Below are 57,671 nucleotides of genomic sequence, written 5' to 3'. Positions count from 1 at the left end.
CAGCACTAGTGTCTGCGCTTACGGACAAGGGGGAGAACGATGAGCAATCCAGAAGTCTATAAGCCGAAAAATCATATTCGCTTTGTTACCGCTTCCAGTCTATTTGACGGACATGATGCTTCCATTAATATTATGCGCCGCATCATTCAGGCAAGCGGTGCAGAGGTCATCCACCTCGGGCATAACCGTTCTGTGGAGGAAGTCGTAAATGCTGCGATACAGGAAGATGTGCAGGGCATCGCTATTTCCTCTTATCAGGGAGGGCATGTAGAGTACTTCAAATATATGTATGACCTTTTGAAGGAGCGAGGCGCATCCCACATCCGCATTTATGGCGGAGGGGGCGGTGTCATTATCCCGAAGGAAATCAAAGAATTGCATGACTACGGAATCGCGAGGATTTTTTCTCCGGAAGACGGCCGCCAATACGGCCTCCAGGGGATGATAGACCAAATGATCAAGGAGTGTGATTTCCCCACGTTCACAGCTGAAGCATCCGAGCAGATTGAAAAGCTTCAGGATGGGGAAACGAATGCGATTGCCAAGCTCATTACACTGGCTGAGCATCAGGTAACCGTAGGCAAAGAAGCGGCAGCATCGCTTGAGCCGGTCATGGAGAAAGTGAAGTCCCTTGAAAAGCAGGTTCCTGTTGTGGGAATTACGGGTACAGGCGGTGCCGGAAAAAGCTCGCTGACAGACGAGCTGATCCGCCGCTTCATAAATGAAATTCCGGAGAAAAAAGTTGCGATTCTTTCTGTTGACCCGACAAAACAAAAAACGGGTGGTGCGCTTCTTGGCGACCGTATCCGCATGAACGCCATCTTTAATCCGCGAGTGTATATGCGAAGCCTGGCAACAAGAAATTCCCGCAGCGAGCTATCGCTTGCGATTCAGGATGCGATATCAGTTGTCAAAGCAGCGGGCTTTGACCTGATTATTGTGGAAACTAGCGGAATCGGGCAGGGGGATGCCGGCATTGCGGAAATTTGTGATGCTTCGATGTATGTCATGACAAGCGAATTCGGTGCGCCTTCCCAGCTTGAAAAAATAGATATGATCGATTATGCAGACTTAATTGTCATTAATAAATTTGAGCGCAAAGGTTCAGAGGATGCGATGCGCCAGGTGCAAAAGCAGTACCAGCGCAGCCGGATGCTTTTTGAAAAAGAGCTGGAAGACATGCCTGTCTACGGAACCATTGCCAGCCAGTTCAATGATCCTGGCACAAATGCGGTGTTTGCTGCACTTGTGGAAACGATTAATGAAAAAGCAGGAACAGACTGGAAGACAAGTTTTACAAAAAGTGCAAAAGTTGAGAAGCAGAATGTGATTATTCCAAATGAACAGCGCTATTATCTGCGCGAAGTTTCTGAAACAGTCCGCGGCTATCACAAGAAAGCCGAGGAGCAGGCCGATCTCGCCCGCAAACTGTTCCAGCTGGAAGGGGCTCTGCTTGCTGTAAAAGAACAAGAAGGAAATGAAGAAGTCATTGCTTCTCTTGAAGGCATTAAATCAGCGGCAGAAGAGAAGCTGACTGCTGAAACAAAGAAAATCCTTGCTGGCTGGGATGATCTGAGGGAAAAATACTCAGGCGAACAATTTGTGACAAAAATCCGCGATAAAGAAATCGTGACGGTGCTAAAAACAAAAAGCTTATCCGGGCTGTCCATTCCAAAAGTGGCACTGCCTAAGTACAAGGATTACGGAGAAATCATCCGCTGGGTATACAGAGAAAACGTGCCGGGTTCATTCCCTTATACAGCTGGTGTTTTCCCATTCAAACGCGAGGGTGAAGATCCGAAGAGACAGTTTGCCGGAGAGGGTACGCCTGAACGGACAAACCGCCGCTTCCATTATCTGTCCAAAGATGATGCCGCAAAGCGCCTGAGCACAGCATTTGATTCTGTAACCTTATATGGGGAGGATCCTGACTACCGCCCGGACATTTACGGAAAAGTCGGGGAAAGTGGAGTCAGCATCTGTACACTGGATGATATGAAGAAGCTTTATGCCGGATTTGATTTGTGCCATCCATCTACATCTGTATCGATGACGATTAATGGGCCGGCACCGATCATTTTGGCGATGTTCATGAATACGGCCATCGAACAGCAGATTGAAGTAAAAGAGCAGGAGCTTGGCCGCGTGCTGACACCTGAGGAATTCACAGAAGTCAGGGCGAACACGCTGCAGACTGTCCGCGGGACGGTTCAGGCTGACATTTTAAAAGAAGATCAGGGGCAGAATACTTGTATCTTCTCTACGGAATTTGCTTTGAGAATGATGGGAGATATTCAGCAGTACTTTATCGACCATAAAGTCCGCAATTATTACTCTGTTTCGATTTCCGGCTACCATATCGCAGAAGCGGGTGCAAACCCGATTTCTCAGCTTGCCTTTACACTAGCAAATGGCTTCACCTATGTTGAGTACTATTTGAGCAGAGGCATGAACATCAATGATTTTGCACCAAACCTTTCATTCTTCTTCTCCAACGGACTTGATCCGGAGTATACAGTGCTTGGGCGTGTGGCGCGCCGCATCTGGGCAACGGTTATGAGAGATAAGTATGGTGCAAATGAAAGAAGCCAGAAGCTGAAGTACCATATCCAGACTTCAGGGCGCTCTCTGCATGCACAGGAAATTGATTTTAACGATATCCGCACAACGCTGCAGGCATTAATGGCGCTTCAGGATAACTGTAACTCGCTTCATACCAATGCGTATGATGAAGCCATCACGACACCGACAGAAGAATCTGTCCGCCGTGCAATGGCCATCCAGATGATTATTACAAAAGAGCATGGCTTGTCGAAAAATGAAAACCCGCTTCAGGGCGCCTTTATCGTGGATGAGCTGACAGATCTTGTGGAAGAACAGGTACTGAGAGAGTTTGAACGCATCAATGACCGCGGCGGCGTTCTCGGTGCCATGGAAACTCAATATCAGCGCGGCAAAATTCAGGATGAGTCCATGTACTATGAAATGAAAAAGCATACTGGAGAGCTTCCAATAATCGGAGTCAACACTTACTTGAATCCTAATCCTCCATCAGAGGATGAAATGAACAACATGGAGCTTGCAAGGGCAACGAAGGAAGAAAAAGAAACGCAAATCCGCAACCTGCGCAGCTTCCAGGAACGCAACAAAGACAAATCGGAAGAGGCACTGAAACAGTTGAAGGAAACAGCAGTCAGCGGCGGCAACATTTTCGCCGCGCTGATGGAAACCGTCAAAGCGGCAAGCCTCGGCCAAATCACCCGTGCGCTATACGAAGTAGGCGGACAGTACCGGCGGAATATGTAAAAACCAAATGGATTAACAGGGCCTGCAGCAGCAGGCCCTTGTTTTCTGCACTATTATTTAACATAGAATTAATATAAAATACATCCATATCCTATATAATGGAATCAGTACATAGCATTGCACTTCGGGGAACCTGAGGATGTGAAAAAATGAAAAAAATCTTGCTCTACATAGCCATCCTTGCAGCTGCTGCAGGAGTCTACTTCTTATATGGAAAACAGCTGGGAGCCATTGCATTCTATCTGCTCTCCATCTACTTCACCTGGCTCGCCTATAAAAAATGGGATCGCCCGTTAAAGCGCAGGAGGAGAAAAAGGGCAGATTAGCTTTATGTGTTACATTAATTTATCCGAACACTCGTATTCAAAAAGTGAAGGCATTTTTGATTCGGCAGTGATAGTAAAAAACGTGTAGTCAGCACCCTGTTGATTGAAGCGGAGGGCACTTGATCCTCGAAAATGCTGTTGCATTTCCTTCGTGCGGTGTTCATTCGAGGAAGCTTATTCAATGTCCTGCGGGAGATGCGGGTCATCGGGAGACCCCGCAGGCGAAGCCGAGGAGCTCTGTTCCTCCCCGCGGAAAGCAAGTGCCCGTAGCGGAAATTCCGGACATCATTCAAAGCCCTATTAAGATAATTAAAATCAAGAATAAATCGCATAAAAATACGCAGAACAGCAGATATAACTGGCATAAACCGTAAAAATTTGTTTATAATGAAGAATATGCCTTCTTGCAGGCTGTCCACATGCATTTACGGACAGCTGCGGAACTTCAGCTTAAATAGTTAGTGATTTACGCTGCAGAATGAGCGTTTACATAGGAAAGGAAGTGCTGATATTGAGTTTGGAACAGTTCTCAAAAGAAGAATTACAGGAAATGTCATTGATTGAAGTGGCTTATGAGCTTCTAACAAGCAAAAAAGAACCAATGGCCTTTAATGACATTATGAATGAAGTGGCTAAACTTATGAACCTTTCAGAGGAACAAGTTAAAGGGAAAATTGCACAGTTCTATACAGATTTAAATATAGATGGCCATTTTATCGGATTGGGCGATAACCGCTGGGGCCTTCGTTCATGGTATCCAGTTGACCAATATGAAGAAGAAATCGTTACCGTAATCAAGCCAAAGAAGAAAAAGGCGAAGAAAAAGGATGACGATGATCTCGATCTTGAAGATTATGATGAGCTTGATGAAGAGGATATCGATTACGACGATATCGACGGATTCGATGATGATGATCTGACAGAAGACGATGATGACGATCTTCTCGACGATGACGATGATCTTGATGATGATGATGACTTCGAAGACGATGATGATATAATCGATAAAGATGAAGAATACGACCTCGGCGATGAGGACGAAGAGCTTGAGGAAGATGACCTCGACGCTGACGAAGAAGAAGAAGATTTATAATCTTGACTTTTCGTTTCAGGGCTTGTAGAATACTTTTTGGGCTCCTTAAAAAAGGACGATTCGTTTAGACGCTAATAGCGCTCCCTTACTTACTTAAGTAAGAGGAGCGCTTTTTATTTTTTTATAGGCCATGTGCCTTTTTAAAAGAGCTAAACCATCCCTTTGCGATAAGCTTCTGCTGAAAAGTCGGAGGCTGAACAATAGAATTTTTATCATCAAGTCTTTAAACCAGCATCATTATGCACAAACTGATATCAAGGGGGAATTTTTCATGACTAAGTATATTTTTGTTACGGGCGGAGTTGTTTCGTCACTAGGAAAAGGAATCACGGCAGCATCACTTGGCCGCTTATTGAAAAACAGAGGGTTAACGGTTACGATTCAGAAATTCGATCCTTACATAAATGTGGATCCGGGAACAATGAGCCCGTACCAGCATGGTGAGGTGTTTGTAACAGGTGATGGCGCGGAGACTGACCTGGACTTAGGCCACTATGAGCGTTTTGTTGATATTAACCTGACTAAATACAGCAGTGTAACAACTGGTAAAATTTACTCAACCGTCCTTAGAAAAGAGCGCCGCGGCGACTATAACGGCGGAACAGTGCAGGTTATTCCGCATATCACAAATGAAATCAAGGATAAAGTTTTCCGTGCTGGCCATGAAACGAATTCTGATGTGGTCATCACAGAAATCGGCGGAACAGTAGGGGATATTGAGTCACTTCCATTCCTTGAAGCGATCCGTCAGATTAAGAGCGATATCGGCCGCGATAATGTTATGTACATTCACTGTACATTGGTTCCTTATATCAAGGCAGCAGGCGAAATGAAAACAAAGCCTACACAGCACAGTGTTAAAGAACTGAGAAGCCTTGGCATTCAGCCAAACGTAATCGTTCTTCGTACAGAAATGCCAATTTCCCAGGATATGAAGGATAAAATTGCGCTATTCTGTGATATCGATAAAGAAGCAGTTATTGAAGCAACAGATGCGGATACATTATATTCTATACCGCTATCCCTTCAAGATCAGAAGCTTGATGAAATCGTCTGCAAGCATTTGAAGCTGAATTGCGGAGAAGCGGACATGACCGAGTGGAAACAGCTGGTTGACAAGGTTCTGAACCTTTCCAGAAAAACAAGGATTGCCCTTGTCGGTAAATATGTTGAATTGCAGGATGCTTACATTTCAGTTGTCGAAGCCTTAAAGCATGCGGGTTATGCTTTTGATTCTGATATTGAAATCAAATGGATCAACTCTGAAGAAGTAGACAGCAATAATGTCAATGGACTGCTTCAGGATGTTGATGGAATCCTGGTTCCAGGCGGATTTGGGGACCGTGGCATTGAAGGGAAAATCCTTGCGATTCAATATGCGCGTGAGAACAAAAAGCCATTCCTTGGCATCTGCCTTGGCATGCAGCTGGCTTCCATTGAATTTGCAAGAAATGTACTGGGTCTTGAAGGGGCACACTCAGCAGAAATTGCTCCTGAAACACCGCATCCAATTATCGACCTTCTGCCTGAGCAAAAAGATATTGAGGATTTAGGCGGAACTCTAAGACTTGGCTTGCAAGCTTGTAAATTGAATGAAGATACAAAAGCATTTGAGGCATACCAGGATGAGGTGGTATATGAGCGCCATCGCCATCGCTATGAATTCAACAACCACTACCGCCAGGATATGGAGAAAGCAGGCTTTGTCTTCTCCGGTACAAGCCCGGACGGCCGCTTAGTGGAAATCATCGAAGTGAAGGATCACCCTTGGTTCGTTGCTTCCCAGTTCCATCCTGAATTTATCTCAAGACCAACCCGCCCTCAGCCATTATTCCGTGAATTTGTCGGGGCGTCATTGAAATTTAGCGAGAAATAATAAAGTGATAAAAATCCCTTCGGATTCGGAGGGGTTTTTTTTGTCCGGATCGTTGTTGAATGATTTATGCAAAAAATAAAATTCAGAAATTTTAGTATTGATTTTGAAAAGGTTTTCATTTATACTTTCACTAAACCGGTTTACTAAACCGATTTACTAAATCGGTTTTGCGAGAGGATAGTACAACATGAAAAAAATAACGATGTTAGATGTTGCGCAAAAAGCAAACGTATCAAAGAGCACAGTTTCACAGTATATCAATAATCGCTACGAGTATATGGCGGAATCCACTAAAATGCGAATTGAAGACGCCATTCGCGAGCTGGGATATATCCCGAATTTCGTAGCTAAAAGTTTGAAGCAAAAGAAGTCATCAACCATTGGAGTGATTGTTGCCAATATACTTCATACGTTTTCGACAGAAATTATCAGGGCCATTGAAGATGTCTGCGAAAAAAATGAATTTCATTTATTTGTCTGTAACGCAGACGATAATCCGGAAAAAGAACGTGCATACATTGATATGCTTTTAGCTAAACAAGTTGATGGTCTGATTATCTTTCCGACCATCGGAAATGAAGATCAATATAAACGGCTGAAGCTTTCAAATTTCCCCATTGTTTTTGTAGATAGAAAGCTTGATAAAGCTATTTATCCGACACTGCTTTTGGATAACGAGAGAGCAGCTGAGATTGCCGTTCAGGAAATCGTCCAAAAAGGCCATAAGAAAATAGGTCTGGTATCCATGTCCTTAAGCCAAAAAGTGACACCACGGATTGAACGGATAAATGGATACAAGAAAAAGCTGAAACAAAATGATTTGCCTGTAAAGGATGATTGGATTATTGCTGCAGAACGAAAAGACATTATCCCTAAACTGGAAAAAATGTGGATGAGTAAAGAAACACCAGAGGCATTTTTTGCTACAAACGATCTTTCGCTCATTGAACTTTTGAAATTTTTTAGAAAAAAGAATTTAAAAGTTCCCGAAGATGTAAGCGTTATCGCTGTAGATGATTCTGATTTCCTGGAAATCTCGGCAACACCGATAACAGCCATCAAACAGCCAACCTTTGAAATTGGCAATGATGCCGCTTCTGTTTTATTAGATTTAATTAGAAATCCTCGATTTGAGGAAGTATACGAGATTAAAAGATACGCTCCTGCTTTAGTTGAGCGGGAATCTTTATAGAGTGTTAGGAGAGAAAATAATGTCATCACCATTCAAAGTTTTAACAATCGGAGATGCCATGATAACACTGAACCCAGCTGTAAAAGGGCCACTTAGATATGTTACCCAGTTTGAACGCAAGGTGGGCGGTGCAGAACTCAACTTTGCCATTGGATGTGCAAGGCTTGGGTTAGGCAGCAAGTGGATTAGCCGGCTGGGGGAAGATGAGTTTGGCAGAGTCATATATAACTTCGCTCGGGGAGAGGGCGTAGATGTATCGGGTGTGAATTTTGTAAGCGGCTGCCCAACATCACTTAACTTTAAGGAAATCAATGAGGATGGATCAGGCAAGACATTCTATTACCGGTATAACTCGCCTATTTTAACTTTGACACCGGATATGATTCAGGAAGAACTGTTTGAAAATGTAGATCTTGTCCATCTTACAGGTGTTTTCCTTGCTATTGATCCAAAGAACATCGAAATTGCCGCTAAAGTGATAGAAGCTGCAAAACAAAAAAAGATTCCAATCTCCTTTGATCCAAATATCAGACTGAAGCTTTGGTCAATCGAAGAAGCGAGAAGAGCGTATAAAGACATTCTTCCGCATGTTGATATCCTGCTGACTGGGTTAGAAGAGATCAGGTTAATAAGCGGGATGGAAGAAGAAGATGAACTTGCGCTTTTTGCCAGAGAATATGGCATCAGAGATTTGGTCTTAAAGGATGGCGCTAATGGATCAAAGCTATTCAGGGATGGTATTTGGACACGGGCAGAGAGCTTCCGTGTGACTCCAGTTGACACAGTCGGAGCCGGAGATGGATTCGATGCCGGATACGTTTATGGCTGGCTGAACGGTTTCAGCAAGGAAAAGCTGCTTCAATTTGCGAATGGCGTAGGCGCCCTGGTTACAACCGTCTCAGGAGATAATGAAGGTCTTCCTTATCTAAATGAAGTAAACGCATTTATCAATAATGACCTTATTGTTGAAAGATAAGAGGTGGACAATGGATACAATTCTTACAATTCTCAAAGAAATGAGAGCAGTATGCTCACATGTCGATAAGAACGAATACGAATCTTTCGTAGCACTTTTAAAGAGTGACGCTCGTTTTTTCTTTACTGGAGAAGGTCGGTCAGGCCTAGTGGCAAAGGCGATTGCCATGCGTCTTATGCATAGCGGAAAAACGGTCTATGTTTTGGGAGAAACAACAACACCGGCCATTCAGAAAGACGATATATTAATCGTTTTATCTGGCTCAGCCAAAACAGGACAGACAATAAGTTTTTCTGAAAACGCCTTCAGGGCGGGGGCAAAAGTATTTTTAATAACCACTAATAAAGAGGCCATTCATCAGCCGTGCTTTACGGGGGGAATGCAAATTCCTGCGGCAACAAAATACCGCCATACAGGAGAACCGGATACGATTCAGCCTCTGGGAAATCAGTTTGATCAGGCCGCACATCTCATCTTAGATGCTGCAATTGTTGATAGTTTATCAGAAAGAAATTCGAACGAAGAAATGGTCAAGAAACATACCAACCTGGAGTAGGGGGATCATTATGTCTACTGTGACAATTCATCATGAAGAAGCTAAGAAGCTAGTAGTTCAGAAACTAACAGATGCTGGCTTGATACATGAACATGCAGAAAAAGTTGCGGAAATACTGGTTCATGCAGATTTAAGAAATGTTAATTCACATGGTGTTTTACGTACTGAACATTATGTGAATCGCCTTAATGCTGGAGGAATTAATCCCAATCCGGAGATTACATTCAATAAAACTGGTCCTGTGACAGGGGTAGTCGATGGCGATGACGGATTTGGACACGTCATTGCAGATGAAGCCATGAATCATGCCATCCAGATGGCAAAGGAAAATGGTGTGGGAATGGTCACAGCCATTAACAGCAGCCATTGCGGGGCACTTAGTTATTTTGTTCAAAACGCGGCAGAGCAAAACCTGATTGGAATTGCGATGACCCATACCGATAAAATTGTCGTGCCCTTTGGAGGCAAAGATGCTTTCCTTGGAACCAATCCGATTGCCTATGGCGTTCCGGCAAAAACACAGAAACCATTCATCCTGGATATGGCAACATCGAATGTAGCTCTGGGGAAAATTCTTCAATATAAAGAAGAAGGAAAAGAAATTCCAGAAGGATGGGGTGTGGACGAGAATGGGGAAACCGTAAGAGATCCTTCCAAGGTCGTTTCACTTTCTCCGTTTGGCGGGCCTAAGGGCTATGGACTATCAATGATTGTCGATATCTTCTCAGGTTTGCTTGCAGGTGCAGCTTTTGGGCCGCATGTAGCCAAGATGTATGGAGACCTGGATAAGAAGCGGAAGCTTGGCCATTATTTCTGTGCAATTAATCCGGCATTCTTCACGGATGCAGAAGCATTCCTGGGAAATATGGATCAAATGATGGCAGAAATCCGTCAGGCCCCTCCAGCTCCCGGTTTTAAAAGTGTTCTTGTGCCAGGTGAAATTGAACAAATGAATGAAGAAAGAAATCTCGAAAAAGGGATCATAATTGCTTCAACGGTACATCAGTTTTTAACAAACTAAATCTATAGAAAAAAAGGGGAGAAAAACAATGAAATTTAAGTGGTTATCCGGTGTTTTAGCTGCGACTTTGATGCTTAGTGCCTGCGGTTCTGGCGGTTCTAATGGGGCAAGTGGCGAGAAGCAAGAGGGAGAAGTAATCAAGTGGAAGTTTGGCCACTTGGCAGACGAGAATCACATTTGGCATAAAACAGCTGAGGAATTTGCAGATCTGGTTACTGAAAAAACAGACGGGCAAATTGAAATTCAAATTTTCCCGAATAACTCTCTTGGCGGAGAAACAGATACAATCAATGCCATTCAGGCGGGTACAGCTGACATGGTCATTTCAGGGGAAACCATGCAAAACTGGGCACCTAAAGCTGCTTTAATGGCAGTACCGTATGCCTTCCGTGATCTTGACCATGTAAAAACGGTTGTAGAAGGGGAAATCGGTGAAGAAATTGAAAAGGAAATCACTGAAAAAGTTGGCTTGACTCCTTTGTATTATCATACACGCGCTCCACGTAACTTGACTTCAAGTGAGCCTATTGAGGCACCATCTGATTTGAAGGGATTCTCAATGCGTGTACCAAATGTTCCATTGTTCCTGAAAGTTTGGGAAGCTGCAGGCGCTAAGCCGCAGGTTATGGACTTCAATGAAGTATTTACTGGCCTTCAGCAAGGAGTTATTAAAGGACAGGAAAATCCGGTTGACTTAATTCAGAGCGGCGGATTATATGAAGTTCAAAAGTATGTGAACCGTACAGAGCATGTATATTCATGGATTTATATCCTGATTGGGAACAAGCAGTTTGAGGCCCTGAATGATGAACAGAAAAAAGCTGTGACAGAAGCAGCTGCAGAAGCACAGGCATTTGGAGAAAAACTTTATGATGAGGAAATTTCAAAAATAGAGTCTGAGCTTGAAAGCGAAGGAATGGAGTTTGTTGATGTTGACCAGGATGCCTTCCGTGAAAAAATGCAGCCTGCGATTAAAGATAGCCTTAAGCCGGAACAGTATGAGCTTTATGAAAAAATTCTAGAGGTAGAATAATAGTCTTATTGGAACAAGTTAAAGGCACCGCTGACTATTTTGCCAGCTGTGCCTTTAATTAAAGGAAGGAATGAAAACATGAAGATTCGAATTTGGCTTGACCGAATATTAGCCTTCTTGACTGTTATGAGTTTTTCAGGGGTTATTATCGTGGTTACCATCCAAATCATGTCGCGCTATCTTCCCTACACAGCCATTTGGACGGAAGAGCTTACGCGATATTTGTTTATATACTCCATTTGCTTTGGGGCACCGCTAGCTTTGCTTCGAGGCGAGTTTATTAATGTGGATCTGATACTCGCAAAAATGTCACATGCTTTTCGCCGCTATTATGAAATTGGAATTTATTTGCTGATTATATTGCTAAGCGGGGTTCTCGTTAAAGAAGGATGGTTCTTTACACAGCTAGGGGGAAACCAGACTTCAGCTACAATGCCTTTTCAGATGTCGGTAATCCACGCTGCAATATTTATCATGAGTTCATTTTTATTATTGTATTCAATTGTCAAAATCATTAGGCTAATTCGAAATGAAGAAGACTTTAATTCACAAATGGGTGGTGGGGAGCTATGATGGCAGCCATTTTGTTTTTCTCGTTCATAATTCTGATATTCCTGGGCGTGCCAGTAGCATTCAGCCTTGGGCTGTCTTCACTTTTTTATTTAATTCTGGCTGATATCCCGTTAAGCATCATTCCGCAAAAAATGTTTGGAGGACTAAACTCCTTTGTTTTGCTCTGTATTCCCGGGTTTATTCTGGCAGGAAATTTAATGAATGCTGGCGGTATTACGGATCGCATCATTCAGTTTGCAAATAATTGCTTCGGCCATATCCGCGGGGGCCTTGGCTTAGCAAATGTAGGATCCTCAATGGGATTTGCAGGCATTTCAGGTACAGCATTGGCAGACACAGCCAGTATAGGAGCTATTCTTATTCCTGCGATGAAAAAAGAAGGGTACGGAGCAGGTTTTTCTGCAGCTGTAACGGCATCTTCATCAACTGTTGGCCCGATTATTCCTCCGTCTCTTCCAATGATTATCGTGGGGACACTTGCGTCAGTATCTATTGGCGACCTGTTTTTGGCCGGTGCTCTGCCAGGGATATTACTTGGACTGGGATTAATGATTCCAACCTATATTATTTCTGTTAAAAGAAATTATCCCAAAGGGGAAAGAAAGTCATTAAAGGAAATATGGAAAAGCTTCACTGGAGCGTTCTGGGCACTATTTATGACAGTTATCATTATGTATGGAATTCTCGGAGGCTACTTCACACCGACTGAAGCTTCTGTCATTGCAGTATTGTATGCCTTTGTCATTGGAATCTTCGTTTATAAAGAGCTTCCAATTAAAAAAATTCCGGAAATTATGCTCTCTTCCATGACAGGTACGGCTTCTATCATGCTTCTCGTAGGCTTTGCCAACCTGTTTGGCTGGATTATGGTAAGTGAGCAGATTCCTCAAATGGTTGCAGATGCAATACTGGGGATCTCTTCAAACCCAATTGTCGTTATTCTATTGATTAACTTGCTGCTGTTATTTGTTGGAACGTTCATGGAGACGATTGCGGCTCTAGTCATCCTATTCCCGGTGTTATTGCCAGTAGCGGCTTCCATCGGAATGGATCCGGTTCAATTTGGTGTCATGATGGTATTGAACCTTGTTATTGGACTTGTAACGCCTCCGGTTGGTGTATGTCTATTCGTAGCATCACAAATTGGCAAGATCTCAATTGGGAAAACAGCAAAAGAATTACTGCCATTTTTAGGTGTCAGTCTGGCAGTCTTAATGCTTGTGGCTTTTGTGCCGCAAATCTCACTGTTTCTTCCAAGTTTATTTGAATAGGGGGCAGTAAAATGAAAGCAGTTCAAATTCCAAGTGCAATGGAAATGGAAGTTATTGATATAGAAACACCAGTTATAAGCAATCCCGATGAAGTCCTGGTGGAAGTGAAAAGGGTCGGAATATGCGGTTCTGATATGCATATTTACCATGGGACAAATCCGCTTGCCACTTATCCAAGAATTGTTGGCCATGAAGTGGCCGGTGAAGTCGTTGAAGTCGGATCAAATGTTTCAGGAATAAAACCTGGTGACCATGTTGTAGTGGAGCCAATCCGCTACTGCGGAGAGTGCTATGCATGCCGGAAAGGGCGCCCGAATGTATGTCAGTCTTTATCTGTTTTTGGTGTTCATGAAGATGGAGGCTTGCGGGAATTCTTCGTACTGCCTGAAAAACAGCTACATATTGTGAATTCATCTTTAGAATGGGATGAAATCGTATTGGCTGAACCCTACACCATTGGAGCTCAAGCTGTGTGGCGCGGGGGCGTTGAGGAAGGAGATACTGTATTCATCCAGGGAAGCGGCCCGATAGGCATATGCATTTTAAAAATGGCTAAGCTGCAGGGAGCAAGAGTCATCATCAGTGATTTGAAGCAGGAGCGACTGGCATTTGCCAAGGAAAATGGGGCAGATGAAATCATTAATGCATCGGAAGAGTCTGTAGAAGATCGGGTATTGGAATTGACAGATGGTGAAGGGCCAAATGTTGTGATTGATGCAGTATGTCTGCCTTCCACCTTTGAGCTTGGCGTAAATCTTGTATCGCCTGCCGGCACAGTAGTTGTGCTGGGATTTGATGAACGGCCCTCATCCATTCCGCAGCTTCCAATCACTAAAAAAGAAGTAACCATTGTCGGTTCACGGCTTCAGACAAACCAATTTGAAAAGGTTGTATCTCTGCTGAATGCAGAAAAGCTTCAATCAAACGGTTTTATTACCCACCATTTTCCGATAAGTGAAGTGAAGGAAGCATTCCAATATGTAGAGAACAATCCTGACCAGGTTCGAAAAGCAGTTATTGTTTTCGATTAAGGGGAGATTAGATGAACTTAAAAATAGAGAAACTTAATCAGCTGACAGAATCGAAAGTGGTTGCAGTTGTGCGCGGAAAAACACCTGAAGAAGCGATTGAAATTTCGGAGGCAGCCATAGCAGGAGGTTTTCGTGCTATTGAAGTGACTTATACTACACCTGAGGCGGAAAAAGTGTTTCAGACTTTAAGAGGCTCAGACGGTATAATCGGGGCTGGGACAGTTCTGGATTCGGAAACAGCCCGTCATGCTATTTTAAATGGGGCGGAATTTGTAGTGAGTCCGCATTTTGATAAGGATATAGCCTTGCTTTGCAATCGATACAGCATTCCATATCTTCCTGGATGCATGACCATAACTGAAATCGTGACAGCTCTCGAATACGGCTGTGACATTGTAAAGCTGTTTCCGGCAAATCGCTTTGATCCATCATTTATCGGTGCAGTCAATGGACCCCTGCCTCAGGTGAGCATCATGCCCACTGGCGGTGTGAATCTGGATAATGTCAGTGCGTGGCTTGAAGCTGGCGCTGTCGCAGCCGGTATTGGAAGTGACTTAAACAAGGCTTACAAAGCCGGCGGCAAAGAGTCGGTAAAAGCACTTTGTGAAAAATATGTCGAAGCAATTAAGGGAGGCGGCGGAAAATGAATATGACCTTTCGCTGGTATGGAAGGGATAATGATACCGTAACTCTTGAACAAGTGAAACAGATACCCAATGTGAAAGGAATCGTTTGGGCCCTTCACAGAAAACCTGTCGGGGAAGTTTGGGAAACAGATGAGATTAAATCGGAAGTTGAGTATATAAAGTCCTTTGGGTTTCATGCAGATGTGGTGGAAAGTGTTAATATACATGAATCTATTAAGCTTGGAAACAATGAAAGGGACCTACATATAGAAAATTATAAGAAAACCATTCGGAACCTGGGTGAATTTGGGGTTAAAGTTATTTGTTATAACTTCATGCCTGTCTTTGATTGGACGCGGACTGACTTATACCGTGCACTTCCAGATGGCTCAACGGCATTGTTTTATGAAAAAAACAAAGTGGAAAATCTGGATCCGCAGGATTTAATTAAAACGGTTTCCGAGGCTTCTGATTTGACTCTTCCTGGCTGGGAGCCTGAGAAAATGTCCCGGATTAAAGAGTTATTTGCAGCGTATCAGGATATAACGGCAGAGGACTTGTGGGACAACCTGCGCTATTTCCTAAAGGAAATACTGCCAGTGGCAGAAGAAGCAGGCATCAAGATGGCAATCCACCCGGATGATCCGCCCTGGTCCATTTTTGGCCTGCCGCGTATCATGACCGGAGAAGAAAGTCTGCAGAAACTCCTATCTATTTCCGGCTCTCCCTCCAATGGCATTACATTTTGTACAGGATCTCTAGGAGCTAATCCGCAAAATGACATGGTTGACCTGGCAAGAAAATTTGCCGCAAGATCACCATTTGCACATATCCGAAATGTAAAGATATTCGACAATGGCGATTTTATTGAAACTTCTCATCTAACAGCAGATGGTTCCATCAATATTAAAGGGGTCGTCAAGGAGTTATCAGAGATTCAATATGAGGGGTACGTGCGTCCTGACCACGGCAGGCATCTTTGGGGTGAAGAATGCAGACCAGGTTACGGATTATATGACCGGGCTCTTGGAATCATGTATCTTCACGGATTATGGGATGCCTATCAATCTGAGAAATAAGGAGAATGCTAATGTTTCCAATACACGGAAATTTAAATGGAAAAACAGCTGTAATTACGGGCGGAAGCGGCGTGCTATGCTCGGAAATGGCCAGGGAGCTTGCAAGACATGGGGTGAAAGTGGCCATTCTTAATCGTACGGCAGAAAAGGGAGCTGTGGTATCAGCCGAAATTGAGAAAGCAGGGGGGACAGCGATTGCTGTTGCAGCAGACGTCTTAGATCGTGAATCCCTGGAAAAGGCAAGGGAAGAAGTGATCAGCCACTTTGGCAGGGTGGATATATTAATTAATGGTGCAGGCGGGAATCACCCGGATGCCATTACTTCTGTAGAAACCTATAATGTGGAGTCTTCTTCTGAAAAGTCCTTCTTTGATATGGATGAGAAAGGCTTCTCCCAAGTATTTGCCAGCAACTTTACAGGGACTTTTTTAGCCAGCCAGGTTTTTGGCAAAGAACTGCTAAAGCAGGAATCACCTATCATTATTAATATCTCATCAATGAGTTCATATTCGCCAATGACAAAAGTGCCTGCCTATAGTGCAGCCAAATCAGCCATTAATAATTTTACAATGTGGATGGCTGTGCATTTCGCAGAAACAGGGTTGAGGGTAAATGCAATTGCACCGGGCTTTTTCTTAACAACTCAAAACCGCAATTTATTATTGAATGAAGATGGTTCCCATACGGCCAGATCAGAAAAAATTATTGCTCATACACCAATGAAAAGATTTGGCCAGCCAAAAGATTTGCTTGGTGTGCTGCTGTGGCTTGCTGACGAAGAATATTCTGGTTTCGTAACGGGTGTTACGGTACCAGTTGACGGCGGCTTTATGGCATACTCAGGAGTTTAATATGAAAAATAAGCCACAGGAAGTATTCCTGTGGTTTTTGTTTCAGGCTGCTTCCTTATAAAATACAATTCTAAAAGAAGGAGAATAGAAGTGAAAATTCAGCTAGCACTTGACCGCTTAACCGAACATGATTGTTTCCGTATCGCAGATGAAACTTGTGACAATATCGATTGGATTGAGATTGGGACGGGCGTTATTAAAGAATATGGTATGAAGATAGTTCGGGAAATGAAGGCTGCTTATCCAGAAAAAACAATTGTGGCGGATATGAAAACTTGTGACGCAGGAAAACATGAGGCAGAACAGGCCTTTAAAGCAGGGGCGGACGTTATGACTGTGATGGGCTTTTCACATAACAGCACGATCAAACAGGCATTAGAGATTGCAAATGATGCTAATAAAAGAATTATGATTGATTTGCTGGGAATTAAGGACGCCAAAAGAGTTAAGAGCCTATATGATTTGGGAGCGGACTTATTTTGTCTCCATATAGGAAAGGATATGCAGAAAGAGGGTTCTATAGCGGATCCCGCTTTATTCAGACTTGTTAAAGGGTTAAATGATATCGAAGTCGCTATTGCAGGCGGGATTTCAGAAAAAACAATTGGGGAATTGAAGGATAGTATTGCTGATGTTGTCATTGTTGGAAGTGCCATTACAAGTAATCAAGCACCAAAAGAAGCCAGCTCAGCAATAAGGAACAAACTAGAAAAATGACAGCAGCCCCCGAAATTGGGGGCTGATTCTGCTCATCTATTATTCATACTCCGCCAAAATCTCTTCAATCGTAAACTTTATTCCATAATAAACAAATAAAGCAGCCATGGATGCCGGATAGCCGAAGCGGTTGCCTTCTTCATCAGGAAGAAGCCCTTTAGCAAGCTTCAAATCAATATGGACATCGGCTAAATCAGAGATGTTAACATTGTTTTCCGCCTTAACTGTGCTCACAGCCACAAAGGGAATTCCTTTTTCAGACAAAGATTTTGCCAGAGCAGCAGCGTCTTCGTCATCTGAATGTCTTGAGAAGATGATCACTCTGTCTGTTTCTGCGACTTTCGCATCACTTTCCAAAATCGCTGCATCTCTAAGCGGTTCCTGGCTATGAACGGCTTCATAACCAATGGCAGCCATTTCTTTAGTACCGTAAATATATATTTTTCCATCACCGGCGGCAGCCTGAGCCAATAGGCGTGCGCTGTCCTCGATGGAAAACTCCTCTTTTTCCTGAAGTCTTTTAAACAGCCCTGTCAGCTGGGTAGAAAACATCTTAAGCAATTATTTCACTCCTTCGCTCACTGCACTTAGCGGTTCTATTATAGTGAAAAGGGAGGAAAAGGTAAAATATTCACATTTGAAATTGCAAAAACCAGCAGGAATAATCATGTTTCACAGAGAAATTAGCTGTAGGAGAATGTATAGTTAAGTGACCTGCAGTCATAATTCAGTATGGTTTTAAACCTAAGTGCTTTTAATACGACAGGAAGAGGTGGCTTGATGAAAGGGAAAATTTTAATTGTAGATGATCAGTTCGGAATCCGTATTTTGCTTAATGAGGTACTACAGAAAGAAGGGTACGAAACATACCAGGCTGCCAATGGAGTCCAGGCTCTCGACATTGTTTCCAAGCATTCGCCTGATCTTGTTCTTCTCGACATGAAAATACCGGGAATGGACGGGATTGAAATCTTAAAAAGAATGAGAGTGGTGGATAAAGATATCCGCGTCATTATCATGACTGCATATGGCGAGCTCGATATGATTCAGGAGGCCAAGGATCTTGGAGCTCTTACTCACTTTGCGAAGCCATTCGATATTGATGACATCAGGGCAGCGGTAAAGAAATATCTACCTGTGCCTAACTCGAAATAATCCAAAATTATCCGTTTTTAAGCTGAAATTCCATCGCTATAAAAATGATAGCGTTTGCTTTATGACAATTAACAAAAACGCTCTGGAATAATGGCTTTTCTAAGTCCTTTTTGGTATGATAACAGATGAATTCCAAAGGATCGTATCTGTTTAGCGGACTATTTTAAGGGTACATATTCGATAGTGTTAAGGGGAAAACTTTAACAGTATTTAGTCTGATGAACTTAAACGATTATCAATAAGGAGGAAGAAAAATGCCTTTAGTTTCTATGACTGAAATGCTGAATAAAGCAAAATCAGAAGGCTATGCAGTAGGTCAATTTAACTTAAACAACCTTGAGTTCACTCAAGCTATCCTGCAGGCGGCAGAAGAAGAAAAGTCACCGGTTATCCTTGGTGTTTCCGAAGGTGCTGCACGCTACATGGGCGGTTTCAAAACGGTTGTAAAGATGGTTGAAGGACTGCTGGAAGATTACAAAATTACCGTTCCAGTGGCTATCCACTTAGATCACGGTTCAAGTTTTGATAAATGTAAAGAAGCGATCGATGCAGGCTTCACATCTGTTATGATCGATGCTTCTCATGATCCATTCGAACAAAACGTTGAGACTACTTCTAAAGTAGTTGAATATGCACATTCAAAAGGCGTTTCAGTTGAAGCAGAGTTAGGAACTGTCGGCGGACAGGAAGACGATGTTGTAGCTGATGGCGTTATTTATGCTGATGCTAAAGAATGTGAAGAACTGGTAAAACGCACAGGCATCGACTGCCTTGCTCCGGCACTTGGTTCTGTTCATGGCCCATACAAAGGTGAGCCAAACCTTGGCTTTGCTGAAATGGAAGAGATCGGAAGCCTTACAGGTGTTCCTTTAGTTCTTCATGGCGGAACTGGAATTCCAACAAAGGATATCCAAAAGTCCATCTCTTTAGGAACCGCAAAAATCAATGTAAACACTGAAAACCAAATTGCTTCTGCAAAACGCGTTCGCGAAGTATTAGCAGCAGATACAGAAGTATACGATCCACGCAAATACTTAGGACCGGCACGCGAAGCGATTAAAGAAACTGTAATTGGCAAAATGCGCGAGTTCGGTTCTTCAAACAAAGCATAATTAATATCATTGCATAAGAAACCGCTTCTGGATTTAGGGGCGGTTTCCCTGTATTTTATCCGGCAGTTCGCTGAGTGCCTGCTGGCGGAATTTCTGCATCCAAATGTAAGGCTTTACAGAATCACAACTTTATTTAATAATACATAGATATCCGCAGCATTAATTATCAAAATATTAAACAAGGTGGGATTATTATGAAGTTTTTCATCGATACAGCAAACATGGACGAAATTAAAGAGGCATATGCCCTTGGGGTAGTAGCAGGAGTAACAACCAATCCATCATTGGTGGCAAAGGAAAAGAATGTGTCCTTCCCTGACCGTCTGCGTGAAATCACGGACCTGGTGCCAGGCTCAGTAAGTGCAGAGGTTATCGCCCTTGATGCAGAAGGCATGATTAAAGAAGGAAGAGAGCTTGCAGCGATTGCACCTAACATCACAATAAAAGTCCCAATGACCCCCGATGGTCTAAAAGCAGTAAGTGCTTTTTCAAAAGAAGGCATTAAAACAAATGTAACTTTAATCTTCAGTGCAAACCAGGCGCTGCTTGCTGCAAGAGCAGGTGCTACTTACGTTTCTCCATTCCTTGGACGTTTGGACGATATTGGCCATAACGGTCTGGATCTCATTTCCACAATCGCAGAAATCTTTGCAATTCATGACATTGATACAGAAATCATTGCCGCTTCCATCAGACATCCTCAGCATGTGACGGATGCAGCATTAAGAGGAGCCCATATCTCGACAGTTCCTTATAAAGTCATCCAGCAATTATTCAACCATCCTCTTACAGATAAGGGAATCGAAGCATTCCTGGCAGACTGGAACTCAAGAGGATAAGGCTTTCTTCGGAAAAATAACTCTAGGAAACTGGCTTTGTTTATTTGTACTTTGAGAGCTGTCTAGCGCAAGTGCCTGCCCCCTCGAGGTGTCGGGGGTGGGCAAGGCGCTTGCGTTTTTCTTGAGCAAAGCCAGCCCCTTCACTTGTACCCCGGCTTTTAGTGCTTCTTTCTTAATTTTAACTTTTTTTGAATACAATACATGAGATTTGATTTTTCGTGTAAACTATAGGATAAAGATAATGTCGGAATCTGTAAAAAACACATGGAAAATTGTTCCTTATTCATCTTGCAATGTTGCAAAATGCAGATACATGATAATATGTAAGTGCATATTTTCCCAAAGACTATTTTTCCGATATTAAAAATAGACAAGCCTATTTGGTTTCTTATAGAATCTGGGGCTATTTTCTGGCGGAATTGGTTAGAAAAGTAGTGTGTAGCTTTTGGTGTAAGGGCTATCAATTTTTTAAATATTGAAGTCAAATGTCAGCATGTGTGTTTAACAACGGCTTAGAAGGGAGTTACAAATGGAAAAGCTAATGATTGCAGGCGGATATCCATTAAAAGGAACAGTCCGGATCAGCGGAGCGAAGAATAGTGCAGTAGCATTGATTCCAGCTACCATTTTAGCGGAATCGCCTGTGACAATTGAAGGTTTGCCGGATATTTCGGATGTACAAATTCTAAAAGATTTGCTTGAAGAAATAGGGGGCACTGTTGAATTCTCCGGAAATGATATGACAGTAGATCCCTCTTCCATGATTTCCATGCCTTTGCCGAACGGAAAAGTGAAAAAATTACGCGCTTCCTATTATTTAATGGGAGCGATGCTCGGCCGATTCAAAAAAGCGGTTATTGGACTTCCTGGCGGATGCCATCTGGGGCCAAGGCCGATTGACCAGCATATTAAAGGTTTTGAAGCTCTTGGCGCGCGTGTGACCAATGAGCAGGGAGCCATTTACCTTCGTGCCGATGAGCTTCGCGGAGCCCGTATTTATCTCGATGTTGTCAGCGTTGGAGCAACCATCAATATCATGCTTGCCGCAGTCAGGGCAAAAGGCAGAACGATTATCGAAAATGCTGCAAAAGAGCCTGAAATCATTGATGTTGCTACGCTTTTAACCAATATGGGTGCGAAAATCAAGGGTGCCGGCACAGATGTGATCCGCATCGATGGCGTAGATCAGCTGCATGGCTGCCAGCATACGATTATCCCAGACCGGATTGAAGCGGGAACCTATATGATCGTTGGTGCAGCGGCCGGAGAAGGTGTGCTGATTGACAATGTAATCCCCCATCACCTTGAGTCCCTAATAGCAAAGCTTCGCGAAATGGGCGTTCAGGTTGAAACGAACGACGACCAGGTATTTGTCGGGCCAGCTGAGAAAATGAAAGCAGTGGATATTAAAACGCTTGTTTATCCTGGCTTCCCTACAGATCTTCAGCAGCCGCTGACTTCTCTGTTAACTGGTGCAGAAGGGACAAGCATGGTTACGGATACCATTTATAGTGCCCGTTTCAAGCATATTGATGAGCTGCGCAGAATGAATGCCAACATTAAAGTTGAAGGACGCTCGGCGATCATCAATGGGCCAATCCAGCTTCAGGGCGCTAAAGTTAAGGCGAGCGATTTGCGCGCAGGCGCAGCACTGGTAATTGCCGGTTTGATGGCTGAGGGAGTTACTGAAGTCACAGGCTTAGAGCATATCGACAGAGGCTATAGCCATCTTGTTGAAAAGCTGAATGGACTTGGTGCCACAATCTGGCGCGAAGAAATGAGCAAAGAAGAAATGGAACAAATGAAGAACGCATAAATAGAGAAACATCTTGAGATATTGACAGCTGACTGATGATTGCTTGGGCCAAAGCTTAAGTGACATCAGCAGACAAATATAAATTAAGGATGGCTTTTGCGGTGCCGGCGGTAAAGACCCGGTCCGCATTCGCCATGCTGCCAGCCTTAGAATCCGGGGAGGAAGAATCGATGGAAAGAAGTTTGTCAATGGAATTAGTTCGCGTAACGGAAGGTGCCGCTTTAGCATCAGCACGCTGGATGGGCCGCGGATTAAAAGATGAAGCGGATGATGCCGCTACTTCTGCAATGAGAGATGTATTCGATACGGTGCCAATGAAGGGAACAGTCGTTATCGGGGAAGGCGAAATGGATGAAGCGCCAATGCTTTATATCGGGGAAAAGCTTGGAACAGGCTATGGCCCGCGTGTAGATGTTGCTGTTGATCCGCTTGAAGGCACTAACATCGTTGCATCCGGCGGCTGGAATGCCTTAGCTGTTCTTGCGGTAGCTGACCACGGAAATCTTCTGCATGCTCCGGATATGTACATGGACAAAATTGCAGTCGGTCCTGAAGCAGTTGGACAAATTGATATTAACGCTTCTGTTTTGGATAATTTGAAAGCGGTCGCAAGAGCAAAAAACAAAGATATCCAGGATGTCGTGGCTACAGTGCTTAACCGTGAGCGCCATGAGCACATCATCAGCCAGCTTCGCGAAGCAGGTGCCCGAATTAAGTTAATTAATGACGGGGACGTAGCTGGAGCCATTAATACAGCTTTTGATGAGACAGGTGTAGATATCCTGTTCGGATCAGGCGGAGCACCAGAAGGCGTATTGGCAGCTGTAGCCCTTAAGTGCCTTGGCGGAGAGATTCAAGGAAAACTTCTTCCGCAAAATGACGCAGAGGCTGAGCGCTGCTTGAAGATGGGCCTCGATATTAATAAAGTCCTTCTTATGGAAGACCTGGTAAAAGGCGATGATGCCATTTTTGCTGCCACAGGCGTAACAGACGGAGAGCTTCTGAAAGGCGTACAGTTTAAAGGCTCATATGGTTCGACCCATTCGCTTGTCATGCGTGCCAAATCAGGTACGGTCCGCTTTGTCGAGGGACGCCATAGTTTAAAGAAAAAGCCAAATCTTGTTATTAAATAATTTCCATAAAAGATAGATAGAAAATGAGAGCTGGCCATCTGTGCCAGCCTGCTCATTTTCATTTCCTTCCTTCTATATTTTCCATATCAAATTTAGTTATTGATTAATTTTCATATTAAGGGGTAAAATAGAGATTGTTTTTTAAATGGCTCCAGCGTCTAACCCCTCGAGGGTCGGGCAGGGCGCTTGCGCTTTTCGAAGAAGAGGATACCTCTAATATCAACTGAAAAACGGACAATAAACCGTTCCATTCCTCGAAACCTTTAATTAAGAACATAATGATAGATTCTTCAGCTATTTTCAGTGCCTCAAAGTATCTTTCCCTTTCCTTTCATATACCGTTCAATATTTATACAGCTGCATATGAAGGAAATGATTGAAAATTTCAAAAGTGTGGTGTAAAAATGGGTTTAAACATTTCAAGTTTAGAAAATATGAAGCTGAAAGAGCTTTATGAACTTGCCCGTGAATATAAAGTTTCTTACTACAGCAAGTTATCGAAAAAAGAATTGATTTTTGCCATCCTAAAAGCAAGAGCAGAGCAGGAAGGCTACTTTTTCATGGAAGGTGTCCTGGAGATCATTCAGTCAGAAGGATTCGGCTTCCTTCGTCCAATCAACTATTCACCAAGCTCTGAGGATATTTATATTTCTGCTTCCCAGATCCGCCGTTTTGACTTAAGAAACGGAGATAAGGTTTCAGGAAAGGTCCGTCCTCCAAAAGAAAATGAGCGTTACTTTGGTCTTCTGCAAGTAGAAGCCGTGAATGGCGATGATCCGGAATCAGCAAAAGAGCGCGTTCACTTCCCTGGTCTGACTCCTTTATATCCAAACCGCCATATGAAATTGGAAACAGGTACAAGACAGCTGTCTACAAGAATTATGGACCTGCTTGCACCAGTTGGATTCGGGCAGCGCGGTCTGATTGTCGCTCCTCCTAAAGCAGGTAAGACCATGCTTTTAAAAGAAATTGCCAATAGCATTACAACCAACCACCCGGAAGCGGAACTGATCGTGCTATTGATTGACGAGCGCCCGGAAGAGGTAACAGACATCGAGCGTTCAGTTGCAGGCGATGTGGTCAGCTCAACATTTGATGAAGTGCCTGAAAACCACATTAAAGTGGCCGAGCTGGTTCTTGAACGAGCTATGCGCCTCGTTGAGCACAAGCGTGATGTTGTTATTTTGATGGACAGCATTACAAGACTGGCAAGAGCTTATAACCTGGTTATTCCTCCAAGCGGAAGAACACTCTCCGGCGGTATTGACCCGGCTGCATTCCACCGTCCAAAGCGTTTCTTCGGTGCAGCCCGAAACATTGAAGAGGGCGGAAGCTTAACGATTCTGGCAACTGCACTCGTTGACACGGGCTCACGCATGGATGACGTGATTTACGAAGAATTCAAGGGGACAGGCAATATGGAACTGCACCTTGACCGCTCCTTGGCTGAAAGAAGAATCTTCCCGGCCATCGACATCCGCCGTTCCGGAACGCGCAAAGAAGAACTTCTTATACAGAAAGATCACCTGGACAAGCTGTGGGCAATCCGCAAATCCATGTCTGATTCACCGGATTTCGCCGAAAAACTGCTTCGCAAGCTAAGACAGACAAAATCGAACGAAGAGTTTTTTGCCAATTTGGCTGAAGAAATGAAGGCTAAGCGCTCGCAGTAAGAGTTCATTTGGAAAATCCAGGATGCCGAATTCGCTTATTGCAAAAAACACTTTGACTTGTTATAATGATGACAGTGTGTTTTTGAAGTTTACGGCAATTCATGATTGCCCGTAATATATAACTCTGTTTCGAATGATTCAGGGCGGAAGGAGATGAAAAGAATGAAATCAGGAATTCATCCTAACTATAAAAAAGCAATGGTGAAATGTGCTTGCGGTAACGAGTTCGAAACCGGTTCTGTTCAAGAAGAGATCCGCGTTGAAACTTGCTCTGAGTGCCACCCATTCTATACTGGACGTCAAAAATTCGCTGAAGCTGGCGGACGTGTTGACCGTTTCAATAAGAAATACGGCATTAAGTCAGAACAAAAATAATAAACAACAAAAACAGGCAAGTTAACTATCTTGCCTGTTTTTTATTGCGAAATAACCCTTATTGGATATGAAGAACTGTTTTGAGTGGACCGTTTTGCTTTGAAAAAAGCGCGAGTATAATTAAGATTAACAGCTCGACCCTTTCTTCATAAAATAATAATAACAAGCCATTCTATTAGTTAGAACGAGGAAGGAGAGCCGTTCATGTACGTTGTGAATCATCACGGATGGGTGGAAGTCATTTGCGGCAGCATGTTCTCCGGCAAATCAGAAGAACTGATTCGCCGTGTGCGCAGAGCTCAGTTTGCCAAACAGCAAATTGCTGTATTTAAGCCGCAGATCGATAACCGATACAGTGATGAAGCTGTCGTTTCACATAATGGAACTTCGGTCATAGCTAGACCCATTTCCCAGTCTACCGATATTTTTAAATACATTACAGCTGATATTAATTTGATTGCCATTGATGAAGTGCAATTTTTTGATGATGAAATTGTAAAAGTCATTCAGCACCTGGCTGACAGCGGACATCGTGTCATCGCTGCCGGACTTGACCAGGACTTCCGCGGAGAGCCGTTTGGCCAAATGCCTGCCATCATGTCGATAGCAGAAATGGTTACAAAGCTTCAAGCTGTCTGTGCCGTTTGCGGTTCACCTGCAAGCCGTACACAGCGCCTGATCAATGGGAAGCCAGCTTCGTATGATGACCCGGTTATTTTAGTCGGCGCATCTGAAGCATATGAACCGCGCTGCCGCCATCACCATGAAGTTCCCAAATCGCCAAATGTTCTGGATAAACAAAAAACAACTGAGTTTTTATCATAATTTTATACGAAGCGATCTCTCTGCCCTGGCGTGTTCCGGGCAGTTTTTTTATGGCCCAGAAAACGGAAAAATGAAGGCGGAATTAAAAATTTCAGCATGAATGCCTCATGTAGCCGAAAGTGGGAGGAGAGCAAAAAAAGGTCGTCATGAGCGGCTCAGGAAGCCGAAAAAAAGAAGCAAAGCAGTGAGAAGGTCGCCATAAAATGCTCGCTCCAGCTCTGCCTAATATTGGACTGCACATTCCTCCTTATAGCGGACATGCTATAAAAAGGAGGTGCAGTAATGAAAAAATTTAGTGTTTTCATTTTGATGCTCGCATTTCTGGCTGGCTGTGCCAACAATCAGGCAACCGAGAGTGAGTATGACCATGAGACCCAGGATGGAGTTTCATTTATAAATAATGATCTAGACCGCACCGAGGACAATGACACATTGGACCGGACGATGAGCGGTGAGCAGAACCCGAACTTTATCAATTTTGACGGCAAACGCCTGGATAATCAGGATGATATCAACCAGGCCCGCAGGGTGATTGCTGCTCACAATGGGTATCGCCCGGGAGCAGTTTGGGTAAATGGAGAGGATATGTGGGTGACTGCATACCGAAAAGGCAATATGACTCATCAGGAAAAGATTGATTCACAGGCACAATTGCATAAAGATCTCATTAAAGCTCTTCCGACTTATCACATTGAAGTAAAGGTTCAGGAAGACCGCACGTAAAAAATGCCCTGCTTACCCAGGGCATTTTTTTACGCAGCCTTTCTTTTTAATATGACTTTGTTCGAGGTTACATAACTGTGAAGCACCATGCCTGCGATCACAAGTGCCATACCTGTAAAAGAAATTCCAGACGGCAAGGGGCTTGACAGCAGCAGCACTTCACCAAGAACAGCAAAAAGGACCTCGAGAGATTGTGTTGCTTCCACTGCCCCCAGCTTTTGCATATTGCCGCGGACGAGGTCAGTGGCTGCAAAAAACAGTACCGTGGCAAAGACGCCGGAAAATATGGCGACTAAACCGGACTGAGTGACCTGGCCAAAACTGGGTACTCCGCTTGTTGCCAGGGCGGCTGCAGAAAGAACGACCCAGAAAGGAAGACTGGCAATCGTCATTCCGAGCACGCGCTGGTAGGCATCCAGCCGATTTTCACACACATCCATCATTTTGCGGTTGCCTAATGGATAGGCAAAAGATGCGATAACTAAAGGAATGATCACAAGCATCGTATCACGAAATGAAATGGAGGAGGCATGCTCGACTTGCATCACAGCAACTCCAAGAAGAATGATCAGGCTCATCATGAGACCGCGAAATGGCACTTTTCCTCTAACCTTAACAGTTCCATTTCCAGTTTGATATGCAACAAAAAAAAGCGGTGCAAGCAGGGAGCCGGAGATAATCGTAATCTGCCAGGTTCCGGCAATCAGCCAGCCGGGACCATAGGCTGCTGCAAAACATAACGGGGCATAAAATAAAGCGAAGCCAACAAAGCTCCATAACAGCCATTGCCCGGGAGCTTTTTTCATCTCAGTAAATAATGGCCGCAAATTCCCTCTGAATGCTACAATGGCACCCAAAAGAGGAATCATGAAAAAATAGCGGAGCGATGCGCTCCATAGCCAGCTTCCTCCATCCATTTCCATTGCGCGGTTTAATACAAATGTGAAAGCAAAAAAGAAGGCTGAACAAACGCCTAATAGAATAGCTTTCATGCCAGTTCACCTCATTTCCCTGTTAAAAGCCCGCCAAGGCTCAGCCAGTTTTCCTCCACCAGGCTGGATGCCAGCTGCTCCTGGCCATGCCTGCTCGCTTCCATAATTTTTTTGTGCTGCTCTACAGATTTCAGCCCATTCAAAGATCCGAATTGAGCAATTTCCAGACGCTGAATTTTGGGCATAATTCTCTTTAATGCTGAGATAATTTCGGGATTATCTGCTGCAGAAAGATAAACCTCGTGGAAGGCCTCATCTGCTTTTACTGCACTAAGAATATCCTGTTTTTTCATGGCGGCCTCCAGATTATTATTGGCTGCCTCAAGCCTCGCAAAATCACTCGGCACTAAGCGGGGAACGCCAAGCCTGGCACCTAAAGCATGCAGGGAAGCCGCCACAAGGAAGGCATGGCTGGCACCATCTTCATTTAGAGGTGTGACCCGGGTTGATGAACCGGGCGTTGATACAACGAGCCCTTCATCCTCCAGCCGCTTTAAGGCTTCCCGGACAGGAGTGCGGCTGATCCCAAAGTCTTCTGCCAGTTCCTTATCATGAAGGCGCGAACCCGGTTCAAAATCAAGCTGGATAATATTTTTCTTAAGTGTTTCGTATACTTCATCTCTAAGGGACAAACGTTTAATTGGAGTGATGTTTTTATTCTTCATAAAACCAATATATCGGATATCACAGTAACCTGCAATGATTTTTCAGAAAATTTATTAACAGGGAAGAAGTCATCCTTATTCCCGAATGGTTTTGACTGCAACTACGACCTATACTATAATTAGAATGTTATGGAGTTGCGGCTTTTTTAATAAAATAAAACTATACCCCGCTGTGACAATATCCGGCGGTTATTGGATAAAAAATTGAGGTGAATGGCTGTGTTTGATCGTCTTCAATCTGTCGAGGACCGTTATGAAAGATTAAATGAGCTTTTGAGCGATCCGGAAATTGTCAATGATCCGAAAAAGCTTCGCGAATATTCAAAAGAACAGTCTGGTATTCAGGAAACTGTTGACACATACCGCGAATATAAAGAAGTGAAAGAGCAGTATCAGGATGCGCGTGCCATGCTTGAAGAGAAACTTGATGCCGAAATGCGCGAAATGGTAAAAGAAGAATTGGCCGAGCTTGAGGAAAGAAAAGAGGATCTGGAAGCACGTCTGAAAATCCTCCTCATTCCTAAAGATCCTAATGATGATAAAAACGTTATTATGGAAATCCGAGGTGCAGCCGGCGGTGATGAAGCTGCCTTATTTGCAGGTGACTTATACCGTATGTACAGCCGCTATGCCGAGACGCAGGGCTGGAAGATCGATGTCATTGAGGCAAGCTCTACGGGCGTTGGCGGCTATAAGGAAATCATCTTTATGATTAACGGAAATGGCGCTTATTCCAAGCTTAAGTTTGAAAATGGCGCACACCGTGTTCAGCGTGTACCGGAAACTGAATCCGGCGGGCGCATCCACACTTCAACTGCAACAGTTGCGGTTCTTCCTGAAGCGGAAGAAGTGGAAATCGACATTCATGAAAAAGATATCCGTGTGGATACATTTGCTTCAAGCGGACCGGGCGGACAGAGTGTTAACACGACGATGTCAGCTGTTCGTTTGACTCACTTGCCGACAGGTACGGTTGTTTCCTGCCAGGATGAAAAGTCACAAATCAAAAATAAGGAAAAAGCGATGAAGGTTCTTCGTGCCCGTGTTTATGATAAGTTCCAGCAGGAAGCACAGGCGGAATATGACCAGCAGCGTAAATCAGCAGTTGGTACCGGAGACCGCTCTGAGCGCATCCGTACGTACAACTTCCCGCAAAACCGTGTCACCGATCACCGTATCGGCCTGACAATCCAAAAGCTTGATCAGATCCTTCAAGGAAAGCTCGATGAAGTTATTGACGCTCTGATCGTTGAAGAGCAATCTGCGAAGCTGGACAGTGCATCCAATGAGTAATCCAACTATGAAAGTATATGAAGCCCTCAACTGGGCTTCTTCTTTTTTAAAGAAGTCAAACCGTGATGAGAATGCCGGTGAGCTGTTATTGCAGCATTTTATGAAGATGAGCAGGGCAGGCTTTTTGGCTAATTTACGCGAAGATTTGCATCCGGAGGTCCTGGATGAATTCCAGAAGGCAGTGCACGCACACGCAGCGGGCCAGCCTGTTCAGTATATAATCGGCACTGAAGAATTCTACGGGCGCACCTTCCATGTGAATGAAGATGTCCTTATTCCAAGGCCAGAAACGGAAGAACTCGTTTATAATGCTCTTAAGAAGATAAACAAGCTGTTCGGCTCTGTGAACGGGCTTGAAATGGCAGACATCGGTACCGGCAGCGGAGCGATTGCCGTTACGATGAAGCTCGAGAAGCCGGAATTAAATGTCACGGCCACAGATATCTACAGGCCGACCCTTGAGCTGGCTGAGAAAAATGCAGAACAGAATGGCGCGGTAATCGATTTTTTTCAGGGGGACCTTCTACAGCCCCTTATTTCGAAAGGGAAGAAATTTGATATCATACTATCCAATCCTCCATATATACCGGAAAGGGATATCGAGTGGATGTCGGATATAGTCACAGAACACGAACCGCACCGTGCCCTCTTTGCAGGGGAAGATGGACTGGATCTGTACAAGCGCTTTATGGAGGAACTGCCAGCTGTCATCAAAGACCGTGCCCTCATCGGCTTCGAGGTAGGTGCCGGCCAAAGTGAAGCAGTATCTGCACTTCTGAAGCAGGTTTTCCCTCAGGCAAATATTGAAAAAGTCTATGACATTAACGGCAAAGACCGGATGGTTTTTGCAAAAATAGAGTAACACAGCCGCCGGAATGGCGGTTTTTTTAGGTGAGAGGGACTGCATCAGAATCCTATAAAAAAATTTAATTTTAATAGTTTAAGATTCTGGCATCCTGTCCACACTGTGGATAGTGAAGGGATGGTGCCGGAAATGATGAATACAAAAACGATAGTGAAATTATATGTACTGATTTTATCCTTAGGAACCATTTTAAGTTTATATATACCGCAAACAGAAGTCACAGCTGATGAGCCAATGGTAATACCAAGCGAGGCAATAAGGCTGCGCATTCTGGCCAACAGCGATAATGAAGAAGACCAGGCGATTAAAAGGAAAGTTAGGGATGCAGTAAATGCAGAAATCACTGAGTGGGTGGCAGAGTTAACTTCAATTGAAGATGCCCGTGAACTGATCCAGTCCAGATTGCCTGAGATCCAAAAGATTGCCGAAGAAGTAGTAGCTGATGAAGGGTCTGATCAGAAAGTAAATGCCGACTTTGGAAAAGTCAGCTTCCCGACGAAGTTATATGGACAGTTCTTATACCCGGCAGGCGAATACGAAGCGATCTTGATCACTCTTGGCGAAGGAAAAGGGGCAAACTGGTGGTGTGTGCTTTTCCCTCCTCTTTGCTTCCTTGATTTCTCAAACGGTGTGGCTGTAAGCGAAGGCTTTGAAGAAGAAGAAAAGAAAGGGGAAGTAAAGGCAGAAGAAATTGCTGCTGACACTGATTCCGAAAAAGAAACCCCTCCCGTTTATACAGAGGAAGATGAAGAACCTGTAGAAGTAAAATTCTTTTTAGCTGAAATATGGGAGAAAATCTTCGGTTAGGCCTTGCTGCAGAGCAAGGTCTCTCTTTTTTAGAATCACTTTAAAAACTGGAAATCAAATTACATTTAAGACAAGCATATAACATCTTCTTTTCATGAGTTTGATTCTACTAAAAACGGATATTTAAAGTAGTGTAACAACAAAACATAAACAAAAAGGAGATGAAAGATAATGGCTAAAAACAACAATAATAACAACGATAAAATGTCTCGTGAGGAAAGAGGGCGCATGGGCGGAGAAGCAACAAGCCGCAATCATGATAAGGACTTCTATCAGGAAATTGGACAAAAGGGCGGAGAAGCTACCAGCCAAAACCATGACAAGGAATTCTATCAGGAAATAGGCCAAAAAGGCGGAGAAGCGACAGCGGAAAATCATGATAGTGAATTCTATCAGGAAATAGGCCAAAAAGGCGGAGAAGCAACTGCTGAAAATCATGACAAGGAATTCTATCAGGAAATTGGACGCAAAGGCGGAGAAGCAACTAGTGAAAACCATGACCGCGATTTCTACGAAGAAATCGGCCGAAAAGGCGGCAACTCGAACGACTAAACCTGCCGCAGAAAAATTGTATATGATAGTAATATAAACACGGCAGCGGAATTCAGACAGCTGCCGTGTTTTATTTTACAGTAGTCATTCGTTCTCTCACATCCTGAAATATTTTTCAAATCTAGTTCTACTTTTTCTATTTTTTCATATTCATAGAGTGACAATAAGAAAATGGGGTGAAGAAATGGAAACAGGTGTAGTGAGATGTGCTGATGCTTCAGATGTGGAGAATCTGGCATCTTTTCTGGAATCGGCAAACTTAAGTACGGATGGGATAAGGGAAGCAATCGAATATTTTTTAATTATGGAGAATGATTCTGGGGATATTAAAGCTACCCTGGGAATTGAACCCCATGGGAAGAATGGACTTTTAAGGTCCCTTGTAATAACATCCTCAGCATCTGAAAAAGATCTATTTATTTTGTTTGAGCAAATATTAATGCTGGCAAGAGATCGGGGCATGGAGTCCTTGTATCTAGCATCGAATAAAAGAAACTCGCTGGCATTTTTCAGCCTGCTTGGCTTTAAACAGGAAGAAACAGCGCGATTGCCGGAAGTCTTATTCGAGTCGGAGCATGTTAAACATATCCTGACTGTGGATAACTCTTTCTTTTTGAAATTATCCATGTGAATTGTGGGTATCTTGCCAAAGTTATGCACAAATCGCTCTTATTTATACACAATTTGTGGATAAGACTTGAGTTATCCAGCTTCTTCTACTATACTTTCCAAAGGAATGTTCAAAAAAATGTCGAAAACAAAGGAATTTTGACAGCAAAAAAACATTTTTTGTGAAGGTGGATAACAATGATTACAAAAAGATGGTCGGTGGATAACAATGTGGATAAAGAAGATAGTTATTCACAGTTTTCACAGGCTGCCGATCTGTTAAAAAATAATGAAGTGGTCGCTTTTCCAACAGAAACCGTATATGGATTAGGCGGGAATGCGGAAAATGATGAAGCGGTCAGAAAAATATTTGAGGCAAAAGGACGTCCGAGTGATAATCCCCTGATTATTCACATTGCTGATAAAGCACAGCTGGACGCGTTTGTAACCGAAATTCCGCAAAATGCGCAGGCGCTCATGGATCAATTTTGGCCGGGACCGCTTACGCTCATTTTTAATCATAAGGAAGGTGTTCTTTCCCATTATGCAACGGCAGACTTATCCACTGTTGCTGTGCGGATGCCTGATCATCCAGTAGCCCTGGAGCTGCTGGAGAAAGCAGGATTGCCAATTGCCGCTCCTAGTGCCAACCGATCGGGAAGGCCCAGTCCGACAACGGCTGACCATGTTTGGGAAGACCTCAATGGTAGAATTGCAGGTTTAGTGGACGGGGGTCCGACAGGTGTTGGTGTGGAATCCACTGTATTGGATTGTACGGGTGAAGTGCCGGTCATCTTAAGGCCAGGCGGCATTACCAGAGAACAGCTGGAAGAGGTTGTAGGCAAGGTCAGCGTGGATCCTGCATTAGCGGATGAAAGCCAGGCGCCGAAATCTCCCGGCATGAAATACCGGCACTATGCACCGGATGCACCTCTTTATTTAGTAGAAGGAACAAGAGAAGACATCCAGCATTTTGTTGAGGATAAAAAGCAGGAAGGCCTTTCGGTGGGAGTCCTGACGACATCAGAAAACCTGGAATTTTATCATGCTGATTTTATCTATGCCTGCGGGCAGCGGGAAAAGCTTGAGACAGTGGCCAGCTCTCTCTATGAAGCATTAAGATACTTCAACACAACAGATGCTGATATTATTTTCTGTGAGATGTTCCCGGGTGAAGGCGTCGGGCATGCAATCATGAACCGCCTGATGAAAGCAGCAGGGCACAGGGTTATTAGCAGATAGATAAAGAAACCGTTTCGTCATGAGGCGGTTTTTTGTTTTGGGAAAAGGCAATGGCATTCTAAAACCTCACGGACGTGCATATGCTGAATTAGCAAGTCCAAGGAGGCGGAAAAATGTCTGCAATGATCGGGGAAATATTAACACTGGCTCTAATGGCATTTGCATTAGGGATGGATGCCTTTTCGGTGGGTCTTGGTATGGGGATGTACAAACTCCGCCTCAGACAAATAGCTAAAATCGGCATCACCATTGGCCTTTTCCATGTATGGATGCCATTATTGGGAATGATAGCAGGCAGATTTCTTTCAAATACATTCGGAGCCATAGCCGGTTATGCAGGCGGGGGACTGCTCCTTTTATTAGGTGTGCAGATGATTTGGTCAAGCTTCAGGGAGGATGAAGACAGCTTAATCACGCCAGTGGGCTTAGGGCTGCTGATCTTTGCCTTGAGCGTCAGCCTTGATAGTTTTTCAGTAGGCCTCAGCCTGGGAATCTACGGAGCCAAAACATTACTTGTGCTCGTGTTCTTCGGAGCAGGGGCGGCCATCCTCACATGGGCCGGCCTCCTCACCGGCAGAAAAGTCCAAAGCTGGATCGGCTCCTACAGCGAGGCTCTCGGCGGTGCCATCCTCCTTGCTTTTGGGGTAAAACTGTTATTTTTATAGAGGTTAGCGTGTGTTTAAATGTTAATATTTTGTGAAAAATGGAAAGGGTGCGGGTCGCCCTTTTTCTTTTTTTTGCACAGGAGCTATAGGTGTTATGGGAAATTTGACTTATAATGTAAGAAAAGTGCAAACTGTCATTTTGAATAAAGTTTTATGGTTATAGACCGATATATAAGGAGGGAGTTTCTCTGTGACAAAAGTATTGTTTGTATGTACAGGAAATACTTGCAGAAGCCCTATGGCAGAAGCCATTTTAAAAAGCAAATCGCTCCCGGGTGTAGAAGTGAAATCGGCTGGAGTATTTGCGGCAGAAGGCAGCGGGGCGTCCCCGAATACAAAAAGTGTGCTGGAGGAGCATGGGATTCCGCTTCAGCATCAGTCTTCCAGCATGAATGAAGGTTTAATTGACTGGGCGACCTATATTTTAACAATGACAGCCGGCCACAAAAATACCGTTTTGTCCATGTTTCCTGACGCAGTGGGTAAAACCTTCACACTAAAAGAGTTTGCCGGAGCGCCTGGAGATATTATCGATCCATATGGGGGGCCGGTTGAGATATATAGAAATACATTTAAAGATCTGACAGAAGCAATTGAACAAATTTTGGATCGCATACAGAGACCAGATTAATCAGGGGGGCAACATGATGGGGGAGAAAAAGGGCTATAAGTTTGGCCTTAGGAAAAAGCTCGTATTATTTATCACATCGCTGGCTATCATTACATACACAACAAGTGCTGTATTTCTTTACTTTATATTTCCTGGCATAGAAGAGATGCTTCCATTTGGAGAGGGTGTTTTTACTATTTTAACCTTAGGAATGGGTATTTTTTGGTCAGGTGTTCTTGCCTTTTTTGCTGCAGGTTTCATTATCAAACCTTTACAGAAACTTGAAAAAACGGCACTCATGGCTGCCAATGGCGATATCGGCCAGGACGCAGAACTTTCCAGGTCGGATGATGAAATCCGTTCATTGGGTATTGCATTCAACCATATGCTTTTCAATTTAAGGGATATGGTTCATAAAATTGACGAGAACTTTAGAGAAACGAATGAAAAAGTCATTGCGATGTCTTCCGAATCTTCGGCAGCTGCAGAGCAGGCAGATGCGATTGCCAGAACCATCAGCGAGATTTCCCAGGGAGCAGATAGTTCTGCGGTTTCCATTCAATCAACAGCTGAATCCATGGAAGATGTCCTGCGAATTGCTCAGGAGGTACAGGATACAGCAAAAGCATCACAAAATGTTTCCGGCGAAATGGTTAAGGACCTGATGGAATCAAAGAAAGTGATCCATTCACTTATTTCAGGTATAGACAAACTGGCCCACGATAATGAGGAATCACTGCAGACAGTGAAGCGCCTAGAGCAAAATGCTGTGAAAGTGGAGCAGATTATTCAGCTTGTCGGTGACATTGCAGCACAGACCAACCTCCTTGCTTTAAATGCTTCCATTGAAGCAGCGCGTGCCGGGGACCATGGCAAAGGATTTGCGGTAGTCGCTGAGGAAGTCCGTAAACTTGCAGATGAAAGTGCACAGGCAGTCCAGGGCATCTCAGAACTGATAAAAAACATTCAGGAAGAGGTCCGCAATGTTGTCACGCAAATCTCATATCAAGTGGAGACTGCTAATAATGAAGTGAAAAAAGGGACGAAAACAAATGAAGTGATTGAGGAAATGGCGAAAGTGGTCAATGAAATGGCTGCATCCGTTTCTGCCATATCAGGCCTGGTTGATAACCAAATGGAGGGAATACAGCTAACATCCACACAATCCCAGGAGGTTGCTGCAATTGCTGAAGAAACATCAGCAGGCGCACAGGAGGTTTCAGCAGCCACCCAACACCAGACCGCTGTGATTGGCAATTTGGAAAAACTGGCCATCGATCTTAAAGAACAGGCAGAAAAATTAAAAAGCACAATTACTAAATTTAAACTATAAACGATTGTTGAGGGAGCCCAAAATGCAGCTCCCTTTCTTTATATTTTCAAGGTTTTGTGTCAAAATAAAAGCATAATGTCAAAAATAAGCGGGCTTCAAACAGGAGGGTTTCATAATGAAAATTGCAATTGCATCAGACCATGGCGGACTTAATCTCCGCGAAGAAATCAAAAGCCTAATGGATGAAATGAACATTGAGTATGAGGATTTCGGCTGTGAATGCGAAACTTCAGTAGATTATCCGGATTATGCATTGCCTGTTGCTGAAAAGGTAGCGGATGGCGAATTCGACAAAGGCATTCTGATCTGCGGGACTGGGATTGGCATGAGCATCTCTGCCAACAAAGTGAAGGGAATCCGCTGTGCGCTTGTGCATGATGTATTCAGTGCTAAAGCAACCCGTGAACATAATGACAGCAACATCCTTGCTATGGGTGAACGAGTGATTGGCCCTGGCCTCGCTCGTGAAATTGCAAAAGTATGGCTTTCAACAGATTTTGAAGGCGGCCGGCATGAAAACCGTGTAGGAAAGATTACTGCTTACGAAACGAAGTAAAGTGAAACTTCAATCAGCGTGGGGGTATTCCCACGCTGATTATTAGTTGAACTAGTCGGGCATTTACGGGCAGTTTGAATCCCGCTTATCCTCCTTCGACTTTTTTGAGCTATAAAGGGGGAGTCTTACTGCCCGTTAGACTGCGGTGAATCTTCCGAAAGGGTGAGCATTTTGATTGAACAATGGAAAAAAGAGCTGGATACAATCATTCGTGAATTTAGTGAACAAGTTCCTTTAAGTGAAAAGCATATTCTTGTAGTGGGCTGCAGCACAAGTGAAGTAGCCGGGAAAAGAATCGGCACAGCCGGAACGGAGCAAGTGGCTGAAATGATTTTTGAGCGTCTGGACAAGCTTCGCCAGAATACCGGGGCTGCGCTGGCCTTTCAATGCTGCGAACATTTGAACAGGGCACTCGTAGTAGAGCGTTCCGTTGCCGAGGTAAAAAACCTGGATGAAGTGACCGTCACCCCTCACCGCACGGCCGGCGGCGCGATGGCAGCATATGCCTATGAACACTTCAAAGATCCCGTCATGGTGGAGTTGATCAAGGCAGATGCCGGCATCGATATCGGCGACACACTGATTGGCATGCATCTGAAGCATGTAGCCGTTCCGATCAGGACCTCACAAAAATCAGTCGGCGAGGCCCACGTCACCATGGCCAAAACCAGGCCGAAACTGATCGGAGGAGCACGGGCGATTTATGAACGCAACTCTGATAATGAATCGTGCAGGTAATGAAAGGTCAAGTATAGCGGATCAGTTTTGCAGAAAAAACTTTGATAATAATCTGTTAATTAGCTGTCCCAATTGCCTAGCAATTGGGGCTTTATTCATTCCTATTAAATACTCAATTTCTTGTTCAGTTTCGCCACATCAGCCACCTATTCGGAGAGCAAGGGGAAGTCCTGTACCACGAGTCTGAAGTTGAAGCACATTCGGACAGGAAAAGCGGAAATCAGAGGGAACGAGTATATTGACAGGCGCCTGCCCCATTTTAACTAAAAATGGTATAGGTGCCTGTCACTTTTTTTATGGAACGTGTAACATTCAGGAAGGAAGAACGTGTATAAAGTGCAGCATTTATTGAGAAAGGGGGGAGAAACCGTTGAAAGAAAACAGGCGGGATAGGCTGGATGATTTATATCGGCATTATGCCAGACCGCTTTATTACTTTTTATATAAGATGTCAGGCTCCAAAGAAACAGCGGAGGATTTAACTCAGGAAACATTCATTAAGGCAACGGTTTCTCTCTCTTTCTATAAGCAGGAAGATGTAAGGGCATGGCTATTCAAAGTAGCAAGGAACGCCTATTTGGATGAATGGAGGAAACGGCAGAGGAGAAATAAGATTCCTTTTGCCAGCTATTTATTTTCCAGAGATGAAATGATAAGTCCATATGGGCTGCCGGAGGATGAAGCATTAAATAAGGAATCGAAGGAAAAAGTGGCAGATCTTATGAGCTGCCTGCCGGAACAGTACCGGTCCATTTTATATTTAAGAGAATTTGAGTCTTTTAGCTATAGTGAAATCCAGGAGGCGCTGGATCTATCGGAAAATCAAGTAAAGGTGACACTGCATCGGGCCCGGAAAAAGCTGACACAGCTCGCCGATGAACAATGGAGGGAAAAACATGACTGACTGGAACAAAGACCGAGAAAAGAAAATCATGGCTAGATACCGTTTCACCTTAACTTTCAGAGTAATAAGGGTCATTGCTGCCTGTCTGCTGTTGTTCTGGGTATATATGATGGCCGTGAATATAATATCCGATGCCGCCAATAGTGATAAGAAGCATGTTTTTTACAGCAAGGTAGCTCTTGATTGGAAGTATCCAAATCTATATGAGGATTTTGGCGGCTTTGTTAATAAAGAACTAACACCCTTTCTGACACAGAAAATATCCTACCCGATTTCCCGCCAGATTGGCCGCGAATCTCAAACAATCGGGGAGGTTTACATTGAGAAAAGGCTGCTAAATTCGTATTCAACCTTAAAAATCCAGAAATATGAGCCGCAAAACGAAAACATTTACCGTTTCTCCCTGCCTGAAAATCCGAATAGCGGAAAAAAGCTATCAGCTGAAGGGAAACCAGGTGTCTGGGCTTCACTAGAAAAAATACACGAGGGGACTGTGGCGGAAATGGCATTTTCCACACAGTCATTTATGAAGCCGGAGGAGCTTCTGAACCTGTTAAAGCCCTATGACCTGGAAGTTCTTTGGATGCCGCTCTATACAGGGGAACTGAAGGAATTTCAGACGGGGTATGGCAGTGGTGGCAACTCAATCGAATTAACATCCATTTATGGTCTGACTGGGGGAAGGGAAGCAGGAGAAGATTATATGTCAGAGTCGAAATTGGCCCTTAATGATGAATTTATGGAAAAAAATAAAAAGTTGATGCTGAAACAGATGGAAACCCTGTTAAAAAATGAATCTCAAAGCTATTATGAAAACTTTTTAGGACTGGATCATCTGAAAGACCGTCATCAATATCTTCAAAAAAATGGCTTCACTGTCTATGGAGCAGTCGTTACCGGCCCGGTAAAAGAACTATTAAAGCTAAAAGAAGAAAAGCAAATCCGTGCTCCATACCTTGGCGAAGTGGATTATTGGAACTGGGAATAAAAGGATGGTGACAGGCACCTATACCACTTCATCAAACTGGTATAGGTGCCTGTCACTTTTTCGGAAAACATGCTAAAATGAAAAAGAATTTTCACAAAAAGATCGATACATAAAAATGGAGAGCCTTCACAACGCTTTCCTTTATTAAAAGTGTGTTGGAGAAAAGGGAGGATTCTTATGAAGCATTTAGCACAGCAGGATGAGCAGGTTTTCAAGTCGATTGAGGAAGAATTAGGACGCCAGAGATCAAAGATTGAATTAATCGCTTCTGAAAACTTTGTCAGTGAAGCGGTAATGGAAGCACAGGGTAGTGTTTTAACAAACAAGTATGCTGAAGGCTATCCAGGCAGACGCTATTATGGCGGATGTGAACATGTGGATGTAGTCGAAGATCTAGCCCGTGACCGTGCGAAAGAAATTTTCGGCGCGGAGCATGTGAACGTGCAGCCGCATTCAGGAGCACAGGCAAATATGGCTGTATACTTCACTGTCCTGGAGCAGGGAGACACTGTTCTTGGCATGAATTTATCCCATGGCGGACATTTAACTCACGGCAGCCCTGTAAACTTCAGCGGCGTGCAGTACAATTTCGTCGAATATGGAGTGGATAAAGAAACACATCGCATCAATTATGATGATGTGCTTGAAAAGGCCCGTCAGCATAAACCGAAACTAATTGTAGCGGGTGCAAGTGCTTATCCGCGTGAAATTGACTTCAAGCGTTTCCGGGAAATTGCCGATGAAGTCGGTGCCATGCTGATGGTTGATATGGCTCATATTGCAGGCCTTGTAGCTGCTGGGCTTCATCAGAATCCGGTTCCGTTCGCGGACTTTGTTACAACTACTACGCATAAGACATTGCGCGGACCGCGCGGCGGCATGATTCTCTGCAAAGAAGAATATGCAAAGAAAATTGATAAATCCATTTTCCCTGGAATCCAGGGCGGTCCTTTAATGCACGTTATTGCGGCAAAAGCGGTTGCCTTCGGCGAAGCGCTTCAGGAAGAATTCAAAACATATGCAGGCAATATTATTTCTAATGCCAAAAAGCTGGCTGAAGCATTGCAGGCTGAAGGAATCGATCTTGTATCTGCAGGCACAGACAACCACTTGCTTTTAGTTGACCTTCGTTCCCTGGGCTTAACAGGGAAGGTAGCTGAGAAAGTGCTTGATGAGGTCGGCATTACAGTCAACAAAAACACGATTCCTTTCGATCCGGAAAGCCCATTCGTGACAAGCGGCATCCGCATCGGTACAGCGGCCGTTACGTCCCGCGGATTTGGCGAAAAAGAAATGCAGGAAATTGCATCCATCATTGCCTTCACACTTAAAAATCATGAAGATGAAGGGAAGCTTCAAGAAGCGGCTCAGCGCGTCGAAGCCTTAACAGGCAGCTTCACTCTATATCCAGAATATTAATTAATCAGCCGGTCTCAGCATGGGGCCGGTTTTTCCATGCTTATATAAGAAAATTTTGAACTTCGAGATCTGTCTAGCTCCACAAGGAACACTCCGACAGCATCATCATCGCAGGACTAAAAGCGTTAGCTTTTAGGAGGAGCGCCTACCCCCTCGAGGTCACAAGCCAATCCTCTCAAAAAGGCAAAGAACGCCTTACCGTGAGGCTCGCCATGTGCTTGTCGGGGGTGAACGAGGCGCTTCCGCTTTTCTTATATAAATGACTTTTCTTTTACAAAAACGAATCATAGTTGCCGATGGAACTGTTTTTCTGTAAAATTAGACGAAGTGTGGTTCGACTAATCTGCATATTGAAAAGGAGAGATACTCATGGCAAAGGTTTACGTTTTTGACCATCCATTAATTCAGCATAAGCTTACATACATTCGTGAAAAAAGTACGGGAACAAAGGAATTCCGTGAGCTTGTCGATGAAGTGGCAACACTTATGGCATTCGAAATCACCCGTGATATGCCTTTAGAAGAAATTACAATTGAAACACCGGTCAGCACGATGAAGTCTAGCGTACTGGCAGGTAAGAAGATAGGAATTATCCCTATTCTGCGTGCGGGAATTGGAATGGTTGACGGTATCCTGAAGCTGATCCCGGCTGCAAAAGTAGGTCATATCGGTTTATATCGCGACCCGGAAACACTTCAGCCGGTTGAATACTATGTAAAGCTTCCTAGTGATGTGGAAGAAAGAGATTTCATCGTGGTTGACCCAATGCTTGCAACTGGCGGTTCAGCGGTTGAAGCCATTCACTCCCTTAAAAAACGCGGAGGAAAAAACATTAAATTCATGTGTCTCATTGCCGCTCCGGAAGGTGTAGAGGCTGTAAAAGAGGCTCATCCTGACGTTGACATCTATATCGCAGCTTTAGACGAAAAATTGAACGAAAAAGGCTATATTGTTCCTGGTCTTGGTGATGCAGGTGACCGTTTATTTGGAACGAAGTAAAAAATTTTTACTATCATATTTTTTCAAAAGAGATTTTAACAGTTCTGCAATTAAATTTGTTGAAAATGCACCTCTTATAATTAGAGGTGCATTTTTCTGTTCTTTTCTAAAAAGGGGAGGGGAGAAGAGTGTCAGAATACTAGAAAATAACGTGGTTGATATGTTGGTGGTTGGGTGGTTGATAATGAGCAGAGGAATTTTTATAGTATTAATCAATATTTATGTTAAAAGTCTCTTTCGCCTCAATGCTGGAAAAGTTATGATAGAGTATAGAAGAAATGGAAGTGAAATTCCCGCAGTATATAAGCGGTTAACGTGCTGATGGTTGTATAGCTATTTATAAAATGTTGATATATCGGTTTTTTAGTGTGTTAAATTGGTTTGGTCATGGTTGAAGAAATGAAGCAGAAATGACTTTATTGATGGACTATTCACCGCAAAAATGTTGATGGTGGTTTTGTTGGCGGTTAGGTGGTTGGACATGGGTAATGCCCAGCAACGGCTGGGTGATCGGCAAAGATACCAAGAAAGGTGCTGAGGACGTTGGCAAATCAGTATTTGACAATGAAGGAGCTTAAAGAGGCGCTTCCGGACATACCTGAGAATAGCCTAAAGCGTTATTTGCAGGAGCATGCAGAATACATAAATTATCGGAAAGAACATAATCGCTATAAAATCCAGGCTTCTGAAATTGAAAAGCTTAAATTCATCAGGAAATTATATTCAGATGGGTTAAAAAAAGAGGAAGTCGCCGCAAAGCTAGAGGATGCAGGTATCCCAGTCATCATTACCGTGGAGGATGACGAAGAAAGCAGCACCACTTCACTGGTGAATGTGAATTCAGAGCTGACAGATATGAAAAAGCTGGTCAGCTTTCTCGTTCAGCAAAATGAACAGTCCCGTCTAACCCAGAATAAAATCAGAGAGCAAAACAAGCAGCTGATACATGAGGTGCATGAGCTCAAACTCACAATTGAAGATTTAAGAAATGCCCATGCACAAGGCTATGAAAAAGAGAGCGAAAAAGTCACTTCCCTCTATGAAAAACTGATGGCGACACAAAAGTCTGTAGAAGAAGTAGCCGGTGCATTAGAGGCTGAAAAAAGCAAAAGCATCTGGCAGAAGATATTTGGAAAGTAAAAGTATGCCCGAATTGCAAGATTTACGTTTAGACTGCTGTCTTCAGGGTATTGGCATAATGATTTTAAATACCTGGAGGTCGAATAAATGAGAGCATTAGCCGTATTAGAAGGAGCATTAATTGTCTGGATCATCATGCTGCTGGGTTCATTAATTGGTACCTTCATGTCTGAAGGTGTAATCGCTCTGGTATTTAAACTGGCAGAAGGAAAAGGGATCCTGCTTACAGTATTATTAATAGCCGCGACCATTACGGATATGTGGAGAGATAAGAAACGGGACCGTTTAATTCAAAAAGGAAAACTTGAACCGAATCAGCTGTTTTAATACATAAAGGGAGTAAGCCATCATTAATTTGATGGCTTTTATTCTATATTATAATCTAAAAGGACTATTTTCTGAAAATACTAAAAATTATATTGATAATCAATAAAAAGATAGATAAAATTAATTATACAGAATATTGTATATTGGTTAATCTGCAAAGGAGATGAAAATTTGAAAAGGTTAAAGTTATTGTTAATAGTACTGGCATTAGTCTTAAGTTCTGCAGTGTTTTCTGGAAATATGGTGAATGCCAAAGAGAAGTCCGGCCAGAAATTAAGTCATGCCCATCCGAAAACAGCGGGCTTTGATCCTGAAAAATTGAAGGGCATTGATAAAGCCATTACAGGTGCTATTGAGGATGGTGTTACACCCGGTGCAGTGGTTCTCGTGGCCAAGGATGGAAAGATTGTTAAAGAAGAAGCGTATGGATATGCACAAAAATACGATATGGGGGAATTACTCAGTAATCCCCGGAAAATGAAAAAGAAAACAATCTTCGATCTGGCTTCAGTTACGAAGGTGTTGGGAACAACTCAGGGTATTATGAAGCTTGTTAGCGATGGAGAACTATCAGTCAATGACAAGGTATCTAAATATATACCTGAGTTTGCCCAGCATGGAAAAGAAAATATTACAGTAGCTGATTTGCTGACACACACCTCAGGATTGACTCCCTGGAAGCCGACATACCTATATGCTGATAATTCGGAAGAGGTACTGAATTATATAAACCAGCTGCCCCTCGAATACCCGACTGGCACGGATAGAAGATATAGCGATTTTAGCTTTATGATTCTGGGTTTTTTAATTGAAGAGATAAGTGGATTAAAACTGGATAAGTTCTTAGAAGAAAATATTTATAAACCGTTAAAAATGCAAGATACGATGTTTGCTCCACCTGACCATTTAAAGCAAAAAATTGCAGCTACTTCCTGGGGGAATCCATATGAATATAAAATGATTGATGACCCTAATTTCGGGTACTATGTTGAAGAAAGCCCGGATATGTTTAAATACTGGAGAAATTACACCTTGGTAGGAGAAGTTAATGATGGGAATAGCTTCTATGGCAATAAAGGAATAGCAGGCCATGCCGGTTTATTTTCAACAGCAAGGGACCTTGCCGTATTGGGCCAGACCATGTTAAATGGCGGAACTTATGGAAAAACCATAATGTATGATAAAGAAGTGATTGATATCTTTACCTCACCTCAGCGCTTTGGCCAGGGATATGGCTGGGAGCTGGATAAAAGCTGGTATATGGGAGATCATTATTCTGACATAGCCTTTGGCCATACTGGTTTTACTGGAACCCAGGTTATTATAGATCCAGAGGAAAACCTGCAGATTATCCTGCTGACGAACAAACAAAACAATGGCCCTTTACCAAGCGGATCATACCGCAGCACTGGCGCTCTTTCTAAGGAAGTAGCTAATATTGTTTATGAATCCTTGAACTAGCCGTTTATTTTATATCGATTTACGCATACAAGGTACCTAATCAGCCCACCCTAAAACAAAAAGAGGGTGGGTTTTCTAATGAAAAAATTCTTACTGATCATTACAGTAATATCCTTGTATTTGAGCCAAACTCCTGTTTCTGCCCGGACACTTTCACACCCTCCTATTCCGAAAGAGTCAACTGATATAGAAAAAGTGGCTATTGTAGTACTAAAGGATGCGAAGAATGAACAGGAAATGAAAAAAATGATAGACCACAATCCTGATCTGGAAATTAGGCATACATTCAATCAGGCATTAAACGGCTTTTCAGTTAAAGGAAAGCAATCTGCATTGCAAAGACTGCAAAAGATAGAGTCAGTATCTTCTGTTTCACCGGTTAATACCTATCATGTTCATTCAGATGATAATATCAAGCTGATTGGCGGCATTAATGCCAGAGGCTTTTATGATAGAAATAATCAGCGCCTCACAGGCAAAGGTGTGAAAGTAGGCGTAATCGATACCGGCATCGATTATAATCATCCCGATTTACGAAGGAGCTATGGCGGCGGACGTGATCTGGTGGATAATGATAAGGATCCGATGGAAACAAAGGCTGCCGGGGGACAAGGCACACTGCACGGCACTCACGTCGCGGGAATCATTGCTGCAAATGGCAGAATTCAGGGGGTCGCACCAGAAGCAACCATTATCGCCTACAGGGCTCTCGGACCAGGCGGCAGCGGAACAACAGAACAGGTGATAGCTGCCATCGAACAGGCAATAAAGGATAAAGTTGATGTGTTAAACCTTTCCTTGGGAAATAACGTAAACGGACCTGACCTTCCAATAAGCATGGCCCTGAATAAAGCAGTTGAAAAAGGGATAACGGCTGTCACTTCATCGGGCAATTCGGGCCCAAATATTTGGACGGTCGGTTCACCGGGCACTGCGTCGAAGGCCATTTCTGTAGGAGCCTCTACACCAACAATAAAGGTGCCATTTTTAAGCTTAGGCGGGCGGGAAATTCGTCTTGATTTACTGCAGGGCTCAAAGGATTGGGAATTTGACCGTTCCTATGAAATCACCTATGGCGGACTGGGGCAGGAGGATGAATTGAAAAATGCCCAGGGGAAAATTGTATTAGTGGAAAGAGGGGAACTAACCTTTACAGATAAAGCCGTCCATGCTATGGAAGCAGGAGCAGAAGGGATTATTATTTTTAATAATACAAAAGGCAGGTTCTTTGGCAATCTGGACAGTGGAGTTCCAATTCCGGTTGCGGCGGTATCAAAGGAAGAAGGAGAGGGCCTTAAGAAGCTTATTAATGAAGGAAGACTCCTTGCCCGGACAAATATAATAGAAGAAAGAGATATACTGGCTGACTTTAGCTCACGGGGACCCGTTACATCCACATGGGAAATCAAACCGGATGTTGTGGCTCCTGGAGTCGCCATTAATAGCACCATTCCTGGCGGATACCTGCCGCTGCAGGGGACGAGCATGGCCGCTCCGCATGTTGCAGGAGCGTGTGCCATCCTGAAACAGGCTCATCCTGAATGGGGGCCGGAACAGATTAAGGCAGCACTTATGAACACCGCTATGCTTCTTAAGAATACAGAAGGACAAACATATAGAACTTATGAGCAGGGAGCAGGCAGAATCCAGCTTGATCAAGCGCTGAAAGCAGAAACGCTTGTCCTCCCGGCTTCACTGCAATTTGGGAAATTTCAGATCGCGGACAGGCTGCATGAACACAGCAGTTTTATAACGGTTGAAAATATAAGTGAAAAAACACAGACCTATTCCTTTTCCGTACCCTATAAAGACCAAGGCATCAATTGGGAAATGCCCATAGCGTTTCAACTTAACCCGGGTGAAAAGAAAAAGGCGGAAATCAAAATGTCTGCAGATCCTACTCTTTTAAAGAAAAAAATCCATGATGGGTACTTGCTGATGAAGGCAGGTGCCGAAACCATCAGGATTCCATATCTGTATGTGCTTGAGGAGCCGGATTATCCAAGGGTTATGGGATTCGGGCTGGGCAAAGGAGATAAGCCGGGCACGTATCGCTATGAAGTGTATCTTCCTGGCGGAGCAGAAGAGTTCGGAATTGCCTTGTTTGATTCGGAAAGCCTCCGGTTCATGGGATTTTTGGACTGGAAAAGAAATGCTGGCAAAGGACAGCTGCTGCAGGAAATTCCTGCAAATAAGCTTCCGGGGCCAGGGCTGTACCTTGCAAAGGTATTTGCCAAAAAAGCCGGAAAGGAAGATTGGATTGAAACTTATCTCTTTGTGAGACCGGATGGGCAGCTTGGGGACCCGGAACCATTGGCTAATAACAAGAGCTGGCTAAGCAGGTGAGACCTAAGAATAAAGCGCTTTCAGGAGAGATGCAGAAACTCGCTCCTTTTTCAATAGAAATCCGAAATTTAAATGTGATAAATATGTGAACATACCATATTTTTACCTTTTTGTTTGTGAACTTTTTCACTCCAAACGCATTGACATTGACAAAGCCCTATTGTATGCTTACAAAGGGTAAAAGATGATAGGGTTTTCAAAATATTTTTGCAGACATATTTCCCACTTCTGCATGATGTTAATGTGATTAATTATGGCCTCAAAACCCACTTACCATTCTCTTAAGGGAGGATGCGTTTTTATGCGTCAAAATGACCGCAACCCATTTAAGGCGATGGCCTTAATGTCCGCCATTCTTTCTCAGTTAGTAGGTTCCACGCTCATTGGCATTTTCGCCGGAAGGTGGTTTGACAGCAAGGCAGGAACAGAGCCGTTATTCCTATTAATTGGCTTGTTCATTGGACTGGGCGCCGGGATATACGCCATGCTTCGCTTAATCCAACATTTCTTCACAGGAGAATGAACATCATGCCGGAAATCAAAGTAACTTTTCAAAGACAGCGAAAATACATATTCCTTTTGTTGTCTGTATACGTTCTCGGCTGGGGTTTTACACCATATCAATCTATTTTTCTGGGCTTGATCTTTGGTACAGGCTTGAGTCTGTTCAATCTGTGGCTGATATCACGAAAGGCGCTGCAGTTTGGAGAGGCAGTCGAGAGAGGCGAGAAGGTGCGTTCACTTGGAACGGTATCCAGAATGGCTACAGCAGTTTTTGCTGTCATGATCGCTTTGGAATATCCTGATAAGCTGCATCTGATCAGTGTGGTATTTGGATTAATGACATCCTATATTGTCATTATGATAGATTATTTTCTTCAATCTTTTCAATTACGTAAATAGCGGGAAGAGAGGTGAACACTATTGCATCATGAAGCTCCTATAGTGGACTTTTTAGGATTGAATTTTAACTTATCAAACGTACTGATGATTACAGTGGCAAGTGCTGTTGTTTTCATTATTGCTTTGCTTTCAACCCGTCGATTGGCCATGAAACCAACGGGGATGCAAAATTTCTTCGAATGGATTATGGATTTTGTTAAGAATATCATTAACAGCACGATGGACTGGAAGACAGGCGGAAGATTCCATATCCTTGGATTAACCCTGATCATGTATATCTTTGTTTCAAACATGCTCGGACTTCCGTTCGCAATCACTTATGATCACACTTTATGGTGGAAATCGCCAACAGCCGATCCTGTTATCACATTAACATTAGCGGCAATGGTTGTTGGGCTTTCGCATTACTATGGCGTAAAGCTTAAAGGAGTAGGAGAATACGGCCGTGATTTTATCAGGCCAATGCCTTTCTTGTTCCCATTGAAAATCATTGAAGAGTTTGCAAACACTCTGACGTTGGGACTTCGTCTATACGGTAATATTTATGCAGGTGAAATCCTGCTGACATTGCTTGTCGGAGGACTGGCTCACGCCGGTGTAGGCGGAATGCTTGCAGCAATCCTGCCGACACTTGTATGGCAAGGATTCTCGATCTTTGTCGGATCTATCCAGGCATTCATTTTCTGTATGTTAACAATGGTTTATATGGCACACAAAGTGAGTCATGACCATTAATATATACCTGTTCATTTCATGGACAAAACATTTTAAACAAATAAATTTTTATACAATTTAAGGAGGAACTCAATAATGGGTCTTTTAGCAGCAGCAATTGCAATCGGTTTAGCAGCACTAGGTGCCGGTATCGGTAACGGTCTTATCGTATCAAAAACAGTTGAAGGTATGGCTCGCCAGCCAGAAGCTCGCGGTATGCTTCAAACTACAATGTTCATCGGGGTTGCGTTAGTAGAGGCTGTTCCGATCATCGGCGTTGTTATCGCGTTCATGGTTATCGGCGGTTAATTAATACTGTACCAATCGTTCTAAATGGCGAAGATCATTCCATGAACCTTCGCCATTCCTTTATGTTTTTTTACCGTAAAACTAATTCGGAATCATGCATATGACTCCGTTTCATAAGTGGAACAACTCTTGAAGGGAGTGAATCGAGGGTGTTAACAAACAGTCTAGTATTAGGCGCTGCAGGCGGCGGTTTTAACGGCGGGGACATTTTGTACCAGCTGATTATGTTCATCATCTTGTTGGCATTGCTGAAAAAATTCGCGTGGGGTCCTTTAATGGGCATTATGCAGCAGCGTGAAGAGCACATTGCCAGTGAAATCCAAGCGGCAGAAGAAAGCCGTACAGAAGCAAAAAAACTTTTAGAAGAGCAAAGAAGTCTTTTAAAAGAAGCACGTACAGAAGCACAGGGCCTTATCGAAAATGCGAAGAAACAAGGCGACGTGCAGCGCGAGGAGATCATTGCGGCTGCCCGCACTGAGTCTGAACGCATTAAGGAATCTGCTAAGCTTGAAATCGAGCAGCAGAAAGAACAGGCGGTTGCCGCTATCCGCGAGCAGGTCGCTTCATTGTCTGTCCTAATTGCTTCCAAGGTTATTGAGAAGGAATTAAGCGCAGCTGATCAAGAAAAGCTGATCAATGAATACATTCAAGAGGCAGGAGAAAAGCGATGACGGGCTCCACAGTAGCAAAGCGCTACGCGTTGGCTCTTTTCCAGCTTGCGAATGAACACCAGCTTCTTGACCAAATGGAAGAAGAGCTTCGTGCAGTGAAAGAAGTAGTAACGAATAACTCAGATTTAAAGTCTGTATTGAAATCTCCAAAGCTTTCAATTGAGAAGAAAAAAGAGATTTTAAAAGACGCATTTGCATCTGTGAACACGTTTGTACTAAATACGTTAATGATATTAATTGAACGCCACCGCGAAGATCATATCTCTGATGTGGCAGATCATTTTATAAGCCTTGCGAATGATAAAAAAGGGATTGCGGATGCGAAAGTATACACTGTTCGTCCGCTGACTGAAGCAGAGAAGGAAGCATTATCTGTGTCATTTGCAGCTAAGGTTGGAAAAAAATCACTTCGTATTGACAATATAGTTGATACTAACTTGCTCGGCGGCATCAAGCTTCGAATCGGAAACCGGATTTTCGACGGCAGCTTGCGCGGGAAGCTAGAGCGTCTTGAACGTCAATTATTAGGCTAAGATTCGTAGATAGGGGTGAAACTCATGAGCATCAATGCTGAAGAAATCAGTGCGCTGATAAAAAAGCAAATCGAAAACTATCAGTCGGAAATTCAAGTGAGTGATGTAGGTACGGTTATCTCTGTTGGTGACGGTATCGCTCGTGCTCATGGCCTCGACAATGTCATGGCTGGAGAACTTGTTGAATTTTCAAACGGCGTTATGGGTATGGCACAAAACCTTGAAGAAAATAACGTCGGTATTATCATTTTAGGACCATTTACAGAAATCCGTGAAGGCGATGAAGTACGCCGTACGGGCCGCATCATGGAGGTACCGGTTGGTGAAGAACTGATCGGCCGCGTAGTAAACCCTCTTGGACAGCCAGTAGATGGCATGGGACCAATCAACACAACTAAATCACGTCCAATTGAAAGCCCGGCACCAGGTGTTATGGATCGTAAATCCGTACACGAGCCGCTTCAGACAGGTATCAAGGCGATTGACGCTCTTGTGCCAATCGGCCGCGGACAGCGTGAGTTAATCATCGGTGACCGTCAAACAGGTAAAACTTCCGTTGCAATCGATACGATCCTGAACCAAAAAGATCAGGATATGGTATGTATCTACGTGGCAATCGGACAAAAAGAATCTACAGTTCGTAATGCAGTAGAAACACTTCGTAAGCAAGGTGCCCTGGATTACACAATCGTTGTAACAGCATCTGCATCACAGCCTGCTCCAATGCTATACTTAGCTCCTTACGCTGGTGTAACAATGGGTGAAGAGTTCATGTACAACGGCAAGCACGTTCTTGTTGTGTATGATGACTTAACAAAGCAAGCTTCTGCTTACCGTGAGCTTTCATTGCTATTGCGCCGTCCTCCAGGCCGTGAAGCTTATCCAGGGGACGTATTCTACTTGCACAGCCGCTTGCTTGAGCGCGCTGCTAAGCTAAGCGATGCGAAAGGTGCAGGTTCAATCACTGCGCTTCCATTTATCGAAACACAAGCAGGAGACGTTTCTGCATATATTCCAACAAACGTTATCTCAATCACTGACGGACAAATTTTCCTTCAGTCAGACCTATTCTTCTCTGGTGTACGTCCGGCGATCAACGCAGGTCTTTCTGTATCACGTGTAGGTGGATCTGCACAGATCAAAGCAATGAAAAAGGTTGCAGGTACACTGCGTCTTGACCTTGCTTCATACCGTGAACTTGAATCATTTGCCCAGTTCGGTTCTGACCTTGATAAAGCAACACAGGCTAAACTTAACCGTGGTGCCCGTACAGTAGAGGTTCTAAAGCAGGATCTTAACAAGCCGCTAAAAGTTGAGAAGCAGGTTGCAATCCTTTACGCTCTAACTCGCGGTTTCTTAGATGACATTCCTGTACAGGATATTCGTCGTTTCGAATCTGAATTCCTTTCATGGTTAGACCATAACCGCAAAGATTTGTTAGACCATATCGTGACTACTAAAGAACTTCCTTCTGATGACGATATGACATCTGCGATTAACGACTTTAAGAAAACTTTCGCAGTATCCGAATAATGGAGATTGCCTGGATGGGGAAGTGCTCCCCATCTAAGCAGCTCAATTCGGTTCTGACAAACTTGTATAAGGGTGGTGAGAACCTGTGGCATCATTACGCGATATAAAAAATCGTATTACTTCTACGAAGAAAACGAGTCAAATTACTAAAGCAATGCAGATGGTATCGGCTGCGAAAATGAATAAGGCAGAAATGAATGCAAAGTCATTCGTGCCTTATATGGAGAAAATCCAGGAAGTTACGGCATCCATCGCTTTGGGAAGCAAGGATGTATCACATCCAATGCTGACCAGCCGCCCTGTCAAGAAAACTGGTTACCTGGTAATCACGTCTGACCGCGGACTTGCGGGAGCTTATAACAGTAACGTTTTGCGGAATGTCTACCAGACGATTCAAAAGCGCCATAAATCACCGGATGAATATGCAATCATTGCGATCGGACGTGTTGGCCGCGACTTTTTCAAAAAGCGCAATATGAACGTCATTCTGGATATCGTTGCCGTTGCAGACCAGCCAGCATTTGCTGAAATCAAAGATATTGCCAGCAAAACAGTTGGCATGTTCGCTGATGAGACATTTGATGAATTATATATGTACTACAGCCATTATGTCAGCGCGATTCAACAGGATGTAACAGAGAAGAAGCTTCTTCCGCTTACGGATATCTCCAGCTCGAAAAAGCTTACATCTTATGAGTTTGAACCTTCCGCTGAAGAAATTTTAAAAGTATTGCTGCCTCAATACGCTGAAAGCTTAATCTACGGAGCGCTTTTAGACAGTAAGGCAAGTGAGCATGCTGCAAGGATGACGGCTATGCAAAATGCAACGGATAACGCTAAAGACCTTATCAATTCACTAAGCTTAAGCTATAACCGCGCACGTCAGGCAGCCATCACGCAGGAAATTACCGAAATCGTCGGCGGAGCAGCCGCGTTAGAATAATAATGAAAAGCGGAAGCGCCTCGATCAGCCCCGATAAGCATAAGTCAAGCCCTTCAGGAAGGCGTTTTTTCCTTCCGAAAGGGTTTGGCTTATGACCTCGAGGGGCTTGGCGCTGAAGCTAGACAAATGAAAAGCGGAGCTGGCAGGTGGAGTTGTTGCCTGCTCTCCATTATGTAAAACGAACGGAGGGAAAAAGATGAACAAAGGACGCGTTCTTCAAGTTATGGGTCCGGTTGTTGACGTAAAGTTCGAAAGCGGCCAGCTTCCTGAGATCTATAATGCATTGACTGTTACAAATCCTGCGCGTAACGAATCTGAAGTTGACATCAACTTAACCCTTGAAGTTGCCCTTCATTTAGGTGATGATACAGTACGTACCATTGCAATGTCTTCTACTGACGGCTTACAGCGCGGAAGTGAAGTTGTTGACACTGGTGCTTCAATCTCTGTACCAGTAGGTGATGTAACACTTGGACGTGTATTCAACGTACTTGGTGAATCAATCGACTTAGATCCTGCAATCCCTGCAGATGCCCGTCGTGATTCTATCCACAGAGAGGCTCCTAAGTTTGAGCAGCTTTCTACTGAAGTAGAAATTCTTGAAACTGGAATTAAGGTAGTAGACCTTCTTGCCCCTTACATTAAAGGTGGTAAAATCGGTCTTTTCGGTGGTGCCGGAGTAGGTAAAACCGTATTAATCCAGGAGCTTATCAATAACATCGCTCAGGAGCATGGCGGTATTTCCGTATTCGCCGGTGTAGGTGAGCGTACTCGTGAAGGTAATGACCTTTATCATGAAATGACAGACTCAGGTGTTATCAAGAAAACAGCGATGGTATTCGGTCAGATGAACGAGCCGCCAGGAGCGCGTATGCGTGTTGCCCTGACTGGTTTGACAATGGCAGAATTCTTCCGTGATGACCAGGGACAGGACGTTCTATTCTTCATGGATAACATCTTCCGTTTCACACAGGCAGGTTCAGAGGTATCAGCCCTATTAGGCCGTATGCCATCTGCCGTTGGTTACCAGCCGACACTTGCTACTGAAATGGGTAAATTACAGGAACGTATCACATCTACTAACGTAGGTTCTGTTACTTCCATCCAGGCGATTTACGTACCAGCCGATGACTATACGGATCCGGCTCCTGCTACAACATTCGCTCACTTGGATGCAACAACTAACCTTGAGCGTAAGCTTTCTGAGATGGGTATCTACCCTGCGGTGGATCCGCTTGCTTCCACTTCCCGTGCATTGTCACCGGAAATTGTTGGAGAAGAGCACTACTCAGTAGCACGCCAGGTACAGCAGACATTACAGCGTTACAGAGAACTTCAGGATATCATTGCGATCCTTGGTATGGATGAGCTTTCTGATGAAGACAAGCTCATCGTAGCACGTGCGCGCCGTATCCAGTTCTTCTTATCACAAAACTTCCACGTTGCTGAGCAGTTTACTGGCCAGCCAGGTTCATACGTACCGGTTAAAGAAACTGTTAAAGGTTTCAAAGATATTCTTGAAGGAAAATATGACCACCTGCCAGAAGATGCATTCCGACTTGTCGGCCGAATCGAAGAAGTTATCGAGAGTGCTAAGAAAATGGGCGTAGAGGTCTAATTCTGGACCAGGAGGGTAAAAAATGAAGACGATTAAAGTCAGTGTTGTTACTCCCGATGGCCCGGTGTATGAATCAGATGTGGAAATGGTAAGCACAAAAGCTCAAAGCGGTGAGCTTGGAATTTTACCTGGACACATTCCAATGGTTGCACCGTTACAAATTGGAGCCGTTCGTTTAAAAAACGGCGGAAAAACTGATTTCGTCGCAGTGAGCGGCGGATTCCTGGAAGTTCGTCCGGAGCAGGTAACGATTTTAGCGCAATCTGCTGAGCAAGCAGATGAAATTGATGTAGAGCGAGCCATTCGTGCGAAGCAGCGTGCTGAACAGCGCCTGAATGAGCAGAAGCGTGAGAACATTGATTTCCGCCGTGCAGAGCTTGCACTTCAGCGTGCAATCAATCGTATCGAAGTTTCGGAAAGAAAGTTTTAATAAAAACATCAGCACCCCTGGCTTAGCTGGGGGTGTTTTTTTAATAGTAATATTTACCACCGGAATTTTAAGAAAATTGCCCCAAAAAATAGATAAATCACTCGAATTCTTTAATATAGGCCTTTACAATAGAAGAGAGTATACCTTTAATGGGTTACTCTCTTTTTTAAAGCAATCATGCAAGTCTATTTGAATTAAAGGAGGAGCCGCAATGCTGGAGTTTGATACAAATATAGACCAATATGCTACGATCAAAGTCATCGGAGTCGGCGGCGGGGGAAACAACGCTGTAAACAGGATGATTGAACATGGAGTTGAGGGTGTAGAGTTTATTGCTGTTAATACAGATGGACAAGCTCTAAATCAATCAAAGGCAGAAGTAACCATGCAAATCGGTGCTACCTTAACGAGGGGCCTGGGAGCAGGGGCAAATCCTGATGTAGGCAGGAAAGCGGCGGAAGAAAGTGAAAGCCAGCTTCGTGAAGTATTGAAGGGTGCTGACATGGTATTTGTTACTGCTGGAATGGGCGGCGGAACTGGAACTGGTGCAGCTCCTGCCATTGCACGCATCGCCCGTGAAGTTGGCGCGCTGACAATTGGTGTGGTAACCCGCCCCTTCAAGTTTGAGGGCCGTAAGCGTGCAGCCAATGCAGATGCAGGCATTGAGGCGATGAAAAAAGCAGTCGATACGCTAATTATTATTCCAAATGATCGCTTATTAGAGATTATTGATAAGAAAACACCTATGCTTGAAGCGTTTATGGAAGCGGATAATGTCCTCCGTCAGGGTGTTCAGGGTATTTCGGACTTGATTGCCGTTCCTGGTTTAATCAATCTTGATTTTGCCGATGTTAAAACAGTTATGTCCCATAAAGGAACAGCATTGATGGGAATCGGAATTGCTACCGGGGAAGACCGGGCGGCAGAAGCAGCCCGAAAAGCAATATCAAGTCCATTATTAGAAACGTCCATTAATGGAGCACGCGGCGTCATAATGAATATTACAGGCGGAGCAAATATCAGCTTATATGAAGTCCAAGAAGCTGCAGATATCGTTGCTTCGGCTTCAGATGAAGACGTAAATATGATATTTGGCTCGGTCATAAATGATTCCCTAAAAGAAGAAATACTTGTTACGGTTATTGCGACCGGCTTTAATGAACAAGAGGATCTAAGGGCTAAACCTAGTTCAAAGCCACCAGTAGAAAAAGAATATGTTCATACATATCAGTATGCAGAAGAGCCGGGCAATCGCCGGCAGGGGAGAGAACATCGGGAACCGGTTCAGGAAGATTACCGGATGCAGGCTGACCCGCAAGAAGAGTCACTTGATACTCCTGCGTTCCTTAGAAACCGAAGAAGACGCTACTAATAAAAACAGGCTGCCTCAAGGAGGGCAGCCTGTTTTTAGATGAATATAATTGTTTATTATTGATAGTTGATATGTTGGTGGGTGAGTGGTTGATAGTCAAATGAAGAAAGGACAGGCATAGGCCTGTCCTTGTAGTATTTCAATACTTTGTCTGGTCATATAGGGTTAACTGATCCAAATTCTTATGCACGGTCATGAGCTTTTTGAGAAGGCTCATGAACTTTTGTTTATCTTCAAAAGGAGTAACGTCTAGTTCTTTTTTGAGCTCATTGCTTTTTTTAACGAGCTCATCGAATTTTTGAATAACTGGGCAGTTGTTTTTAGTCATATGTATTTCTCCTAATTTAAGCTCTTAAGGTAACTTTATCACAAAATATAATTTCAAAGGAAACAGCCATGTTTCATTTATATTAAAAACGAATGGTCTTTTTAACTAATTTAACTATTTTGTTAAAAGTGTCAGATTTTGTTGAAACCCGCGGAATAGAGTCATATATTATCAACATGTGCTAAGAAAGACAAGGTTGGAGAAAACCAGGGGGTGATTTCCTTGTCGACTGTATTATTTGGAACGATAGAATATTATGAAAGAGAATTAATCAGCTATTTTACAAATAATCATATAAGCAATAAGGATGATGCTACCATGAAAATCTTCATCATGCTTGAAGCGGAGATATTCAACGTATTTTTATTTGACGAAGCGATTCGGATAAAATGCATGCAGAATCTTTTAAAAGCATTTTGCCGTGTGTCTGAAATATACTTGGTTAAAAAGTAGCCATTATTATGAATGGCACAATTAAAGAGGTCCCTGAGAGAGACCTCTTCGTTAAAAGGATTTAATTCAGAATCGTAACTTTTACCTCTTTTCTTCCCCATTGCATTGCATCTGGTGTGGCAGGTATAAACACATCAATTTCATTTCCATTAATTCCCCCGCCAATATCCTCGGC

The 57,671-nt window shown here is 43.6% G+C and carries 62 protein-coding genes (1 of these 62 cut by a window edge); 57 read left to right on the top strand and 5 right to left on the bottom strand.

From position 1 onward, the window contains the following. The first annotated feature begins 39 nt into the window (after positions 1-39). The 16 genes from icmF (at position 40) to hxlA (ending at position 17,527) form a co-directional block, all read left to right on the top strand. The gene (gene icmF / locus JI665_RS16095) at positions 40-3,306 is read left to right on the top strand and encodes a fused isobutyryl-CoA mutase/GTPase IcmF (RefSeq protein WP_206840797.1); all 3,267 of its coding nucleotides are present in this window, start codon (positions 40-42) and stop codon (positions 3,304-3,306) included. A gap of 149 nt (positions 3,307-3,455) precedes the next feature. Beyond that, positions 3,456-3,632, top strand: coding sequence for a hypothetical protein (locus JI665_RS16090; RefSeq protein ID WP_206840794.1), 177 nt, complete (start codon positions 3,456-3,458; stop codon positions 3,630-3,632). A 511-nt stretch (positions 3,633-4,143) separates the two neighbouring features. Next, complete coding sequence (rpoE, locus tag JI665_RS16085; RefSeq protein WP_206840792.1) at positions 4,144-4,725, top strand: DNA-directed RNA polymerase subunit delta; 582 nt, start codon at positions 4,144-4,146, stop codon at positions 4,723-4,725. 271 nt (positions 4,726-4,996) lie between these two features. Beyond that, positions 4,997-6,601: a CTP synthase gene (locus tag JI665_RS16080; protein WP_206840790.1), complete on the top strand. Its 1,605-nt coding sequence runs from the start codon at positions 4,997-4,999 to the stop codon at positions 6,599-6,601. A gap of 187 nt (positions 6,602-6,788) precedes the next feature. Further along, positions 6,789-7,793 carry a LacI family DNA-binding transcriptional regulator gene (locus JI665_RS16075; protein WP_206840788.1) on the top strand — a complete coding sequence of 335 codons (1,005 nt, stop codon included), beginning with the start codon at positions 6,789-6,791 and terminating at the stop codon, positions 7,791-7,793. 19 nt (positions 7,794-7,812) lie between these two features. Then, on the top strand, positions 7,813-8,769 hold the full coding sequence (locus JI665_RS16070; RefSeq protein WP_206840786.1) for a sugar kinase: 957 nt from the start codon (positions 7,813-7,815) through the stop codon (positions 8,767-8,769). A 10-nt stretch (positions 8,770-8,779) separates the two neighbouring features. Further along, positions 8,780-9,325, top strand: coding sequence for a 6-phospho-3-hexuloisomerase (gene hxlB, locus JI665_RS16065; protein WP_206840784.1), 546 nt, complete (start codon positions 8,780-8,782; stop codon positions 9,323-9,325). 10 nt (positions 9,326-9,335) lie between these two features. Continuing rightward, positions 9,336-10,346, top strand: coding sequence for an ureidoglycolate dehydrogenase (gene allD / locus JI665_RS16060; protein ID WP_206840782.1), 1,011 nt, complete (start codon positions 9,336-9,338; stop codon positions 10,344-10,346). A gap of 28 nt (positions 10,347-10,374) precedes the next feature. Further along, positions 10,375-11,379, top strand: a complete 1,005-nt coding sequence (locus JI665_RS16055; protein WP_206840780.1) for a TRAP transporter substrate-binding protein — start codon at positions 10,375-10,377, stop codon at positions 11,377-11,379. Positions 11,380-11,457: 78 nt separating this feature from the next. Continuing rightward, entirely contained in the window at positions 11,458-11,952 is a 495-nt protein-coding gene (locus JI665_RS16050; RefSeq protein WP_206840778.1) for a TRAP transporter small permease, read from the top strand. Continuing rightward, positions 11,949-13,223, top strand: a complete 1,275-nt coding sequence (locus JI665_RS16045; protein ID WP_206840777.1) for a TRAP transporter large permease — start codon at positions 11,949-11,951, stop codon at positions 13,221-13,223. The genes JI665_RS16050 and JI665_RS16045 overlap by 4 nt, the downstream gene beginning before the upstream one ends. Before the next feature lie 11 nt (positions 13,224-13,234). Continuing rightward, entirely contained in the window at positions 13,235-14,254 is a 1,020-nt protein-coding gene (locus JI665_RS16040) for a zinc-binding alcohol dehydrogenase family protein (RefSeq protein WP_206840775.1), read from the top strand. 11 nt (positions 14,255-14,265) lie between these two features. Then, complete coding sequence (locus tag JI665_RS16035) at positions 14,266-14,901, top strand: bifunctional 2-keto-4-hydroxyglutarate aldolase/2-keto-3-deoxy-6-phosphogluconate aldolase (RefSeq protein WP_206840773.1); 636 nt, start codon at positions 14,266-14,268, stop codon at positions 14,899-14,901. After that, a complete protein-coding gene (gene uxuA, locus JI665_RS16030; RefSeq protein WP_206840771.1) occupies positions 14,898-15,959 on the top strand; it encodes a mannonate dehydratase in 1,062 nt (353 codons plus the stop codon). The genes JI665_RS16035 and uxuA overlap by 4 nt, the downstream gene beginning before the upstream one ends. 11 nt (positions 15,960-15,970) lie before the next feature. Next, a complete protein-coding gene (locus JI665_RS16025) occupies positions 15,971-16,810 on the top strand; it encodes an SDR family oxidoreductase (RefSeq protein WP_206840769.1) in 840 nt (279 codons plus the stop codon). A 90-nt stretch (positions 16,811-16,900) separates the two neighbouring features. Next, positions 16,901-17,527, top strand: coding sequence for a 3-hexulose-6-phosphate synthase (gene hxlA, locus JI665_RS16020; protein WP_206840767.1), 627 nt, complete (start codon positions 16,901-16,903; stop codon positions 17,525-17,527). 39 nt (positions 17,528-17,566) lie between these two features. Here hxlA and JI665_RS16015 read toward each other — a convergent pair whose 3' ends face one another. Beyond that, on the bottom strand, positions 17,567-18,088 hold the full coding sequence (locus JI665_RS16015) for a DUF2529 domain-containing protein (protein ID WP_206840765.1): 522 nt from the start codon (positions 18,086-18,088) through the stop codon (positions 17,567-17,569). Positions 18,089-18,304: 216 nt separating this feature from the next. On the opposite strand from JI665_RS16015, the gene JI665_RS16010 reads away from it, so the two are divergent. The 9 genes from JI665_RS16010 (at position 18,305) to JI665_RS15970 (ending at position 27,178) form a co-directional block, all read left to right on the top strand. Next, a complete protein-coding gene (locus JI665_RS16010) occupies positions 18,305-18,682 on the top strand; it encodes a response regulator (RefSeq protein ID WP_206840763.1) in 378 nt (125 codons plus the stop codon). 254 nt (positions 18,683-18,936) lie between these two features. Then, positions 18,937-19,794 carry a class II fructose-bisphosphate aldolase gene (locus tag JI665_RS16005; protein WP_019380596.1) on the top strand — a complete coding sequence of 286 codons (858 nt, stop codon included), beginning with the start codon at positions 18,937-18,939 and terminating at the stop codon, positions 19,792-19,794. A 194-nt stretch (positions 19,795-19,988) separates the two neighbouring features. Then, complete coding sequence (gene fsa, locus JI665_RS16000) at positions 19,989-20,633, top strand: fructose-6-phosphate aldolase (protein WP_206840761.1); 645 nt, start codon at positions 19,989-19,991, stop codon at positions 20,631-20,633. Positions 20,634-21,162: 529 nt separating this feature from the next. Next, entirely contained in the window at positions 21,163-22,449 is a 1,287-nt protein-coding gene (locus JI665_RS15995) for a UDP-N-acetylglucosamine 1-carboxyvinyltransferase (protein WP_206840759.1), read from the top strand. Between the two features lie 170 nt (positions 22,450-22,619). Continuing rightward, a complete protein-coding gene (gene glpX / locus JI665_RS15990; RefSeq protein WP_009332282.1) occupies positions 22,620-23,582 on the top strand; it encodes a class II fructose-bisphosphatase in 963 nt (320 codons plus the stop codon). A gap of 404 nt (positions 23,583-23,986) precedes the next feature. Then, the gene (gene rho / locus JI665_RS15985) at positions 23,987-25,255 is read left to right on the top strand and encodes a transcription termination factor Rho (RefSeq protein WP_113882361.1); all 1,269 of its coding nucleotides are present in this window, start codon (positions 23,987-23,989) and stop codon (positions 25,253-25,255) included. Positions 25,256-25,417: 162 nt separating this feature from the next. Beyond that, the gene (gene rpmE / locus JI665_RS15980; RefSeq protein WP_009332279.1) at positions 25,418-25,630 is read left to right on the top strand and encodes a 50S ribosomal protein L31; all 213 of its coding nucleotides are present in this window, start codon (positions 25,418-25,420) and stop codon (positions 25,628-25,630) included. Positions 25,631-25,834: 204 nt separating this feature from the next. Beyond that, entirely contained in the window at positions 25,835-26,455 is a 621-nt protein-coding gene (locus JI665_RS15975) for a thymidine kinase (RefSeq protein WP_206840757.1), read from the top strand. A gap of 282 nt (positions 26,456-26,737) precedes the next feature. After that, positions 26,738-27,178 (top strand): hypothetical protein, encoded by a 441-nt coding sequence (locus JI665_RS15970; protein ID WP_206840755.1) that lies wholly within the window; start codon positions 26,738-26,740, stop codon positions 27,176-27,178. A gap of 29 nt (positions 27,179-27,207) precedes the next feature. On the opposite strand, the gene JI665_RS15965 is transcribed toward JI665_RS15970, so the two are convergent. Both JI665_RS15965 and JI665_RS15960 read right to left on the bottom strand, forming a co-directional pair. Beyond that, entirely contained in the window at positions 27,208-28,170 is a 963-nt protein-coding gene (locus tag JI665_RS15965) for a multidrug resistance efflux transporter family protein (protein WP_206840753.1), read from the bottom strand. An 11-nt stretch (positions 28,171-28,181) separates the two neighbouring features. Next, positions 28,182-28,835: a GntR family transcriptional regulator gene (locus tag JI665_RS15960; RefSeq protein ID WP_206840751.1), complete on the bottom strand. Its 654-nt coding sequence runs from the start codon at positions 28,833-28,835 to the stop codon at positions 28,182-28,184. Between the two features lie 219 nt (positions 28,836-29,054). Between JI665_RS15960 and prfA the strand changes: the two genes are divergently transcribed. From prfA to ftsZ, 31 genes are all read left to right on the top strand, one after another. Continuing rightward, a complete protein-coding gene (gene prfA, locus JI665_RS15955; protein ID WP_009332270.1) occupies positions 29,055-30,128 on the top strand; it encodes a peptide chain release factor 1 in 1,074 nt (357 codons plus the stop codon). A 7-nt stretch (positions 30,129-30,135) separates the two neighbouring features. Continuing rightward, complete coding sequence (gene prmC / locus JI665_RS15950; protein WP_206840749.1) at positions 30,136-30,990, top strand: peptide chain release factor N(5)-glutamine methyltransferase; 855 nt, start codon at positions 30,136-30,138, stop codon at positions 30,988-30,990. Between the two features lie 135 nt (positions 30,991-31,125). After that, positions 31,126-31,800, top strand: a complete 675-nt coding sequence (spoIIR, locus tag JI665_RS15945) for a stage II sporulation protein R (RefSeq protein ID WP_244671233.1) — start codon at positions 31,126-31,128, stop codon at positions 31,798-31,800. 171 nt (positions 31,801-31,971) lie between these two features. Further along, positions 31,972-32,352 carry a KGG domain-containing protein gene (gene gsiB / locus JI665_RS15940; protein ID WP_206840745.1) on the top strand — a complete coding sequence of 127 codons (381 nt, stop codon included), beginning with the start codon at positions 31,972-31,974 and terminating at the stop codon, positions 32,350-32,352. Between the two features lie 184 nt (positions 32,353-32,536). Beyond that, positions 32,537-32,983 carry a GNAT family N-acetyltransferase gene (locus JI665_RS15935; RefSeq protein ID WP_206840743.1) on the top strand — a complete coding sequence of 149 codons (447 nt, stop codon included), beginning with the start codon at positions 32,537-32,539 and terminating at the stop codon, positions 32,981-32,983. A gap of 176 nt (positions 32,984-33,159) precedes the next feature. Next, on the top strand, positions 33,160-34,203 hold the full coding sequence (locus JI665_RS15930; RefSeq protein WP_206840741.1) for an L-threonylcarbamoyladenylate synthase: 1,044 nt from the start codon (positions 33,160-33,162) through the stop codon (positions 34,201-34,203). 113 nt (positions 34,204-34,316) lie between these two features. Beyond that, entirely contained in the window at positions 34,317-34,868 is a 552-nt protein-coding gene (locus JI665_RS15925) for a manganese efflux pump MntP family protein (RefSeq protein ID WP_206840740.1), read from the top strand. Positions 34,869-35,058: 190 nt separating this feature from the next. Then, positions 35,059-35,499: a low molecular weight protein arginine phosphatase gene (locus JI665_RS15920; RefSeq protein ID WP_206840737.1), complete on the top strand. Its 441-nt coding sequence runs from the start codon at positions 35,059-35,061 to the stop codon at positions 35,497-35,499. Positions 35,500-35,515: 16 nt separating this feature from the next. After that, positions 35,516-36,811, top strand: coding sequence for a methyl-accepting chemotaxis protein (locus JI665_RS15915; RefSeq protein ID WP_206841075.1), 1,296 nt, complete (start codon positions 35,516-35,518; stop codon positions 36,809-36,811). Between the two features lie 115 nt (positions 36,812-36,926). Continuing rightward, entirely contained in the window at positions 36,927-37,367 is a 441-nt protein-coding gene (gene rpiB / locus JI665_RS15910; protein ID WP_206840736.1) for a ribose 5-phosphate isomerase B, read from the top strand. Between the two features lie 171 nt (positions 37,368-37,538). After that, positions 37,539-38,105, top strand: a complete 567-nt coding sequence (locus tag JI665_RS15905; RefSeq protein WP_211202588.1) for a TIGR01440 family protein — start codon at positions 37,539-37,541, stop codon at positions 38,103-38,105. A 370-nt stretch (positions 38,106-38,475) separates the two neighbouring features. Then, a complete protein-coding gene (locus JI665_RS15900) occupies positions 38,476-39,009 on the top strand; it encodes a sigma-70 family RNA polymerase sigma factor (RefSeq protein WP_206840732.1) in 534 nt (177 codons plus the stop codon). Continuing rightward, on the top strand, positions 39,002-39,997 hold the full coding sequence (locus JI665_RS15895; RefSeq protein WP_206840730.1) for an anti-sigma factor: 996 nt from the start codon (positions 39,002-39,004) through the stop codon (positions 39,995-39,997). Before JI665_RS15900 ends, JI665_RS15895 begins: the two co-directional genes overlap by 8 nt. Positions 39,998-40,174: 177 nt before the next feature. Then, entirely contained in the window at positions 40,175-41,416 is a 1,242-nt protein-coding gene (gene glyA / locus JI665_RS15890; RefSeq protein ID WP_206840729.1) for a serine hydroxymethyltransferase, read from the top strand. A gap of 369 nt (positions 41,417-41,785) precedes the next feature. Continuing rightward, complete coding sequence (gene upp, locus JI665_RS15885) at positions 41,786-42,415, top strand: uracil phosphoribosyltransferase (RefSeq protein ID WP_206840728.1); 630 nt, start codon at positions 41,786-41,788, stop codon at positions 42,413-42,415. Then, the gene (locus JI665_RS15880) at positions 42,402-42,737 is read left to right on the top strand and encodes a hypothetical protein (RefSeq protein ID WP_206840726.1); all 336 of its coding nucleotides are present in this window, start codon (positions 42,402-42,404) and stop codon (positions 42,735-42,737) included. The genes upp and JI665_RS15880 overlap by 14 nt, the downstream gene beginning before the upstream one ends. A gap of 221 nt (positions 42,738-42,958) precedes the next feature. Continuing rightward, the gene (locus tag JI665_RS15875; protein ID WP_206840725.1) at positions 42,959-43,555 is read left to right on the top strand and encodes a hypothetical protein; all 597 of its coding nucleotides are present in this window, start codon (positions 42,959-42,961) and stop codon (positions 43,553-43,555) included. Between the two features lie 87 nt (positions 43,556-43,642). Continuing rightward, positions 43,643-43,882: a hypothetical protein gene (locus tag JI665_RS15870; protein ID WP_206840723.1), complete on the top strand. Its 240-nt coding sequence runs from the start codon at positions 43,643-43,645 to the stop codon at positions 43,880-43,882. 171 nt (positions 43,883-44,053) lie between these two features. Continuing rightward, positions 44,054-45,343, top strand: coding sequence for a serine hydrolase (locus JI665_RS15865; protein ID WP_244671218.1), 1,290 nt, complete (start codon positions 44,054-44,056; stop codon positions 45,341-45,343). A gap of 78 nt (positions 45,344-45,421) precedes the next feature. Further along, entirely contained in the window at positions 45,422-47,689 is a 2,268-nt protein-coding gene (locus JI665_RS15860; protein ID WP_206840721.1) for a S8 family serine peptidase, read from the top strand. Positions 47,690-47,990: 301 nt separating this feature from the next. Next, a complete protein-coding gene (locus JI665_RS15855) occupies positions 47,991-48,212 on the top strand; it encodes an AtpZ/AtpI family protein (RefSeq protein WP_206840719.1) in 222 nt (73 codons plus the stop codon). A gap of 5 nt (positions 48,213-48,217) precedes the next feature. Continuing rightward, positions 48,218-48,592 carry an ATP synthase subunit I gene (locus JI665_RS15850; RefSeq protein WP_206840717.1) on the top strand — a complete coding sequence of 125 codons (375 nt, stop codon included), beginning with the start codon at positions 48,218-48,220 and terminating at the stop codon, positions 48,590-48,592. A gap of 21 nt (positions 48,593-48,613) precedes the next feature. After that, the gene (atpB, locus tag JI665_RS15845; RefSeq protein WP_113882338.1) at positions 48,614-49,327 is read left to right on the top strand and encodes a F0F1 ATP synthase subunit A; all 714 of its coding nucleotides are present in this window, start codon (positions 48,614-48,616) and stop codon (positions 49,325-49,327) included. 75 nt (positions 49,328-49,402) lie between these two features. After that, the gene (gene atpE / locus JI665_RS15840; RefSeq protein ID WP_009332220.1) at positions 49,403-49,615 is read left to right on the top strand and encodes a F0F1 ATP synthase subunit C; all 213 of its coding nucleotides are present in this window, start codon (positions 49,403-49,405) and stop codon (positions 49,613-49,615) included. 149 nt (positions 49,616-49,764) lie between these two features. Continuing rightward, positions 49,765-50,286, top strand: coding sequence for a F0F1 ATP synthase subunit B (locus JI665_RS15835; RefSeq protein ID WP_206840715.1), 522 nt, complete (start codon positions 49,765-49,767; stop codon positions 50,284-50,286). Continuing rightward, positions 50,283-50,819 (top strand): F0F1 ATP synthase subunit delta, encoded by a 537-nt coding sequence (locus JI665_RS15830; protein ID WP_019380612.1) that lies wholly within the window; start codon positions 50,283-50,285, stop codon positions 50,817-50,819. Before JI665_RS15835 ends, JI665_RS15830 begins: the two co-directional genes overlap by 4 nt. A gap of 24 nt (positions 50,820-50,843) precedes the next feature. Further along, positions 50,844-52,352, top strand: coding sequence for a F0F1 ATP synthase subunit alpha (atpA, locus tag JI665_RS15825; RefSeq protein ID WP_206840713.1), 1,509 nt, complete (start codon positions 50,844-50,846; stop codon positions 52,350-52,352). A gap of 85 nt (positions 52,353-52,437) precedes the next feature. Further along, the gene (locus JI665_RS15820) at positions 52,438-53,295 is read left to right on the top strand and encodes a F0F1 ATP synthase subunit gamma (RefSeq protein ID WP_009332212.1); all 858 of its coding nucleotides are present in this window, start codon (positions 52,438-52,440) and stop codon (positions 53,293-53,295) included. Between the two features lie 196 nt (positions 53,296-53,491). Further along, positions 53,492-54,913 carry a F0F1 ATP synthase subunit beta gene (gene atpD, locus JI665_RS15815; RefSeq protein ID WP_206840711.1) on the top strand — a complete coding sequence of 474 codons (1,422 nt, stop codon included), beginning with the start codon at positions 53,492-53,494 and terminating at the stop codon, positions 54,911-54,913. 22 nt (positions 54,914-54,935) lie between these two features. Continuing rightward, complete coding sequence (locus tag JI665_RS15810) at positions 54,936-55,343, top strand: F0F1 ATP synthase subunit epsilon (RefSeq protein WP_206840709.1); 408 nt, start codon at positions 54,936-54,938, stop codon at positions 55,341-55,343. A 211-nt stretch (positions 55,344-55,554) separates the two neighbouring features. After that, positions 55,555-56,715: a cell division protein FtsZ gene (gene ftsZ / locus JI665_RS15805; protein WP_206840707.1), complete on the top strand. Its 1,161-nt coding sequence runs from the start codon at positions 55,555-55,557 to the stop codon at positions 56,713-56,715. 139 nt (positions 56,716-56,854) lie between these two features. On the opposite strand, the gene JI665_RS15800 is transcribed toward ftsZ, so the two are convergent. Continuing rightward, positions 56,855-57,043 carry a hypothetical protein gene (locus tag JI665_RS15800; protein ID WP_009332207.1) on the bottom strand — a complete coding sequence of 63 codons (189 nt, stop codon included), beginning with the start codon at positions 57,041-57,043 and terminating at the stop codon, positions 56,855-56,857. A gap of 222 nt (positions 57,044-57,265) precedes the next feature. Here JI665_RS15800 and JI665_RS15795 point away from each other — a divergent pair, with 222 nt between their 5' ends. Continuing rightward, complete coding sequence (locus tag JI665_RS15795) at positions 57,266-57,496, top strand: hypothetical protein (protein WP_206840705.1); 231 nt, start codon at positions 57,266-57,268, stop codon at positions 57,494-57,496. Positions 57,497-57,557: 61 nt separating this feature from the next. Here JI665_RS15795 and JI665_RS15790 read toward each other — a convergent pair whose 3' ends face one another. Further along, on the bottom strand, positions 57,558-57,671 hold the 3' end of the coding sequence (locus tag JI665_RS15790) for a LysM peptidoglycan-binding and 3D domain-containing protein (protein ID WP_206840703.1). Its footprint extends 603 nt past the window's final position; only the last 114 of its 717 coding nucleotides appear in the window; the start codon falls outside the window, past its right edge; its stop codon occupies positions 57,558-57,560.

Source organism: Bacillus sp. NTK034 (genome assembly GCF_017303275.1).
Classification (GTDB): Bacteria; Bacillota; Bacilli; order Bacillales; family Cytobacillaceae; genus Cytobacillus.
The sequence above is the reverse complement of the archived record's forward strand: the minus strand, read 5'-3'. Positions and strand labels throughout refer to the sequence as shown.

Coding starts and splice junctions, on each gene's coding strand:
- JI665_RS16025 (WP_206840769.1), top strand. CDS start 15,971: ATGTTTCCAATACACGGAAATTTAAATGGAAAAACAGCTGTAATTACG.
- JI665_RS15810 (WP_206840709.1), top strand. CDS start 54,936: ATGAAGACGATTAAAGTCAGTGTTGTTACTCCCGATGGCCCGGTGTAT.
- JI665_RS16080 (WP_206840790.1), top strand. CDS start 4,997: ATGACTAAGTATATTTTTGTTACGGGCGGAGTTGTTTCGTCACTAGGA.
- JI665_RS15960 (WP_206840751.1), bottom strand. CDS start 28,835: ATGAAGAATAAAAACATCACTCCAATTAAACGTTTGTCCCTTAGAGAT.
- JI665_RS16055 (WP_206840780.1), top strand. CDS start 10,375: ATGAAATTTAAGTGGTTATCCGGTGTTTTAGCTGCGACTTTGATGCTT.
- ftsZ (WP_206840707.1), top strand. CDS start 55,555: ATGCTGGAGTTTGATACAAATATAGACCAATATGCTACGATCAAAGTC.
- glpX (WP_009332282.1), top strand. CDS start 22,620: ATGGAAAGAAGTTTGTCAATGGAATTAGTTCGCGTAACGGAAGGTGCC.
- icmF (WP_206840797.1), top strand. CDS start 40: ATGAGCAATCCAGAAGTCTATAAGCCGAAAAATCATATTCGCTTTGTT.
- JI665_RS15855 (WP_206840719.1), top strand. CDS start 47,991: ATGCGTCAAAATGACCGCAACCCATTTAAGGCGATGGCCTTAATGTCC.
- JI665_RS15915 (WP_206841075.1), top strand. CDS start 35,516: ATGGGGGAGAAAAAGGGCTATAAGTTTGGCCTTAGGAAAAAGCTCGTA.
- hxlB (WP_206840784.1), top strand. CDS start 8,780: ATGGATACAATTCTTACAATTCTCAAAGAAATGAGAGCAGTATGCTCA.
- glyA (WP_206840729.1), top strand. CDS start 40,175: ATGAAGCATTTAGCACAGCAGGATGAGCAGGTTTTCAAGTCGATTGAG.
- rpmE (WP_009332279.1), top strand. CDS start 25,418: ATGAAATCAGGAATTCATCCTAACTATAAAAAAGCAATGGTGAAATGT.
- JI665_RS16070 (WP_206840786.1), top strand. CDS start 7,813: ATGTCATCACCATTCAAAGTTTTAACAATCGGAGATGCCATGATAACA.
- JI665_RS16075 (WP_206840788.1), top strand. CDS start 6,789: ATGAAAAAAATAACGATGTTAGATGTTGCGCAAAAAGCAAACGTATCA.
- JI665_RS15930 (WP_206840741.1), top strand. CDS start 33,160: ATGATTACAAAAAGATGGTCGGTGGATAACAATGTGGATAAAGAAGAT.
- JI665_RS16050 (WP_206840778.1), top strand. CDS start 11,458: ATGAAGATTCGAATTTGGCTTGACCGAATATTAGCCTTCTTGACTGTT.
- prmC (WP_206840749.1), top strand. CDS start 30,136: ATGAAAGTATATGAAGCCCTCAACTGGGCTTCTTCTTTTTTAAAGAAG.
- JI665_RS15995 (WP_206840759.1), top strand. CDS start 21,163: ATGGAAAAGCTAATGATTGCAGGCGGATATCCATTAAAAGGAACAGTC.
- JI665_RS15830 (WP_019380612.1), top strand. CDS start 50,283: ATGACGGGCTCCACAGTAGCAAAGCGCTACGCGTTGGCTCTTTTCCAG.
- JI665_RS15975 (WP_206840757.1), top strand. CDS start 25,835: ATGTACGTTGTGAATCATCACGGATGGGTGGAAGTCATTTGCGGCAGC.
- fsa (WP_206840761.1), top strand. CDS start 19,989: ATGAAGTTTTTCATCGATACAGCAAACATGGACGAAATTAAAGAGGCA.
- gsiB (WP_206840745.1), top strand. CDS start 31,972: ATGGCTAAAAACAACAATAATAACAACGATAAAATGTCTCGTGAGGAA.
- JI665_RS16040 (WP_206840775.1), top strand. CDS start 13,235: ATGAAAGCAGTTCAAATTCCAAGTGCAATGGAAATGGAAGTTATTGAT.
- allD (WP_206840782.1), top strand. CDS start 9,336: ATGTCTACTGTGACAATTCATCATGAAGAAGCTAAGAAGCTAGTAGTT.
- rho (WP_113882361.1), top strand. CDS start 23,987: ATGGGTTTAAACATTTCAAGTTTAGAAAATATGAAGCTGAAAGAGCTT.
- JI665_RS15925 (WP_206840740.1), top strand. CDS start 34,317: ATGTCTGCAATGATCGGGGAAATATTAACACTGGCTCTAATGGCATTT.
- atpE (WP_009332220.1), top strand. CDS start 49,403: ATGGGTCTTTTAGCAGCAGCAATTGCAATCGGTTTAGCAGCACTAGGT.
- JI665_RS16005 (WP_019380596.1), top strand. CDS start 18,937: ATGCCTTTAGTTTCTATGACTGAAATGCTGAATAAAGCAAAATCAGAA.
- JI665_RS15850 (WP_206840717.1), top strand. CDS start 48,218: ATGCCGGAAATCAAAGTAACTTTTCAAAGACAGCGAAAATACATATTC.
- JI665_RS16035 (WP_206840773.1), top strand. CDS start 14,266: ATGAACTTAAAAATAGAGAAACTTAATCAGCTGACAGAATCGAAAGTG.
- JI665_RS15935 (WP_206840743.1), top strand. CDS start 32,537: ATGGAAACAGGTGTAGTGAGATGTGCTGATGCTTCAGATGTGGAGAAT.
- JI665_RS15870 (WP_206840723.1), top strand. CDS start 43,643: ATGAGAGCATTAGCCGTATTAGAAGGAGCATTAATTGTCTGGATCATC.
- atpD (WP_206840711.1), top strand. CDS start 53,492: ATGAACAAAGGACGCGTTCTTCAAGTTATGGGTCCGGTTGTTGACGTA.
- rpiB (WP_206840736.1), top strand. CDS start 36,927: ATGAAAATTGCAATTGCATCAGACCATGGCGGACTTAATCTCCGCGAA.
- JI665_RS16045 (WP_206840777.1), top strand. CDS start 11,949: ATGATGGCAGCCATTTTGTTTTTCTCGTTCATAATTCTGATATTCCTG.
- JI665_RS15970 (WP_206840755.1), top strand. CDS start 26,738: ATGAAAAAATTTAGTGTTTTCATTTTGATGCTCGCATTTCTGGCTGGC.
- JI665_RS15860 (WP_206840721.1), top strand. CDS start 45,422: ATGAAAAAATTCTTACTGATCATTACAGTAATATCCTTGTATTTGAGC.
- JI665_RS16090 (WP_206840794.1), top strand. CDS start 3,456: ATGAAAAAAATCTTGCTCTACATAGCCATCCTTGCAGCTGCTGCAGGA.
- upp (WP_206840728.1), top strand. CDS start 41,786: ATGGCAAAGGTTTACGTTTTTGACCATCCATTAATTCAGCATAAGCTT.
- JI665_RS15965 (WP_206840753.1), bottom strand. CDS start 28,170: ATGAAAGCTATTCTATTAGGCGTTTGTTCAGCCTTCTTTTTTGCTTTC.
- atpA (WP_206840713.1), top strand. CDS start 50,844: ATGAGCATCAATGCTGAAGAAATCAGTGCGCTGATAAAAAAGCAAATC.
- uxuA (WP_206840771.1), top strand. CDS start 14,898: ATGAATATGACCTTTCGCTGGTATGGAAGGGATAATGATACCGTAACT.
- JI665_RS15895 (WP_206840730.1), top strand. CDS start 39,002: ATGACTGACTGGAACAAAGACCGAGAAAAGAAAATCATGGCTAGATAC.
- JI665_RS15800 (WP_009332207.1), bottom strand. CDS start 57,043: ATGACTAAAAACAACTGCCCAGTTATTCAAAAATTCGATGAGCTCGTT.
- spoIIR (WP_244671233.1), top strand. CDS start 31,126: ATGAATACAAAAACGATAGTGAAATTATATGTACTGATTTTATCCTTA.